The 57,671-nt window shown below is 67.1% G+C and carries 39 protein-coding genes (2 of these 39 only partly in view); 20 read left to right on the top strand and 19 right to left on the bottom strand.

Annotated elements, in window-relative coordinates; all coding sequences use genetic code 11:
* Together CBW66_RS00430 and CBW66_RS29315 are read right to left on the bottom strand one after the other, a co-directional pair.
* On the bottom strand, positions 1-1,366 hold the beginning of the coding sequence (locus CBW66_RS00430; RefSeq protein ID WP_086139489.1) for a TonB-dependent siderophore receptor. It extends 1,595 nt beyond the left edge of the window; 1,366 of the gene's 2,961 nt are visible here — the first part of the coding sequence; it begins with the start codon at positions 1,364-1,366; its stop codon lies off the left edge, out of view.
* Positions 1,367-1,463: 97 nt separating this feature from the next.
* Positions 1,464-4,985: a TIM-barrel domain-containing protein gene (locus CBW66_RS29315; protein WP_253251330.1), complete on the bottom strand. Its 3,522-nt coding sequence runs from the start codon at positions 4,983-4,985 to the stop codon at positions 1,464-1,466.
* A gap of 358 nt (positions 4,986-5,343) precedes the next feature.
* Here CBW66_RS29315 and CBW66_RS00420 point away from each other — a divergent pair, with 358 nt between their 5' ends.
* The 8 genes from CBW66_RS00420 (at position 5,344) to CBW66_RS00385 (ending at position 15,450) form a co-directional block, all read left to right on the top strand.
* Complete coding sequence (locus CBW66_RS00420; protein WP_086139491.1) at positions 5,344-6,480, top strand: SIS domain-containing protein; 1,137 nt, start codon at positions 5,344-5,346, stop codon at positions 6,478-6,480.
* On the top strand, positions 6,467-7,420 hold the full coding sequence (locus tag CBW66_RS00415; protein ID WP_205701180.1) for an ROK family protein: 954 nt from the start codon (positions 6,467-6,469) through the stop codon (positions 7,418-7,420). Before CBW66_RS00420 ends, CBW66_RS00415 begins: the two co-directional genes overlap by 14 nt.
* On the top strand, positions 7,420-8,763 hold the full coding sequence (locus CBW66_RS00410; protein ID WP_086139525.1) for a D-tagatose-bisphosphate aldolase, class II, non-catalytic subunit: 1,344 nt from the start codon (positions 7,420-7,422) through the stop codon (positions 8,761-8,763). Before CBW66_RS00415 ends, CBW66_RS00410 begins: the two co-directional genes overlap by 1 nt.
* A 34-nt stretch (positions 8,764-8,797) precedes the next feature.
* Positions 8,798-9,565: a DeoR family transcriptional regulator gene (locus CBW66_RS00405; RefSeq protein ID WP_070223655.1), complete on the top strand. Its 768-nt coding sequence runs from the start codon at positions 8,798-8,800 to the stop codon at positions 9,563-9,565.
* A gap of 3 nt (positions 9,566-9,568) precedes the next feature.
* Positions 9,569-10,663 carry an N-acetylglucosamine-6-phosphate deacetylase gene (locus CBW66_RS00400; RefSeq protein WP_086139492.1) on the top strand — a complete coding sequence of 365 codons (1,095 nt, stop codon included), beginning with the start codon at positions 9,569-9,571 and terminating at the stop codon, positions 10,661-10,663.
* Between the two features lie 38 nt (positions 10,664-10,701).
* Complete coding sequence (locus tag CBW66_RS00395; RefSeq protein ID WP_086139493.1) at positions 10,702-12,495, top strand: MFS transporter; 1,794 nt, start codon at positions 10,702-10,704, stop codon at positions 12,493-12,495.
* A gap of 211 nt (positions 12,496-12,706) precedes the next feature.
* On the top strand, positions 12,707-14,104 hold the full coding sequence (locus CBW66_RS00390) for an amino acid permease (protein WP_086139494.1): 1,398 nt from the start codon (positions 12,707-12,709) through the stop codon (positions 14,102-14,104).
* 59 nt (positions 14,105-14,163) lie between these two features.
* Positions 14,164-15,450 carry a DUF445 domain-containing protein gene (locus tag CBW66_RS00385; protein ID WP_086139495.1) on the top strand — a complete coding sequence of 429 codons (1,287 nt, stop codon included), beginning with the start codon at positions 14,164-14,166 and terminating at the stop codon, positions 15,448-15,450.
* 118 nt (positions 15,451-15,568) lie between these two features.
* Here CBW66_RS00385 and CBW66_RS00380 read toward each other — a convergent pair whose 3' ends face one another.
* The gene (locus CBW66_RS00380; RefSeq protein WP_086139496.1) at positions 15,569-17,230 is read right to left on the bottom strand and encodes a PAS domain-containing methyl-accepting chemotaxis protein; all 1,662 of its coding nucleotides are present in this window, start codon (positions 17,228-17,230) and stop codon (positions 15,569-15,571) included.
* 474 nt (positions 17,231-17,704) lie between these two features.
* On the opposite strand from CBW66_RS00380, the gene CBW66_RS00375 reads away from it, so the two are divergent.
* From CBW66_RS00375 to CBW66_RS00345, 7 genes are all read left to right on the top strand, one after another.
* Positions 17,705-18,607 carry a sensor domain-containing diguanylate cyclase gene (locus CBW66_RS00375; RefSeq protein WP_086139497.1) on the top strand — a complete coding sequence of 301 codons (903 nt, stop codon included), beginning with the start codon at positions 17,705-17,707 and terminating at the stop codon, positions 18,605-18,607.
* Between the two features lie 57 nt (positions 18,608-18,664).
* Positions 18,665-19,168 (top strand): chemotaxis protein CheW, encoded by a 504-nt coding sequence (locus tag CBW66_RS00370; RefSeq protein ID WP_086139498.1) that lies wholly within the window; start codon positions 18,665-18,667, stop codon positions 19,166-19,168.
* A gap of 49 nt (positions 19,169-19,217) precedes the next feature.
* Entirely contained in the window at positions 19,218-20,282 is a 1,065-nt protein-coding gene (locus tag CBW66_RS00365) for an HD domain-containing phosphohydrolase (protein WP_086139499.1), read from the top strand.
* Positions 20,283-20,296: 14 nt separating this feature from the next.
* The gene (locus CBW66_RS00360; protein ID WP_086139500.1) at positions 20,297-21,439 is read left to right on the top strand and encodes an FIST signal transduction protein; all 1,143 of its coding nucleotides are present in this window, start codon (positions 20,297-20,299) and stop codon (positions 21,437-21,439) included.
* Entirely contained in the window at positions 21,436-24,930 is a 3,495-nt protein-coding gene (locus tag CBW66_RS00355) for a PAS domain S-box protein (RefSeq protein WP_086139501.1), read from the top strand. The genes CBW66_RS00360 and CBW66_RS00355 overlap by 4 nt, the downstream gene beginning before the upstream one ends.
* A 62-nt stretch (positions 24,931-24,992) precedes the next feature.
* Positions 24,993-26,798, top strand: a complete 1,806-nt coding sequence (locus CBW66_RS00350) for an alpha/beta hydrolase (protein ID WP_086139502.1) — start codon at positions 24,993-24,995, stop codon at positions 26,796-26,798.
* A 24-nt stretch (positions 26,799-26,822) separates the two neighbouring features.
* The gene (locus CBW66_RS00345; RefSeq protein ID WP_086139503.1) at positions 26,823-27,668 is read left to right on the top strand and encodes a universal stress protein; all 846 of its coding nucleotides are present in this window, start codon (positions 26,823-26,825) and stop codon (positions 27,666-27,668) included.
* A gap of 3 nt (positions 27,669-27,671) precedes the next feature.
* Here the strand turns inward: CBW66_RS00345 and CBW66_RS00340 are convergent, their stop codons facing one another.
* Positions 27,672-28,490: an AraC family transcriptional regulator gene (locus tag CBW66_RS00340; protein ID WP_329957622.1), complete on the bottom strand. Its 819-nt coding sequence runs from the start codon at positions 28,488-28,490 to the stop codon at positions 27,672-27,674.
* Between the two features lie 82 nt (positions 28,491-28,572).
* On the opposite strand from CBW66_RS00340, the gene CBW66_RS00335 reads away from it, so the two are divergent.
* Positions 28,573-29,271: an aspartate/glutamate racemase family protein gene (locus CBW66_RS00335; protein WP_086139504.1), complete on the top strand. Its 699-nt coding sequence runs from the start codon at positions 28,573-28,575 to the stop codon at positions 29,269-29,271.
* 33 nt (positions 29,272-29,304) lie between these two features.
* On the opposite strand, the gene CBW66_RS00330 is transcribed toward CBW66_RS00335, so the two are convergent.
* Genes CBW66_RS00330 through CBW66_RS00320 form a run of 3 tightly spaced genes read right to left on the bottom strand, consistent with a single transcriptional unit; the run spans position 29,305 to position 31,965 of the window.
* Positions 29,305-30,276 (bottom strand): threo-3-hydroxy-L-aspartate ammonia-lyase, encoded by a 972-nt coding sequence (locus CBW66_RS00330; protein ID WP_086139505.1) that lies wholly within the window; start codon positions 30,274-30,276, stop codon positions 29,305-29,307.
* 32 nt (positions 30,277-30,308) lie between these two features.
* Complete coding sequence (locus tag CBW66_RS00325) at positions 30,309-31,301, bottom strand: ornithine cyclodeaminase family protein (RefSeq protein WP_086139506.1); 993 nt, start codon at positions 31,299-31,301, stop codon at positions 30,309-30,311.
* A 4-nt stretch (positions 31,302-31,305) separates the two neighbouring features.
* Positions 31,306-31,965 (bottom strand): transcriptional regulator, encoded by a 660-nt coding sequence (locus tag CBW66_RS00320; protein ID WP_086139507.1) that lies wholly within the window; start codon positions 31,963-31,965, stop codon positions 31,306-31,308.
* A 47-nt stretch (positions 31,966-32,012) separates the two neighbouring features.
* Between CBW66_RS00320 and CBW66_RS28325 the strand changes: the two genes are divergently transcribed.
* Complete coding sequence (locus CBW66_RS28325) at positions 32,013-32,312, top strand: hypothetical protein (RefSeq protein ID WP_139841724.1); 300 nt, start codon at positions 32,013-32,015, stop codon at positions 32,310-32,312.
* Positions 32,313-32,378: 66 nt separating this feature from the next.
* Here the strand turns inward: CBW66_RS28325 and CBW66_RS00315 are convergent, their stop codons facing one another.
* The gene (locus CBW66_RS00315) at positions 32,379-33,365 is read right to left on the bottom strand and encodes a magnesium and cobalt transport protein CorA (RefSeq protein ID WP_086139508.1); all 987 of its coding nucleotides are present in this window, start codon (positions 33,363-33,365) and stop codon (positions 32,379-32,381) included.
* A 187-nt stretch (positions 33,366-33,552) separates the two neighbouring features.
* Between CBW66_RS00315 and CBW66_RS00310 the strand changes: the two genes are divergently transcribed.
* From CBW66_RS00310 to CBW66_RS00300, 3 genes are all read left to right on the top strand, one after another.
* Complete coding sequence (locus CBW66_RS00310) at positions 33,553-34,065, top strand: sigma-70 family RNA polymerase sigma factor (protein ID WP_086139509.1); 513 nt, start codon at positions 33,553-33,555, stop codon at positions 34,063-34,065.
* 1 nt (position 34,066) lies between these two features.
* The gene (locus CBW66_RS00305; protein ID WP_086139510.1) at positions 34,067-35,023 is read left to right on the top strand and encodes a FecR domain-containing protein; all 957 of its coding nucleotides are present in this window, start codon (positions 34,067-34,069) and stop codon (positions 35,021-35,023) included.
* Positions 35,024-35,084: 61 nt separating this feature from the next.
* Positions 35,085-37,499: a TonB-dependent receptor gene (locus CBW66_RS00300; RefSeq protein WP_230492344.1), complete on the top strand. Its 2,415-nt coding sequence runs from the start codon at positions 35,085-35,087 to the stop codon at positions 37,497-37,499.
* A 51-nt stretch (positions 37,500-37,550) separates the two neighbouring features.
* Here CBW66_RS00300 and CBW66_RS00295 read toward each other — a convergent pair whose 3' ends face one another.
* The 11 genes from CBW66_RS00295 to CBW66_RS00245 all read right to left on the bottom strand — a co-directional run.
* Positions 37,551-39,923 carry a TonB-dependent receptor gene (locus tag CBW66_RS00295; RefSeq protein WP_086139512.1) on the bottom strand — a complete coding sequence of 791 codons (2,373 nt, stop codon included), beginning with the start codon at positions 39,921-39,923 and terminating at the stop codon, positions 37,551-37,553.
* Between the two features lie 93 nt (positions 39,924-40,016).
* Positions 40,017-40,982: a DUF4880 domain-containing protein gene (locus CBW66_RS00290; RefSeq protein ID WP_086139513.1), complete on the bottom strand. Its 966-nt coding sequence runs from the start codon at positions 40,980-40,982 to the stop codon at positions 40,017-40,019.
* Positions 40,979-41,488 carry a sigma-70 family RNA polymerase sigma factor gene (locus CBW66_RS00285; protein ID WP_230492343.1) on the bottom strand — a complete coding sequence of 170 codons (510 nt, stop codon included), beginning with the start codon at positions 41,486-41,488 and terminating at the stop codon, positions 40,979-40,981. Before CBW66_RS00285 ends, CBW66_RS00290 begins: the two co-directional genes overlap by 4 nt.
* A gap of 120 nt (positions 41,489-41,608) precedes the next feature.
* Entirely contained in the window at positions 41,609-44,125 is a 2,517-nt protein-coding gene (locus CBW66_RS00280; protein WP_086139515.1) for an ATP-binding protein, read from the bottom strand.
* 10 nt (positions 44,126-44,135) lie between these two features.
* Entirely contained in the window at positions 44,136-45,164 is a 1,029-nt protein-coding gene (locus tag CBW66_RS00275) for an ABC transporter substrate-binding protein (RefSeq protein ID WP_086139516.1), read from the bottom strand.
* Complete coding sequence (locus tag CBW66_RS00270) at positions 45,161-46,798, bottom strand: response regulator (protein WP_230492342.1); 1,638 nt, start codon at positions 46,796-46,798, stop codon at positions 45,161-45,163. Before CBW66_RS00270 ends, CBW66_RS00275 begins: the two co-directional genes overlap by 4 nt.
* Before the next feature lie 125 nt (positions 46,799-46,923).
* A complete protein-coding gene (gene paoC / locus CBW66_RS00265; RefSeq protein ID WP_086139518.1) occupies positions 46,924-49,122 on the bottom strand; it encodes an aldehyde oxidoreductase molybdenum-binding subunit PaoC in 2,199 nt (732 codons plus the stop codon).
* A 4-nt stretch (positions 49,123-49,126) separates the two neighbouring features.
* Positions 49,127-50,086, bottom strand: a complete 960-nt coding sequence (locus tag CBW66_RS00260) for a xanthine dehydrogenase family protein subunit M (RefSeq protein WP_086139519.1) — start codon at positions 50,084-50,086, stop codon at positions 49,127-49,129.
* Positions 50,083-50,739, bottom strand: coding sequence for an aldehyde dehydrogenase iron-sulfur subunit PaoA (gene paoA / locus CBW66_RS00255; RefSeq protein ID WP_086139520.1), 657 nt, complete (start codon positions 50,737-50,739; stop codon positions 50,083-50,085). Before paoA ends, CBW66_RS00260 begins: the two co-directional genes overlap by 4 nt.
* A 76-nt stretch (positions 50,740-50,815) precedes the next feature.
* A complete protein-coding gene (locus tag CBW66_RS00250) occupies positions 50,816-51,529 on the bottom strand; it encodes an RNA polymerase sigma factor (protein ID WP_172402216.1) in 714 nt (237 codons plus the stop codon).
* A gap of 8 nt (positions 51,530-51,537) precedes the next feature.
* On the bottom strand, positions 51,538-57,671 hold the final stretch of the coding sequence (locus CBW66_RS00245; RefSeq protein WP_086153600.1) for a filamentous haemagglutinin family protein. Its footprint extends 6,487 nt past the window's final position; 6,134 of the gene's 12,621 nt are visible here — the last part of the coding sequence; the start codon falls outside the window, past its right edge; the stop codon is at positions 51,538-51,540.

The following is a 57,671-nucleotide window of genomic DNA, read 5'->3' as shown; positions in this document are numbered from 1 at the left end:
TGTTCAGGTTCGCCGTCTGGAACAGGGTGGAATGGCTGCCCGCCACGCTGAGCGCCGTCTCGAAATCCCAGCCCCCGCCGATGCTGCCGCGCAGGCCGACGAGCGCGCGGTAGTTTTCATCGACGTTCTTCTGGCCGAAGTGGCCCGTGGCATCCTGCAGCAGATAGTTCAAGCCGGCCGCGCCGCCCATCTTGGCCAGCATGTCGGCATCGAGCTTGCCCTTCAGGTAGACGTTGTTCGGACTCAGGAAAGGCGTGGCGAAGGTGTTCAGGGTAGTGCCCGTATTGCGCGCGAACCAGTTGTTCGTGCTGCCGCTGTTGAAGCTGGACGGGCCATTCTCGCCGCGCATCTTGATGTGGGTGAAAGCGCCTTCCGCGAACGCTTCCATGTCGCCGCCCAATTTCAGCCGGCCGCTCAGGTAGGCCGTGGCCCGCTCCGAGGTGGGGCCCGTATCGAGCTGGTTGGGCAGCGCATTCCACACGCACCGCGTGCCCGACGCCTCGGTGATGCTGTTGTTGCAGCCGGGCGCGGCGCGTTGGGTGCGCGCATTGTTGTTGGCCTTGTCGAAGACAAAGAAGGTCCCCGGATTCATCACGCCCGGCTCGCTGCCCACGCCCACGCGCATGTTCGGGATGAAATTGGGATTGTTCACATAAAAATACGAGGGACGCTTGCGCCAGGTGTCGGCCAGCGCGATGCGGTCGCGCTGGTAGACGTTCACGGAACCGTAGACGTTGTAGCCGTCGCTGGCCAGGTCGCCCACGCCATACAGCACGCTGGCCTGGCGTTCGCCGTAGGCTTTCACGCTGGGTGAAAACTCGCCGTTGGCGCGCGCCTCCAGCCCCTGGTACGATTTTTTGGTGATCACGTTGATGACGCCGGCGACGGCGTCCGACCCGTACACGGCCGAGGCGCCGTCCGTCAAAATCTCCATGCGCTCGATGGCGGCGGCGGGAATGGCGTCGATATTGACGAACATGGTCTGGAAGCCGGCGGGCGCGCCGTAGAACGACAGGCGGCGGCCATTGAGCAGCACCAGCGTGCCCTGCGCGCCCATGCCGCGCAGGTTCGCTTGCGAGCCGCCATCGGAACCGGTGAACATCGAGCGGAAGTCCTGCTGCGCCGGGCGGGCCGCGGGCAGATTGTCCAGCACCTGCAGCAAGGTGAGCGCGCCCATGTTCTCGATCTGCTTGGCGTTGATCACCTGCACGGGCGACGCCGTTTCCGCATTGATGCGCTTCAGGCTGGAACCCGTCACTTCGACGCGCGCCAGTTTTTCCTCCTCCGCCGCCAGCGCTGTTGAAGCCAGCACCGTTGAGCCCAGTCCGACCGCCACCATGGCGGCCACCATTTTTTTCATATGCATGCTCGTCTCCCTTTTTATAAGTAATTGATGTTGCAGGCTGCAAGAGCCCCTCCCCGGTCCGAAGAGGGGCTCCTTGTGAGTGAAATGATTGAAGTCGTTAGCGCGGCTTGACGGTCGCGCCCTCGGTGCCGGTCAGTACGGCGTTGGCCCAGTTGCCGCAGACCTGGGCCGGGTGGGCGCCGCGCGCGCCCAAAGTGCGCAGACTGAGCTGGCTCAAGCCGCGTACGTCGATTTCGGGTTTGACCACCCCGGGAGCCGTGACCAGGCCGCTGTCGTACAGCAGTCGCTCGCCGCTCCAGACCTGGAATTGCAAGCCGCCCGCGCCGCGGCAGCTGTCGTCCACGCCCAGGTCGGCGCGCAGCAGATTCCAGTTGCCCGCCAGCTGCAAGTCGATGCGGCTGGCTGGTCCCACGCCGAGGCCCTTGCGGAACCACAGCCCGTTCATGCGCATCTCGGCGGCCTTGCCGGCCGGCCGGTCTTTCGCGACAGTCTTCGGCAGCGCCAGGTCGGACAGATAGCGCTGCACTTCTTCTGCTTCGGCCACGCGGTGCTCGAGCACGCGGAATTCGGACAAGGTCACGGGCGCCACGTCGGCCGCCAGCGCAGCGTCGAACGCGCGCGCCACCGGCCCGGCCTGCGCCGCCGTCACCATCGGATCGGTGGAGGCGGCGCCATCGCCCTCGGGATTTTGCGTGCTCATGACGCGGAAGCGCAGCAAGCGCCCGGCCGTGGCGGGGAAATTGATCGTCTGCACACCCTCTTGCAATTTGAGGGTGCCGCGCACCAGCGGCGCGCCCCACTCGCCGTTGTTGTCGCCGATGTAGATTTCGTAATCTCGCACCTGGCCATGCTTCCAGTGCTGGTCGTTGCGCGGCGCCAGCTCGATGCCGTCGACCAGGCGGCGTTCCGTAAAGCCGATCACCCATTCATGCGGACCGCTTTTCACGGACGGGCTGCGCACGGTGCGGAACCAGGTCTCCGGCTTGCCGTCGAAAGCGTTTTCCAACGGATAGCCGCTTTCCTCCGCAGGACGCGACACCACCTGCATGGCGTCGGCCGGCAGGGCGCGGCCCGGCACGGGAGCGGCCGGGAAGTCAGCATCCCGTCTCGCCACAGCCAGCGCGCCGGCCACTTGCAAGGTCAAGGGCTGGCGGATATCGTGCGCCGCCACTTTCACGTGCACGGTGCCCTGCCTGTCCGCCGCGTCGAAATACCAGGCATCAAGCGCCTTGTCGTAGGCGGCGCGGTCGCCGGCTGCCGCGAGCAGCAGTTCGCCGGCGCGCACGGCGGCCGGCGCCTGGCCCNGCAAGGTCAAGGGCTGGCGGATATCGTGCGCCGCCACTTTCACGTGCACGGTGCCCTGCCTGTCCGCCGCGTCGAAATACCAGGCATCAAGCGCCTTGTCGTAGGCGGCGCGGTCGCCGGCTGCCGCGAGCAGCCGTTCGCCGGCGCGCACGGCGGCCGGCGCCTGGCCCGCCAGCATGCGCAGCGCATAGCCGCGGCGCGCTTCCTGGCCCTGATACTTGCCATCGACGGCGCCGATATCGACGCGCACATCGCCGCCCGTCTGGCGCATGCGGATGACTTGCTGGCTGTAGGCGCCACCCTGGTACTGGCGCGTGTTGCCATCGTCTTCATACAAGGTGTAGTCGGAATCACCGTGCGGGTAGATATCGAGCGTGAGCTGGTCCTTCGGTTTCTGACCGTCGTACAGCATTTCCGGATACATCGGCAGGATGGCGCCGGCGCGCACGAACACGGGCAGCTTGTCCAGGGTCACCTGCAAGTCCAGGTCGCGCCCTTTCGCGTCTGCCGTGGCCTGGCGGCCATCCCAGTAGTCGTACCACGTGCCCTGCGGCAGGTGGATGCCCTTGCGCCAGCCGCCGCTGACGGCCTGGCTGCGGTAGACGGGCGCCACCAGCACGTCGCGCCCTAGCAGGAACTGGTATTTGTAGGCTTCCGTGTAGGCGGCCGGGTCCTGCGGGTAATCCCACATCAGGCCGCGCACCAGCGGCGCGCCCGATTGCTCCGCTTCGCGCACCAGCGTATACATATACGGCGTCAAACGCATCTTGAGCTTCAGATAGCGGCGGTTGATGTCGCGGTACGGTTCATCGAACCACCACGGGTGCTTGCGCTCGGCCGCGGCCCAGCCCGACATGCCCATCAGGACAGGCGTAAAACTCTTCCACTGCAGGTCGCGCAGATAGGTTTCCGGGCTGCCGCCGAAGATGGCGTCCACGTCGCCCGATGCATACGCCTGGCCGGACAGCCCCGAGCCGATCAGGGTCGGGATGTGCCAGCGGATGTAATCCCAGCTGGCGCTCTGGTCGCCCGTCCACGCCACGGCGTAGCGCTGGATGCCGGCCCAGCCCATCACCGTCCACAAAAACGGGCGGCTGTCGGAGTTGTTCAGGATGCCGTCATACGCGGATTTGTTCGCGTCCATGGCAAATTGATAGCCCTTGCCCGTCCACGCCACGTCCAGCTTTTGCACGCGGCTGCCCGCCTGGCCCACTTCCCAGGCGATCTTGTCGACGCCGTTTTCCGTCCACAGGCCCGTGCGGAAGCCATAGCCGGCCAGGCCCTTCACCGTTTCCGGCAAGTTCGTGTAGCCGCAGCCATAGCCGTCGTTGGGCAGTATCCAGCCGCCCGGCATGTCGTGTTCGCGGTACTGGCGCGCCACGGTTTCCACCACGTCCGGCGTCTTGCCCGTGGGGCCGTCGCTCCAGCCCTTCGGCACGGAACCGGGCTTTTTCACGTTGTCGCCATCGTTGTAGCAATCGGCGTCGCCGTATTCGAGCGCCCAGCGCGGCAGCATGCGGGCGCGGCCCGTCAAGTCCGTGTAGCGGGCGACGACGTCGCGCAAGTCCTTGCCGACGAAGAAATACGCATCGAAGCGCCCTTCCGCGTGCTGCAGCGAGATTTGCTCCTGGTCGCGCAAGTCGTAATTGCCGTCGGACCAGGTATTGCGCAGCATGCCCCAGCCGCGTGAACTCATGAGGAAGGGTGCGGGATTGGGCCGGTCGCCCTCTTCCCAGCCGCCCGAATACGACACGGGCACCTGCTTGCCCTTGAATTCGAAGCGGCCATTCTGCTGGCCGCCGCCAAAATAGCGTTCGCCCGGCAGGCTCGACAGCACCTGCACGCCCTGCTTGTCATCGAGCGACAGCGGCTGCACTTCTTGCCACAGCGGCACGGCGTCGCCCTTGCGGTACAGGGTAAAGCGCAAGGGTTTGCGGTCGATGCGCAGGCTCAGGGCCGCCGTGCTGATAGCAATATGGCCGGGTTGTTCATCGATCTGGTACGCCACCTGCGCGGCCGGCTGGCCCACGACGATGGGCGCGGCCTTGTCGCCCGGTCCCGTCAAGCCACCCTTGCCGCCCGCCTGGATGCGCAGCACGTCCGCCTGCGGCAGGCTGATACGCAGCTGCATGCCCGTATCGCTGCGCAAATCCCAGCCCAGCGCCTCGCCCTTGGCCAGGTCGGCTGCGTGCACGGCGGAGAGCGATTGCAGATTGCCGATGGGCGCGGCTTGCAGGCCTGGAGCGGCCAGGGTGGCAAGGGCGGCGAGGACACAGGCGGCAAGGGCGCGGCGGGGAAGCGGGAGAGGTTTCATCTGCTGGCTTTCAGAAAATCAAAGTGATGGAAATACTTTAAGAAGAAAAATAAATATCGTCAATCAAAAGAAAGTTAAAGCGGCAATTTATTAATAAAATGCCCAGAATTGGCGCATTTTTCTTACGTTTCACCAAAATGTCACAAAACATACTTTCGTTATCGTGGCATTTCAGCGACAGGCGGCAGCACGACAGGGTTTCATGCGGCACCGCAACATGACCGCCGTCCAGAAAAACGCCAATACGACGCCATCATTTCGCAAGTCTCACAACTATTTACTTTCGTTTTACTTTCGTATTTGACTTTTCGAAATTTAGTATTTATGCTTTCTCCAACAAACACTTTACTGACACTCCATGACTACCCTTCTTCAGCGTGACATTCAAACCTGGCGCGACATCGGCGGCCTGCACACGGCCGAGGAAATCGTCCACCAGCCCGCCATCTGGCGCGCGCTGGCCGGCATTTTGCGCAGCGAGCAAGCCAGCCTAGCCGCCTTCCTGGGCGACGCGCTGTCCAACCCACGCCAGCGCGTCATCCTGACGGGCGCCGGCAGCTCGGCCTATGTGGGCGAAATCGTCGTCGACACCCTGAACGCGGCCTGGCCCGCGCAGATCCGCGCCATCGCCACCACGACGTTGTTGACGCACCACGAGCTGTACCTGGAGGCGGACGCCCCTACCCTGCTCGTCTCGTTTGCCCGCAGCGGCGACAGTCCGGAAAGCCTGGCGGCCGTGGAACTGCTGCGCCAGGTCGTGCCCGGCGCGCGCTTCCTGAACATCACCTGCAACGCCGACGGCAAGCTGGCGCGCCAGGGCGCGAACGACGCCAACACGTATAACCTGCTGATGCCGGAAGGCAGCTGCGACCGCGGCTTCGCCATGACCAGCAGTTTCAGCAGCATGCTGCTGGCGGCCCTGTCGGTACTGGGCAAGGACGTCGACGTGGCGCGCCTCGAGACCCTGGCGCAACTGGGCGAAGACGCCCTGCGCGACTGGTCGGCCCCCGTGGCGGAACTGGGCTCGACACCCGTGCAGCGCGTGGTCTACCTGGGCAGCGGCCCGCTGGAAGCGCTGGCCAAGGAAGCGGCCCTGAAAATCCTGGAATTGACGGGCGGACGCGTGATGGCGATGGCGAATACCCCGCTCGGCTTCCGCCACGGTCCGAAATCGGCCGTCACCACGGAGTCGCTGGTGATCCTGCTGCGCAGCAGCAAGCCACTGGCGCGCCAGTACGAAGACGATTTACTGAAAGAACTGCAGCGCGACAGCGTGGCGCAGACGTGCCTGACGGTGGGCGTCAAAGGCGACCTGTCTGCCGACGCGCCGGCCTGGCCCGACGCCTGGCTGGCCCCGCTGTGGCTGCTGATGGCGCAGCAATACGCGCTGCACCAGTCCGCGCTGCTGCAACTGCGCCCCGACAATCCATTCGCCGGCGGCATCGTCAACCGTGTCGTGCAGGGCGTCACCATCTATGGCCATGACCAATTCTAATCACTGCGCCGGCTACCACGGCATCGACATCGGCGGCAGCAAGATGGAGCTGGTCGCCTTTGCCGACCGCGACGGCGCGCTGACCGAAGTGTTCCGCGAGCGCGTGGCCACGCCGGGCGACGATTTTAGCGCCTTCGTGCAGGCCATCGTCGACCTGGTGGCGCGCGGCGACGCGGCGCTGGGCACGACGGCGCCCGTCGGCATCGGTTTGCCCGGCGTGATCGACAGCGCCAGCGGCCGGCAACTGAGCTCCAACGTGCCGGCCCTGAACGGCCGCCTGGTGGCGCAAACCCTGCAGCAGGCTTTAAAACGCCCTGTCGCCATCGGCAACGACTGCCAGTGCTTCGCCCTGTCGGAAGCGCAAGGCGGCGCGGCCGACCATGCCGCCAGCATGTTCGGCGCCATCCTCGGCACGGGCGCCGGCGGCGGCTATTGCGTGGGCGGCCAGCTGCTGCGCGGCTTTAACGGCGTGGCCGGCGAATGGGGCCACTGGAGCCTGCCCGCCACCCTGCTGGCGCAGCACGGTTTGATCGATTACGCCTGCCCGTGCGGCAAGGCGGGCTGCCTGGAACGCTACGTTTCCGGCCCCGCCATGCGCAAGCTCCACGCACACTTTGGCGGCGATGGCGCCGAGCCGCTGGCGATCGTGGCACGCGCCAACATGGGCGACGCCGTGGCCCAGCGCACGGTGGCCGTGCACCTCGACGTGCTGGGCCACGCGCTGGCCGGCCTGGTGCTGGCCTACGACCCGCACGTCATCGTGCTCGGCGGCGGCCTGTCCAAGCTGCCGCACCTGTACGACAAGCTGCCGGCCGCCGTGAAGCGCCATCTGTTCCCCGGCGTGCACGTGCCGCCCGTCCTGCCGCCCCGTTTTGGCGACGCCGGCGGCGCGCGCGGTGCGGCCCTTTTGATACGACAACATATAAAGGCGTCAACATGATGAAGCAAGCGGAAAACCCGACTTTTACCCTCTCGCCCATCCAGCAAGTGATCAAGGCGCACCGCCGCGGCGAGCGCGTGGGCTTGTACGCCGTCTGCTGCAGCCATCCGAGCGTGCTGCGCGCGGCCATGCGCGTGGCCAGCGAGTACGACACCGTGCTGCTGGTCGAAGCGACGTCGAACCAGATCGACCAGTTCGGCGGCTACACGGGCATGACGCCAGCCGTTTTCCGCGACACCATGCTGGCACTGGCCCGGGAACAGGGTTTCCCGACCGAGCGCCTGGTGCTGGGCGGCGACCATCTGGGCCCGAACGCCTGGCAGCATCTCGACGCGGCCACCGCCATGGCCCACGCCGAGACCCTGATCGCCGCGTATGCGTCGGCCGGCTTCCATAAAATCCACCTCGATTGCAGCATGCGCTGTGCCGACGATCCCCTTCAGCTCGACGATGAAACCGTGGCCGCCCGTTCGGCGCGCCTGTGCATCGTCGCCGAGGAAGCGGCAGCGGCCGCCGGCTTCGCGCCGCCCGTCTACGTGATCGGCACGGAAGTGCCGGTTCCCGGCGGCGAAGCGTCGCTGGCGCAGGCCGGCGCCGTCACCAGCCCGCAAGCGGCGCGCCGCACCCTCGACGTGCACCGCAGCGCCTTCCTGGAAAACGATCTGCATGGCGCCTGGCGCCGCGTGATCGCCATGGTGGTGCAGCCGGGCGTCGATTTCGACCAGAGCAGCATCCAGCACTACGATGCGGATGCCGCCGCCGAACTGTCGGCCTTTGTCGCCGAGCAGCCCGGCCTCGTGTTCGAAGCCCACTCGACCGACTACCAGCGCGAATCGGCCCTGCATGCCATGGTGCGCGACCATTTCGCCATCCTGAAAGTGGGCCCGGCCGCCACCTTCGCCCTGCGCGAGGCGCTGTTCGCCCTGTGCCAGATCGAGGAAGAACTGCTGCCGGCGCACGCCACCTCGCAGCTGATGCAGGTGCTCGACGACGTCATGGTGGCCAAGCCGAAGAACTGGATCAAGCATTACCTGGGCACGCCGGAAGAACAGCGATTGATGCGCCGCTACGGCTTGAGCGACCGTTGCCGCTATTACTGGGGCGAGCCGGAAGTGGCGGCCGCCGTCGGCAAGCTGCTGGCCAACCTCGATGCCGTGGCGATTCCGCTGCCGCTCTTGAGCCAGCATCTGCCGGAGCAGTATCTGGCCGTGGTGCAGGGCAGCCTGCCCGCGCTGGCGCCGGCCTTGATCGAGCACAAGATCGGCAGCTTGCTGGCGCAATATGCACGCGCCTGCAACCGCAATGCGGCAGTGGCCGTCATTGCCGAAGCGGCAATCTGTTAAGCTCGGTATTTTTACTTTTACCGAGCCCGCCACCATGCGAAATACCAGCCAACGCCGTGAATCCATCCTCCAAATGCTTGCCCAGCAGGGCTCGGTGCAAGTGACCGATCTGGTGGAAAAGCTCGGCGTGTCCGCGGTCACCATCCGCAGCGACTTGAATGCGCTGGAAGCGCAAGGCATGGCCACGCGCAGCCACGGCGGCGCGACACTGACGCGCACGCCGCCGCCCGAACACACGATACGCCAGAAGGACGCCATCAACCACGAGCAGAAGGAGCGCATCGGCGCCTATGCGGCGCGGCTGGTGGAACCGGGCGACAACATCATCATCGACTCGGGCACCACCACCATCTCGCTGGCGCGCCATCTGCGCGACGCCACCGGCGTGACGGTGGCGACGAATGGCCTGAACATCGCCTGGGAGCTGGCCGACGCGCCCGGCGTGGACCTGATACTCACGGGCGGCCTGCTGCGCAAGCAGTCGCTGTCGATCCAGGGCAGCCAGGCCGAAACCTGCTTGCAGGCGTACAGCTTCGACAAGCTGTTCCTGGGCGTGGACGGTTTCGACCTGCAGTTCGGCGTCACCACCCACCACGAAGCGGAAGCGAGCCTGAACCACAAGATGGTGGAACGGGCCAAGAAAATCATCGTCCTCACGGACGCCTCGAAGTTCGGCCGCGTCAGCCTGCACCGCATCGTGCAGCTGGACCGCGTCGATACCGTCATCACCGATGCCAGCATCAGCCAGGAATACCGCGAAGGGCTGCACAAGCTGGGCATCGAACTTTTTATAGCGGAATAACACATGCTGAGCGGCAGAATCCTTACCCCATCTGGCTGGATCACGGGCACCATCACCTTTGACCAGCGCATCGTCCAGATACAGGAAGACCCTGCCGCCGACAGCGCGCTGACCATCCTGCCCGGCTTCATCGACCTGCACGTGCACGGCGCGGCCGGCACCGACATCATGGAAGGCGGCAACGCCGGCGCCACCGTGGCGCAGGTGCATGCGCGCCACGGCACCACGGCCTTGCTGGGCACCACCCTGACGGCGAAAGAGCCGTCGATCGTGCGCGCGCTGCAAGGCCTGGCCGGCGTCATCGCCGAGCGCCCCGCCAACGGCGCGCGCATGCTGGGCGTGCATCTGGAAGGCCCGTTCTTGAACCTGCACCGCCTGGGCGCACAGCCGCCCGACGTGGTGCAGGCCAGCCTGGCGCTGGTGCAGCGCTTCCACGCCATCGCCCCGATCAAGGTCTTGACCATGGCGCCGGAAATCCCCGGCCACCTGGAACTGATCCCGCAACTGACGGCCATGGGTATACGCGTGCAAATCGGCCACAGCGCCGGCACGTATGACGAAGGCGTGGCGGCGCTCAAGGCCGGCGTCGCCGGCTTCACCCACCTGTACAACGGCATGACGGGCATGACGCACTACGATCCCGGCATGGTGGGCGCGGCGCTGGCGCATGCCCAATACGCGGAAATCATCCCCGACCTGCAGCACGTGGCCAAGGGCGCCCTGCGCGCGGCCCTGCGCGCCATCCCGCGCCTGTACGGCGTGACGGACGCCACCTCGGCCACCGGCATGCCCGATGGCGAATACGGCCTGGGCACGCAGCGCGTCTACAAATGCATGGGCTGCGTGCGCCTGGCCACGGGCTCGCTGGCCGGCAGCGTGCTGACCATGGACCAGGCCCTGCGCAATTTCGTCGACCTGGGCCTGGACCTGGCCGACGCCTCGAACCGCGTCTCGCTGTACCCGGCCGATTACCTGGGCGAATCCGCACGGGGCCGGCTGGCGCCGGGCGCCTGGGCCGACATCGTCGTCCTCGATTCCCGGTTACAGCCCGTGTCCGTCTTCGTCGAAGGCGCGGCCATCGATCTTTCCACCCGCTAGACCACCTCAACTTACCTCAACCCCGTCCCGGAGTTACCATGCACGACACGTCACACAAGGCCCCCGTGTGGGCCATGCGCTACCTGCTATTTATTGCCGGCATGGGGGGATTGCTGTACGGCATAGACATCGGCATCATCGCCGGCGCCCTGCCCTACCTGGAATCGACGGCCTCGGTGGCCTGGAAACTGACGGCCCAGCAGCTGAGCTTTATCGTCGCCGCCGTGTTATTGGGTTCGGTGCTGTCGTCGCTGTTCGCCGGCGCCCTGGCCGATATCCTGGGCCGGCGCTGGGTGATGTTCCTGGCCGGCGCCCTGTTCAGCGCCAGCATCCCGCTGATCGCACTGGCCGACGGCTACATGCCGCTGCTGCTGGGCCGCCTGCTGCAAGGCATCAGCGGCGGCTTGATCGGCGTCGTCGTGCCCCTGTATCTGGCCGAATGCCTGCCCGCACAGCAGCGCGGACGCGGTGCCGCCCTGTTCCAGTTGCTGCTGACCATCGGCCTGGTGGCGGCCGCCCTGATCGGCCTGCTGCAAGCGCAGACGGTGGAAGCGGCTACGCAAGCGGCGCAAGCCTTGCCGGAAGCGGGCCGGATCGCCGCCATTTTTACCGCCAAGGACCACGCCTGGCGCAGCATCTTCTGGGTCTGCCTGACGCCGGGCCTCGTGTTTACCGTCGGCGCCCTGCTGCTGGCCGAGTCGCCGCGCTGGCTGGCGCGCCGTGGCCGCATCGAGCAGGCGCGCCAGTCGCTGCTGCGCACGCGCTTGCCCGCTGCCGCCGACCTGGAACTGCGCGACATGCTCGATACGCCCGAGAACGCGGCCAAGGCCGGCGGCACTGCCAGGGCGAAAGATCCGCTGCTGAGCCGCCGCTACGTGCTGCCCTTCCTGCTCGCTTGCCTGATCCTCGCCTGCACGCAGGCGACGGGCATCAATTCCATCCTCGCCTATGTCGTCAATATCCTCAACCAGGCGGGCCTGTCGGGCGCCTCGGCCAACATGGCCGACGTGTTATTGAAAGTGCTGAACGCCGTGATGACGGTGGTGGCCGTGCTGCTGGTCGACCGCAAGGGCCGCAAGTTCCTGCTGATGCTGGGCACGGGCGGCATCGTCGTCTCGCTGCTGGCGGCCGGCTTGCTGTTCCGCGGCGCCGAGGCGCACCTGGCCGACGTGCGCCCCGCCATCGCGGCGCAAGTGCAAGCCGATGGCTTGAACGTGCGCCTCGATGCGGCCACCTTGACGGCCCTGGGCGCGGCCGCCGACGGCACGCCGCAGCAGCTGACCATCGCCTACGCCTACGGCCCGTTCACCAACGTGAAAAGCCTGCGCAGCGACGATCCCGTGCTGCGCCAGGTGACGATCGCCCGCGAAGACGCCGTGCAGGCCGACAGCGTGATCGGCGTGTTCTTCCGCCAGCTGCACCTGAACCCGTTCGCCGACCCGGCCGCCGGACGCGAGGCGCCGCTGCGCATCGAGAAGGCCAGCCTGGGTCCCGTGCCCTCGTCCACGCACGGCTGGCTGGTGGCGATCGCCATCTGCGTGTTCGTGTCCAGCTTTGCCGTGGGACCGGGCGTGTGCGTGTGGCTGGCCCTGTCCGAACTGATGCCGACCCGCATCCGCTCGAACGGCATGAGCATCGCCCTGCTGGTCAACCAGTTCGTCTCGACGGTGATCGCCGCCATCTTCCTGCCGACGGTGGGCTTGCACGGTTATTCGACCCTGTTCTTCTTCGGCGCCGGCTGCACCGTGCTGTACTTCCTGGCGGCCGCGTTTTTACTGCCGGAAACCAAAGGTAAAACTCTGGAAGAGATCGAGGCGCACTTTTCAAAGTAAGCCAAAGTAACCAACTGTAGCAGTCTCCTTTTCAGCCCCGGCCCACCATCCGGGGCTGTTTTTTTGCCTGCCGGTCAAGTTTACGGGGCTGGCGCGCACGGTAGCGTACGGTTTTCCTTCTGGAATCACGGGCGCGTGGGCTAGAATCTGGCTGCGTCGTGCTACTCACGAGGCGGCAATGGCGCCATGACAAAAACCACCAGGAGACACAGTGAGCTTATTTAGAACCAAGAATTTGGATGATATGATTGCCCACAGCAAGAAACCGGGAGGTCTGGCCAAGGTGCTGGGGCCCTTCGACCTTGTCCTCATGGGCATCGGCGCCATCGTCGGCACCGGCATTTTCGTACTCACCGGCACGGGTGCGCTGACGGCCGGCCCCGCCCTGTCGCTGTCCTTCGTCGTGGCCGCCGTCGCCTGCTGCTTCGCCGCTCTGTGCTACGCGGAATTCGCCTCCACTGTGCCCGTGGCCGGCTCCATCTACACCTACAGCTATGCCACCCTGGGCGAGCTGGCCGCCTGGATGATAGGCTGGGACTTGCTGCTCGAATACGGCCTGGCCGCGGCCGCCGTCTCCGTCGGCTGGTCCGGCTATTTCCAGTCGCTGCTGTCGAGCATAGGCATCACCCTGCCCGTGGCCCTGACGGCCGCGCCCGGCGCGCTGCCCGGCGTGACCACCTTCATCAACCTGCCGGCCCTCGTCATCATGCTGCTGCTGACGGCCATGCTGGGCTGGGGCGTGCGCGAATCGGCGCGCCTGAACAACATCATGGTGGCCATCAAGGTGGGCGTGGTGCTGCTGTTCATTATCTTCGGTGCGCGCCACGTGCAGCCGGCCAACTGGCAGCCCTACATGCCTTTCGGCTACCACGGCATGCTGAGCGCCGCCGCCCTCGTCTTCTTTGCCTTCATCGGCTTTGACGCCGTCACCTCGGCCGCCGAGGAAGTCAGGAAGCCGTCGCGCGACCTGCCGATCGGCATCATCGGTTCGCTGGCCGTGTGCGCCGTGCTGTACGTGGTGGTCTCGGCCATCATGACGGGCATCGTGCCCTACCAAAAATTCCTCGGCGTCGACCATCCCGTCTCGCTGGCCCTGCAGTATGCGGGCGAAAACTGGATTTCCCGCTTCGTCGACCTGGGCGCCATCCTCGGCATGACGACCGTGATCCTCGTGATGGCCTTCGGCCAGACGCGCATCATCTTCGCCATGTCGCGCGACGGCTTGCTGCCCAAGCGCCTGTCGACCGTGCATCCGCGCTTCCAGACGCCGTTCTTCGCCACCTGGCTGGTCGGCATCGTCTTCGGCCTGATCGCCGCCACGATCCCGCTCAATGTCCTGGCCGAGCTGATCAACATCGGCACCCTGGCCGCCTTTACCATGGTGTCGGTGGCCGTGGTGGTGCTGCGCAAGAAGCGCCCTGACTTGCCGCGCGCCTTCCGCTGCCCCGGCGTGCCCTTCGTGCCGGCGCTGGCCGTGATCCTGTGCGTGGGCCTGATGAGCTTCCTCAGCTGGGTCACCTGGATGGCCTTTTCCATCTGGCTGGTGATCGGCCTGGTCATCTACTTCGGCTATGCGCGCCGCCGTTCGCTGCTGCATCCGCAACAGTAAGCCCGTCACCGCGCCATCGCAGTAAGATGGCGGTCTCGCAACCCCGCAGACCGCCATCCATGCAACCTTCCCCCGACCTTATCGCCCAGCTGGACCAGAGCACGGACCAGCTCAAGCGCGCGCGCCTGCGCAGCATGCAGCTGCTGGCCGCCGGCTTGCTGCTGCTGGCCGCGCTGGTCTTCGCCGTGGCCCGCTCGCAACGGGGCGTCCATCCCGCGTGGGGCTATGTGGAGGCATTCGCGGAAGCGTCCATGGTGGGCGCGATCGCCGACTGGTTCGCCGTCGTCGCCCTGTTCCGCCACCCGTTCGGCATCCCCCTGTGGCATACGGCCATCATCCCGAACAGCAAGGCCGACATCGGCCGCAGCCTGGGCGCCTTCGTGGAAAACCATTTCATTACCGAGCAAGGCATTGCCGAACGCATCGCGCAAGCCGATCCCGCCGCGCGCCTGGGCACCTGGCTCAGCGACGCGGCCCACGCGCGGCAGCTGGGCATGGCCGGCGCCGGCGTGGCGAAACAGCTGCTGGCGATGGCCGACCACGACAAACTGGGCCGCCTGCTGCGCGAGCAGGCCAGCGGCTACCTGGGACAATTGAATCTGTCGGACGTGGCCGCCGACTGCATCGATGCGCTGATCGCCGACGGCAAGCCGCAGGAACTGCTCGACTTCCTGCTCGACCGCGGCGGCGCCTACCTGGACGACGAGGCGCACCACGCGGCCATCGGCGACTTCGTGCTGGGCGCCTTCCAGATCGAGAACGCGCTGGTGAAAAAGGCCGTGAAGGCGTACGAACCGCGCATGATCGCCTCGCTGCAAAAATTCGCCCTCGCCGTGCGCGTCGATCCGCGGCACCCGCTGCGCCAGCGCATCGCCGGCTGGATCGCCGACAGCGCGCTGCACCTGAAGGCGGACCCGCGGTGGCAGGACACGGTGCGCCGCCACCAGCTGCAGCTGCTCGCCAGCGATACGGTGCAAAGCATGCTGGGCGACGTCTGGAGCAACATCAGCGCGCGCCTGCAGGCCGATTTGCACGCCGACGTGCCCGTACTGGCGCAAGCCATCGCCAGTCTGGCGCGCAACACGGGCCAGGTGCTGGGCAAGGACGAGCATGCCCGGGCATGGCTGAACGGCGCCATCGTCGCCGGCAGCGGCACGCTGGTACGGCGCTACCGGGGCGAAGTGGGCGCCTTCATCGCCGCCCGCCTGGACTTGTGGAGCAAGGAGGAAATGAGCGAACGCATCGAACTGGCCATCGGGCGCGACCTGCAATTCATCCGCATCAACGGCACCATCGTGGGCGGCCTGGCGGGCTTGCTGATTTACGCCGCCAGCCATGCGATCTAGGCGCACTTTTCCGGCGCAAGTTCCTGCCGCGCGTCCGGGGCCGGGCACTGTCCCTGCCGGCGCCTGGCGCGGCACGCTTCGGCCAGGCACACCGGCATTCGTTGCGGCATCCGCCGAATCACGCCGGCTGCGGGTTCACCAGCCCCGGCATCGATAACAGCTTGCGCGGTGCGGCGGCCCTGGCGGCCGGCCGCGATATGGCGGCGCCGGCCGCCATATCGCGCACCAGCTGGAAGGAATCGACCAACGTTGCCAGTTGCACGGCCTGCTGCTGCATGTCGGCTGCCGCGGCGGCGGCCTGTTCGACCAGGGCCGCATTTTGCTGCGTCACGTCATCCATCTGCGTGATGGCATGGTTGATCTGCTCGATGCCCTCGCTCTGCTCCTGGCTGGCTGCCGTGATGTCGGCCATGTAGCCCGCTACCTGGCGCACCGACTGCTCGATATCGCCCATCGTCTTGCCGGCGTCCTGCACCAGGCGGCTCCCCATGTTCACCTTGTCCACCGAGTCGCCGATCAGCACCTTGATTTCCTTGGCCGCCTGGGCCGAGCGGTGCGCCAGATTGCGCACCTCGGACGCGACCACGGCAAAGCCGCGCCCCTGTTCGCCGGCCCGCGCCGCTTCGACGGCCGCATTCAGGGCCAGGATATTCGTCTGGAAGGCGATGCCGTCGATCACGCCGATGATGTCGACGATCTTGCGCGAGCTGTCCTGGATCGTGCTCATGGTGGCAATTACCTGCGACATGGCTTGCTCGCCCTTGTGCGCCGTCTCGGAGGCGCTACTGACGAGGCGGTTCGCCTCGCGCGCAGTGTCGGCATTCTGCCTGACCGTGCCGGTCAGCTCTTCCATGGACGACGCCGTCTCTTCCAGCGCGCTGGCCTGCGACTCCGTGCGCCGCGACAGGTTCGCATTGCCTGCGGCGATTTCCTCCGCGCCGCGGCCCACCACGCCCGTCGATTCCTTGATTTGCCCGACCAGCAACTTGACATTCGTCTGCAGCACGCGCAGCGCCTGGACCACCGCCGTCAGCTCGTCGTTGCCGCTGGCGCTGATATTGCCCGACAGGTCGCCCGCGCTCATGCGCTCGATATCGCTGCGCATGCGCTCCAGCGGCGCCACGGCCGAGCGTTGCAAGGTATAGCCGCCGGCCGCGCACGACACCACGCCGCACAAAGTACTGAACAGCATCGGCATGCCGGCGTGACCCGACGCCACATAGGAAATGGCCGGCGCAGCGACGAACAGCAGCGCCAGCGAACCGAAGACGAGTCCCATCCTGGCGCGCAGCGACAGCTGCGCCATCGGGTTCAGGCGCCGCAGGGCCGAGCGGTGCACGGCCACGCCTTCGCGCACTTCGAGTGTCGTGCTGCCTTGCTTGATGGCCTGGTACGCGCGCTCGGCGGCGGCCACCTGTTCCCGGCTGGGTTTTACGCGGATCGAGGTATAGCCCACCATCTGACCGTTTTCCAGCATCGGCGCGGCATTCGCTTCCACCCAGTAGTAGTCGCCATTCTTGCAGCGGTTCTTGACCATGCCCGTCCACGCCTTGCCGCTCTTGATGGTGCGCCAGAAGTCGGCGAAGGCCTCGACCGGCATGTCCGGATGGCGCACGATGTTCTGCGGCGCGCCGATCAGCTCCTCGGCCGAAAAGCCGCTGATATCGATGAAATCCTGATTCACATAGGTAATATTGCCCTGCAGGTCAGTCTTCGATACCACCGTCTGACCATCATGCAGCACATATTCCCTGTTCGTTACCGGCATATTTGTACGCATCTCTGTCTCCCTTATCCTACACAACCGAATGACGGTGCCATCCGGAAACAAGCGCTCTTGCGCCCTGGCCTGAACAACACGACTATTTCCCGCTCAGATCCAGACAAGCAGCGAGAGGCGTCTTGCCAACAACTTGCCTCCATTCGCCAGCTTTTTGATTTAGATCAAATTCATTGTGCAACATGAATTAACCAATTACAACATTTAATTTAAAAATTTAAACGAATTTGTCATTTTTGAAATGGTGACAAATGGATAGATTCTCGTGATCGCACAGCGAAAACAAGCATAGCCAGGTAAGGATGGACAAAAAAACGACAGTTGCACCACAAACACAAATCATTAAAATCATTAAATTCATTGCATTCTATTTTATTTGAGGTATGATGATTGACATGGGGAAATAAAAGGCGATGCGATGACAGCGCCACTTTCGCCACTCGGGAAATCCGCACCTATGCAGGGGAGATACGCATGAACAAAGTCCTGGCCTTACGCCTGCTCGACGCCGCAGAAGACGCCGCCGTCATCATCGACGCCGCTTCACGCATCCAGTATGCGAACGACGCCATGTATGCGCTGAGCGGCTATGCACAGGGCAGCCTCGCGGGCCAGCGGATCGAGGCGCTGCTGCCGGATGCCGTGCGCGAGCAGCATGGCGCGCAGATCGGCGCCTATCTGGCCGGAGACAAGAAGTCCAGGGTACTCGGGCACAAACGCCATTTCGCCATTCGCCACCGCGACGGCTCCATGCTGCCCATCGTGCTCAAGGCCATGGACCTGGGCACGCTCGGCGACGTAAACTACATGGGCGCCTTCTTCATCGACCAGCGCCGCGAGCGCGCCATCGAACAACAGAATGCGGCCCGCTGGCAGCAACTGCAGCGCATCGCCCTGAGCGACCCGCTGACCCATCTGCCCAACCGCCGCGCCTTCGACGTCGAAGCCGTGCGTTCGGCCGCGCGGGCAAGGCGCGCGCACAGCCCCCTGGCCATCGGCATCGCCGACATCGACTTTTTCAAGCACGTCAACGACCAGCATGGCCATGCCGCCGGCGACGCCGTCCTGCAAGCCATCGCCGCCGTGTTCCAGTTCCAGGCGCGGGCCTCGGACGTCGTCGCCCGCGTGGGTGGCGAGGAATTCGGTTTCCTGTTCCCGCATACGAACATGAGCATGGCCTGCCAGGTGGCCGAACGCATACGCCGCGCCGTGGAAGAGACGCGTTTCGAGTTCGGCAAGCTGCCCATTCCGGTAACGGTCAGCATCGGCCTGGCGCCGCTGCCCGACAACGGCGACTGGAAGGCGGCATTCATGCAAGCCGACGCCGCGCTGTACCAGGCCAAGAACAATGGCCGCAACCGCATCGAGCAAGCCTGAGTACCCGGCCATCTCCGCCGTTTCATTCACCCCGCAGCACCTGACAGGAGCAAGCACATGGAAACCATCACGACACATGCCGCAGCAGCGAGCCAGCTGGCGCAAGCCGATGCCCGGGAATTGCTGGTCTTCGGACTCGCCAAGGAGGAATATGCGATCGACATCGGCCTGGTGCAGGAAATCCGCGGCTACGGCGCCGTGACCCACATCGCCAACGCCCCCGCCTTCCTCAAGGGGTTCATCCACCTGCGCGGCAGCATCGTGCCGCTGCTCGACCTGCGCATCGCGCTGGGCCAGGCCGAACCCGCTTACGACGCCTCGACCGTGGTGATCATCCTGATCTTCGCGCATGGCGCCACCGGCATCGTGGTCGACCGCGTGGCCGACGTGGTGCCTCTGGCGCCGGCGCAGCTCAAGCCGCCGCCACAGCTGCACGGCTCGGCCATGGCCGGCCACGTGACGGCCATCGGCGCCCTCGACGAGCGCATGCTCATCGTGCTCGACATGGATAGCCTGCTATCGGGCATGGGCATGCACGCCGGCGGAAAACTGGCGGCCTGAGCCAGCCACCAGCCCCGCCGCCACCCGAACCCGCCCCGCCGGAGACACCATGAGCATCCTGATCGTCGATGACAACGACACCAACCTGAGCCTGCTGGCGACCCTGGCGGGCAAGGCCAGCAGCATCGCCCCCGTCTGCATGAACGATCCGGTCGATGCGCTGTACTGGTGCGAGTCGCATGTGCCGGACCTGGTCTTGCTCGACTACCGGATGCCCAGCCTGTCGGGCAACGAATTCCTTGGCATTTTCCGCAAGATGCCGGGCATGGCCGACATCCCCATCATCATGGTAACCACCGAAAACGACCACGCCGTGCGCAAGCAGGCTTTTTCGCTGGGCGTGACGGAGTTTCTCACCAAGCCTGTCGACACCATCGAGTTCAGCCTGCGCGTGCGCAATCTGCTGGCCCTGCGCACGGCGCAAACCATGCTGGCCGACCGCGCCAAGCTGCTCGAACACGAAGTGGAACAGGCTATCGCCAACGTCACGGCCAGGGAGATGGAACTGGTTACGCGCCTGGCGCGGGCGGCCGAATTCCGCGACCCCGAAACGGGCGCCCACATCATGCGCATGGCGCGCTACTCGGCGTTGATCGCCAGGGAGCTGGGCCTCGACGCACAATGGCAGGACCTGCTGCTCAAGGCGGCGCCCATGCACGACGTGGGCAAGCTGGCCACGCCCGACCATATCCTGCTCAAGCCGGGACGGCTGGACCCCGATGAGATGGCCATCATGCGCCAGCACGCGAAGATCGGCGGCCATATCCTCGCCGGCAGCGACTCGCCGCTGATCCGCCTGGCCGAGGAAATCGCTTGCGGCCACCACGAAAAATACGACGGCAGCGGCTATCCGGACGGCCTGGCGGAGGAGCAGATACCGCTGTCGGCGCGCATCGTCGCCGTGGCCGACGTCTTCGACGCACTGAGTTCGGAGCGCCCGTACAAGCCGGCCTGGCCGTTGGCCGAGGCGCGCCAGTACCTGGAGCAAAACAGGGGCAGCCATTTCTGCCCGCTGTGCACCGACGCCTTCCTGGGCGCCTGGGACGAGGTGCTGGCCATCCGCAACAGCCTGCCCGACCCGGACCCCGTCCCTCACCACGCCCACCCACTGTAAGCGAGGAAGCTGCCATGCGCGTGCAACAACTGATCCTGAAAAACCGTGCCGACATCGACGCTGCCCTGGCGCCTCTGGCCGCGATGGCGCCCGACCTGGTGCTGGCCTTCGGCGCCTGCCCCTACTTCGCCACGCCTGAACTGACGGCGGCACTGCGCCGCCAGCTGCCCGGCGCCGTCATCGCCGGCTGCTCCACGGCCGGCGAGATCGCCGGCAAGCGCGTCTACGACGACAGCTGCGTCATCACGGCCATCCGCTTCGCCCGCACGACGGTGGCGATTGCCGACGCCATCATCTGCGACATGGCGGACTCGCACGAGGCGGGCGAGCGCCTGGCGCAGGCGCTGCCGCAGGACGGCCTGACGGCCGTCTTCATGCTGGGCACGGGCGTGGCCATCAACGGCAGCGCCCTGATCGCCGGCCTGCAGGCGAACCTGCCGCCGGGCGTGACGGTGTCGGGTGGGCTGGCGGCGGACGGCGGCGCCTTTCGCCAGACCTGGACCCTGGGTCCGCGCGGCGCGGCCGACAATACCATCGTCGCCGTCGGCCTGTACGGCGAGCATATCCGCCTCGGCTACGGCAGCCATGCGGGCTGGGAAGCGTTCGGCCCCGCGCGCAAGGTGACGCGCTGCGTCGACAACGTGCTGTATGGCCTCGATGGCGCGCGGGCGCTCGACATCTACAAGCTGTACCTGGGCGACCATGCGCGCGATCTGCCCGCTTCGGGCCTGCTGTTCCCGTTTGAAATGCTCACGGCCGCGCATGAAAAAAGCAATGTCTTCCGCACCATCCTCGCCGTCGACGAAGAACAGGGTTCGCTGACCCTGGCCGGCGACATCCTCGCCGACGGCTACCTGAAGCTCATGCATTCCAGTACCAACCGGCTGATCGACGGGGCCGAAACGGCCGCGCGCGGCGTCATGCCCCATGTCGATGCGCAGGGCGGCCAGCTGGCCCTGCTGGTCAGCTGCGTGGGCCGCAAGCTGGTGATGGGCGACCGGGCCGAGGAAGAGGTCGAAGCGGTGGCCGACCTGCTGGGCGGCGCGGCCTGTATCGCCGGGTTTTACTCCAACGGCGAAATCGGCATCGCCCAGCCGCATGGCACGTGCCAGCTGCACAACCAGACGATGACCGTCACCGTCCTGAGCGAAGCATGAACCGCACCCTCGCCCGCCAATTGAACCGCGTCTGCGATATCGACTCGGAAAGCGCCTGCGCCGCCTTGCTGGCACAGGCGCAGTCACTGTGCGAAAAAGCGGACACGCCGCGCGAACTGGCTGGTTTCCTGGCTGGCTTGCCAGCCCTGCTGCAGCGCATCGACGGCGCCTACGAACAGTCCGAACGCGACCTGGACTTGCGCTCGCGCAGCCTGGAACTGAGTTCGACGGAACTGAGCATGACCAACGATCTGCTGCGCACGGAACTGGCCAGCCGCAACCGCGTGATCCAGTCGCTGCGCGTGGCGGCCGTGCGCCTGCAGGGCAACGACGACTCCGGCCTGCGCCTGCCGCAGGACGGCGATATCGAGGGACTGTCGGTGCTGCTGGCCGAGCTGGTGGCGCAGCAGGAGCTGCGCCGCATCGAACTGCAGAACCAGCGCTTTGCGATGGACCAGCACGCCATTATCAGCGTCACCGACACGGCCGGCGTCATCATCTACGTCAACGACAAATTCTGCGCCATCAGCGGCTTCGCGCGCGAAGAGCTGGTCGGCCAGACGCACCGCCTGATCAATTCGCACACGCATACGGACGCCTTCTTTGCGCAGATGTGGCAAACCATCACGGCCGGCCAGGTCTGGCATGGCGAAATCTGCAACCATGCCAAGGATGGAGGCCAATACTGGGTGGACGCCACCATCGTGCCCTTCCTCGACGCGGCCGGCAAGCCTTATCAGTACATCGCCATCCGCACGGAAATCAGCGAGAGCAAGCGCATGGCCGAGACCATCGCGAAAAGCGAGCGCGAATACCGCAACGTCGTCAACAGCCTCAATGAGGTGGTGTTCCGCACGGATATGCAGGGCGCCTGGACCTTCCTCAATCCCGCCTGGCACACCATCACCGGCTTCGACGCCGCCGACAGCCTGGGCAAGCGCGTCCTGCAATTCGTCGACGCGCGCGACCGCGAGCGCGCCGCCGACGGCCTGGCGCAGCTGCTGGGCGGCCAGGTGGACAGCATGCGCCATGAAGCGCGCTATGTCACCCGCGACGGCGACGTGCGCTGGATCGACGTGTGCGCGCGCGCCGAACGCGATGGCCTGGGGCAGCTGGCCGGCGTCACCGGCAGCCTGACGGACATCACGGAGCGGCGTCAGGCGGCGCGCGAGCTGCGGCACAACCTCAACTTCGTCGATGCGCTGATCGAAACCATCCCCATTCCTTTGTACCTGAAAGATGTACACGGCCGCTACCTGCGCGCCAACCGCGCCTTTTGCGCCTTCTTCCATCTCGACCAGGCGCGCATCGCGGGCCTGACGGTGGCGGACATCCTGCCGCGGCAGCAGGCGCAGCAAGCGCGGCAGCACGACGTGGCGCTGCTGCAGGACCGGGGTAACCACACATATGAGGACCAGTTGATCGTCGGCACGCGGCAGGTCGATGTCCTGTGCAGCAAGGCGGCCCTGCTGAAGTCCGACGGCAGCCTGCACGGCCTGGTGGGCACCATCGTCGACATTTCCAGTCAAAAGGCGGCCGAGCGCGCGCTGCTGCTGGCCAAGGAAGTGGCCGAATCGGCCAGCCGTGCGAAGAGCGAATTCCTGGCCAACATGAGCCACGAGATCCGCACGCCGATGAACGGCATCCTCGGCATGACGGACCTGGTGCTCGATTCCGACCTCGATGCCCACCAGCGCAAGTACCTGGAAATCGTCAAGGCCTCGGCCGACGCCCTGCTGTGCATCATCAACGACATCCTCGATTTCTCGAAGATCGAGGCGGGAATGCTGACCCTGGAAAGCATCCCCTTCGACCTGCGTCAGCTGCTGCAGGAAACCATGCGCGCCCACGCCATGCGGGCACAGGCCAGCGGCCTGGAACTGGTGCTCGACGTCGATCCCGCGCTGCCGCGCACCCTGCTCGGCGATCCGGGCCGGCTGCGCCAGGTGCTGACCAACCTGGCGGGCAACGCCATCAAGTTCACGCCGCAGGGCGAAGTGGTCGTCAGTGCCCGGCTGCGCGCCAGCGGCGACGGCATGGCCCGCCTGCGCCTGTGCGTGCGCGACACCGGCATCGGCATCGCCGCCGACATGCAGGAGGCCGTCTTCGACGCCTTCCAGCAGGAAGACGGTTCGACCACGCGGCGCTTCGGCGGCACGGGCCTGGGCCTGTCGATCACGCGCCGCCTGGTGACGATGATGGGAGGCCGCATCGGCCTGTCGAGCGAACTGGGCAAGGGCAGCTGCTTCACCGTGGACCTGGCCTTGCCCATTGGCGAACAGCAGCCCTTGCCGCCGCCCGGCGCCCCGCTGGCGGGACGCGGCATCCTGCTGGTCGACGACAATCCCAGCAGCCTGACCATCCTGCGCCGGATCTTCGAGGGCAGCGGCGCCATGGTCACGGCCTGCGAATCCGGCGAGGCGGCGCTGGAGCACTGCCGCGGCGCCTTGCCGGCGGACTGCATCATCATGGACTTCGCCATGCCCGGCATGAATGGCTTCGACACGGCATCGGCGCTGTCCGCCCTGCCCCACTGGAGCCAGGTGCCCGTCGTCGTGCTGTCGTCCTGCGGCAGCCTGGGCGACGCGGCGCGCTGCCGCGAACTGGGCATCGACGGCTACCTGCTCAAGCCTGCCAGTCCCGAAGAATTGCTGGCCATCACGATGAGCGTGCTGGGCACCTGCCGCGGCATGCCCAGCGCCGCGCCCGTGGCGATGCGCCAGACCGTCAGCGAAGGCACGCCCGGCCTGGACATCCTGCTCGTCGAGGACAACGCCATGAACCGCGAACTGGCCACCGTGCTGCTGTCGAATGCGGGCCACCGCGTCACGCATGCGGCCAACGGACGCATCGCCCTCGATTGCCAGGCCGCCGGCCATTTCGACATGATCCTGATGGACCTGCAAATGCCGGAAATGGGCGGTTTCGAAGCCACCGCGCAGATACGCGCGCGCGAAGCGCAAGGCATGCCGAGAAGCGTCATCATCGCCATGACGGCCAGCGCCCTCGAAGGCGACCGCGAACGCTGCATCGCCGGCGGCATGGACGACTACCTGTCCAAGCCGTTCCGCGCGGCCGCCTTCCACAGCCTGATCGAGCAGCATGTGTTGCAAATAAACAAGCACACGCCGCGCTTCGGCTACGGGGCCGCGCTGGCCGAGGCCGACGCCGACGTGATCGGCATCATCGGCGCATCGTTCCTGACCGCCTTGCCGGCGCAGCTGGAGGCCTTGCGGGCGGCCATGCGGGAAGGCGACCGGGCCACCGTGAGCCGGCAAGCCCACACCCTGGCCGGCCTGCTGGCCAACTTCCGCGCCGCGCCGGCCGTCGCCATCGCCGCCGCCATCGAACGCGAAGCGGCGAAGGCCCCGCAGGGCGCGTTGCTGGCGCGCCTCGACGCGCTGGAAGAGCAGTTGCGCCTGTTTGTGCAAGAAACGGAGGCGGCCATCCAGGCGGCCAGCCACATGCTGCACGCATCCGGTCAAACTTGATGTAGATCATAATTTTTTAAACAAGCTCTTGCTATCCTGTAAAAAAATGACAGGAGCCGTGGATGAGCAAGACACAGCCGAGCGACGCGCGGCACAACGTGGAACATGAGCGCCTGGGCAGCGCCTGGCAAGGCGTGCCGGCGCCCGACTACCCGGAAAGCGCGCCGGAAGGCGCCACCCTGGACCTGCTTCTGAATGCCTGGCTGGGCAAGTTTACAGGCGGTATTTCGCCGGCCGCGCTGGGCAACGCCTATGCCGACTGGCTCAGCCATCTGGCGCTGGCGCCATCGAAGCAGCAAGCCCTGCTGCAGGAAGCGTGGAAGAAGATCGGCCGCTGGCAACAGTACGCCATGCAATCGACCATCGCTGGCGGCGCCGCCGAACCGCCGTGCATCGCGCCGCTGCCGCAGGACCGGCGCTTCGAAGACCCGGCCTGGCGGCGCTGGCCCTACAACCTGGTCTACCAGGGCTTCCTGCTGCAGCAGCAGTGGTGGCACCGCGCCACCACGGGCGTGCGCGGCGTCGCGCCGCACCACGAGGATGTCGTCACGTTCACCGTGCGCCAGTGGCTCGACATGCTGGCGCCGTCGAACTTCATGCTGACCAATCCCGTGGTGCAGCAGGCGACCCTGGCAAGCGGCGGCGCCAACCTGGCGCGCGGCATGATCCACGCGGCCGAGGACTGGCAGCGCGCCGCCATGGGAGCGCACGCGCCCGACCGGCGCACGTATAAAGTGGGCGGCAATGTGGCCGTCACGCCGGGCAAGGTGGTCTACCGCAACGACTTGATCGAATTGATCCAGTACGCGCCAGCGACCGCCACGGTGCATGCGACGCCCCTGCTGTTCGTGCCGGCGTGGATCATGAAGTTCTATATTCTCGACCTGTCGCCGCACAATTCGCTGGTGCGCTACCTGGTGGAGCAAGGCCACACGGTGTTCATGATTTCCTGGAAAAATCCGCTGGAAGAAGACCGCGAACTGTCGCTGGAAGACTACCGTCAGCTGGGCGTGATGGACGCGCTCGACGCCGTGGCCCGCATCACGGGCGCGCCGCAGGTGCACGCGGCCGGCTACTGCCTGGGCGGCACCCTGCTGGCGATCGCCGCCGCGACGATGGCGCGCGACGGCGATATGCGCCTGGCCAGCCTGACCATGCTGGCCTCGCAGGTCGATTTCAAGGAACCGGGCGAACTGTCGCTGTTCATCGACGAGAGCCAGGTCAGTTTCCTGGAGGCGGCCATGTGGAAGCAGGGCTATCTCGATACGAAACAGATGGCGGGCGCCTTCCAGCTGCTGCGCTCGAACGATCTGATCTGGTCGCGCCAGCTGCGCCATTACCTGCTGGGCCTCGACGAGCAGGACAGCGACCTGATGGCCTGGAATGCGGATGCCACGCGCATGCCCTGCCGCATGCATTCGGAATACCTGCGCCGTCTGTTCCTGCACAACGACCTGGCCGAAGGGCGCTACCGCACGGCGGGCCGCCACATCGCCCTGCCCGACATCAAGGCGCCCGTCTTCGCCGTCGGCACCCTGACGGACCATGTGGCGCCGTGGCGTTCCGTGTACAAGCTGCAGTTGCTGACGGACACGGACGTGACTTTTTTGCTCACCTCGGGCGGCCACAATGCGGGCGTGGTCTCGCCGCCGGGGCAGCCGCACCGCAACTACCAGCTGGCCACGCACCGCCACGACGCGCCCTACATCGACGCGGACAGCTGGCAGCGCGAGGTGCCGCACCATGACGGTTCGTGGTGGCCCGCCTGGCAAGCCTGGCTGGCAGAACGCCCGGGCGCGCAAGCGGCGCCACCGGCCATGGGGCCCGACCTGGGCGATGCGCCGGGCAGCTACGTGCTGCAGACCTGACAACCAACAACCGAGGAAAACGCCATGCCCTACACCACCCTGCTGGTCCACGTCGACAATTCCCGCCACTGCGCCCAGCGCATCCGCCTGGCCGCGCGCCTGGCCGTTGCCGAAGGCGCCCACCTGATCGGCTCGGCCATGAGCGGCATCTCGCGCTACGCGTATGGCGGCGGCGTCAACGCGCTGCAGTTTGCACCGGCGCAGATGCAGGCGCTGCGCACCCAGGCCAGCGAGGCCTTGCACGACTTCGAGCGCATCGCCCGCGAGGAAGGCCTGGGCACCTACGAAACGCGCTTCGTCGACGACGACGCGCAAGGCGCGCTGCTGCTGCAGGCGCGCTATTGCGACCTGCTGATCCTGGGCCAGACGGATGCGCAGGATACGCCATCGCGCGTCATCGCCGGCACGGCCGAATACCTGATGCTCCATTGCGGCCGGCCCGTGCTGATGGTGCCGCACGCGCCTTGCGCCGTGCCAGCGGGCATCGCGCAGCATCCGCTGCTGGCCTGGAACGGCAGCGCCGAAGCGCTGCGCGCCATCACCGATGCGCTGCCCCTGCTGCAGCGCGCCCGGCAAGTGACCCTGGCCGTCGTCAATTCGCACGCCCAGCCGGCCGCGCACGGCGAGCAACCGGGCGCCGACCTGGCCTTGTACCTGGCGCGCCACGGCGTCAACGTCGAGGTGCTGCAGCATGACACGCCGCCGGGCCAGGACGTGGGCGCGGCCCTGCTGGCCATGGCGGCCCAGCGGCACTGCGACCTGATCGTGATGGGCTGCTACGGGCACATGCGCCTGCGCGAGGCGCTGCTGGGCGGCATCACGCGCACGGTGCTGCAGGAAATGACGCTACCGGTGCTGGTGTCACATTAACACTCATCCAACCGCGCCAGTGCCATGCAGGCGCCGGTACTGGCCCGGCGTCAAGCCCACGGCGGCGCGCAGCGCGCTGCCCAGGTGCGACTGGTGCGCGAAACCGCAGGCAAGGGCGATATCGGCCAGCGGCGCGCCGGACTGGCGCAGCAAGGCGCGTGCCGCCTGCACGCGCGTTTCCACGATATGCGCATGCGGCGTCATGCCGGTGGCCCGCTTGAAATCGCGCAGGAAACGCAGCACGGGCAAGCCTTCGGCGGCCGCCAGTTGAGCCAGGTTCAGGGGCTGGGCAAACTCACCAGCGATGCATTCCAGCACTCGTGCCATGCGCGGACGGCCGGCAGGCGCTCTGGCAGGCGCCTGGCCAGGCCGCAAGGCCAGCAAGTCCAGCGCGCCCTGCTCGAGCGCCAGGGCGTCGGACTGCGGCGCCAGCAGCAAGCGCCGCAGCGTGCGCGCCACGGCCAGCGCGGCCGCATGGCCCGCCACTTCCAGGCGCCGGGCTGCCATGATCTCCTCGCCGGACCAGCGCAGCACCAGGTATTCGCCGCCATGCGCCGATTCGGAAAACACCTCGACGCCAGCCGGCGTCTGCGCCAGCACGCCAGGGTAGGTGTCGAAATCGCCGCGCCGGTCGGCGCCGATGGAATGCACGCCCCGCTGGCGCTGCAGCGACACGCCCAGGGTATGGACTTGGGTGGGATCGCGTGCGCTGTACGGCGCACATGGCAACAGCAGCAGCTGCCACCGGCCCGCCGCAAAGGCGACAGGCTGCATCGCCATGCCTGGCAGGTCCTTGCGTGCGCGATTGTGCGAACTGCCCATGTGAAATTTCCTGATAGATGCCTGCGCCATTCCTGGCGATACTGTCTGCCCTCACCTCAATCCATGCAGACGGAGAAAAAATATGCGCACAATTGGCCTGATCGGCGGCATGAGCTGGGAATCCAGCGCTGAATATTACCGCATCATCAACCAGGGCGTGCGTGCCCGACTGGGGCCGCTACGCTCGGCGCCCCTGCTGCTGTACAGCGTGGATTTCGGGCCCGTCGAGCAGGCCCAGCATGCGGAGCGCTGGCACGAGGCGGCAGCCATCCTGTGCGACGCCGCGCGACGCCTGCAGGCGGGCGGCGCCGAGGCCATCGTTCTGTGCACGAATACCATGCACCGGCTGGCAGAAGACATCACGGCCGCCGTGCCGCTGCCCTTCCTGCATATCGCCGATCCCGTCGCCCACGCGGCATGCCAGCGCGGCCTGCGCACGGTGGGCTTGCTGGGTACGGCCTTCACCATGCAGCAGCCATTCCTGCGCACGCGCCTGGAAGCGCAAGGCCTGGCCGTGCTGGTGCCGCCGGAAGCAGCGCAGCCTGCGCTGCATGCCATCATCTACGCCGAACTGTGCGCCGGCATCGTGCGCACGGCGTCGCGCGAAGTCTACCGCCACGCCATCGATGCCCTGGCGGCGCGCGGCGCGCAAGCCGTCATCCTCGGCTGCACGGAAATCAGCCTGCTGCTGCAACAGCAACACAGCGTCCTGCCGCTGCTCGATAGCACGCTGCTGCATGCGCACGCAGCCGTCGATTTCGTCCTGGACGGCGAAGGCTGACGTGCGGCCGGCGGCGCCACGCATCGCCGTGCCTCATGCGCTTCCCAGCAATGCGCAAAAGCGCTGCATGTCGACGTTGCCGCCACTGATCAGGATGCCCACGCGCTTGCCGCGCAGCTGCTCCTTCATCTGCAGGGCGGCGGCGAAACCGAGGCAACCCGTCGGCTCGATCACCAGCTTCATGCGCGAGGCGGCAAAGCCCATGCGCTCGACCAGCTGCGCATCGCTGACCGTCAGCACGTCGTCGACGTCGCGCCGGATGATGGGGAATGTCAGATTGCCCAGGTGCTGCGTCTGCGCGCCGTCGGCAATGGTTTTTGGTGTGTCGATGTGCACGATCTGCCCCGAGCGGAACGATTGCTGGCCATCGTTGCCTGCCTCCGGTTCCACGCCATACAGCTTGGAGGCGGGCGACAGCGCGCGCGTGGCCAGGGCCGAACCGGCCAGCAGGCCGCCGCCGCCAAGGCATACGAAGAAGGCATCCAACGGCCCGACTTCCTCGAACAGTTCCTTGGCGGCCGTGCCCTGGCCGGCGATCACGTGCGGGTGGTCGTACGGCGGAATCAGGGTCATGCCATGCTGCTCGGCCAGATCGCGGCCGATCTGCTCGCGGTCCTGCGTGTAGCGGTCATACAGCACCACGTTGCCGCCATAGCCGCGCGTGGCGGCAATTTTCGCGGCCGGCGCATCCTGCGGCATGATGATGGTGGCGGGAATGTCCAGCAGCTGCGCCGACAAGGCGATGGCCTGGGCGTGGTTGCCCGAGGAGAAAGCCACCACGCCGGCGCGGCGCTGCTGCGCGTCGAACTGCGACAGCGCGTTATAGGCGCCGCGGAACTTGAAGGCGCCCATGCGCTGCAGGTTCTCGCACTTGAAAAAGACTTCGGCGCCCAGCTCCGCGTCGACGGTGCGCGAGGTGATGACGGGCGTCTTGTGGGCATGGCCCGCGATGCGGCCGGCGGCGGCCACTACGTCGGCATAGGTGGGAAGTGTCAGGTTCTGCATGCTGTGTGCCTTTCAACGAGTGAGGGATGGCTCTACCACGGCCAGGAAATATCAGTGCCGCTGCCGGCCGCCAGCGCCTGGCGGTAAATCAGGCGCGCCACCGTCAGGTCTTGCAGGGCCAGGCCCGTCAGGTCAAGCACGGTGATGTCGCCCGCGTGCCGTACCAAGGTGGCGCGCCCGTCAAGCAAGTCGCCCAGGCTCTGGCAGGCAGTCCCGGGCGCCCATTGCGCTTCGCCGATGCTGCGCGCCTGCGCCACGTCGTCGACCACCAGGCGCGCCAGCGCCAGCAAGCCTTCGGGCAGTTCGCGCTTGCCGCGCGTGTCCGCGCCGATGGCGCTGATGTGGGTGCCGGGCCGCACGGCGCGCGCGCTGAACAGGGGAGCGCGGCCCGGCGTGGCGGTGATCACCACGTCGCTGGCGGCGACGGCGCCGTCGGCGTCGGGCGCATGGACGGTGGCGATGCGGCCTGCAAACCTGGCCTCGAAGGCGGCATGCGGCTGGCCGCTGGAGCTGACATAGCGCAGCTGGCGCAGATGCGGCAGCACGCGCAGCGCGTACTCGGCCTGCACCGTCGCTTGCACGCCCGTGCCGAACACGCACAGCGATGCGCTGCCCGGCCGCGCCAGCTGCTGCAAGCCCAGGGCGCCGGCCGCGCCCGTGCGCGCCGTGGTGATCGCATTGCCGTCGATGATGCACACGGGCCGCCCGGTGGCCGGGTCGAGCAGCATGATGGTGGCCTGGTGCGGCTCGCCGCCGGCGGCGCGGTTGGCGGGCCAGAAGCCAGCCGCCTTGAAACCCAGCAGGTTTTCGGCCGGCACGTCGCCGGCCTTGATGCCGAACACGCCGCCCGTCGCCAGCGCTTCGCGGATGACGGGAAACACGCGGCCCTGCTGGCGGCTGTGCAGCACGAAAGCGTCGCGCACGGCGGCCAGCACAGCGTCGGCCTGCAGGTGGACGGCGACGGCGGCCGCATTGAGCAGCAGCAGGCGCGCCGCCGACGCAGGGGTATCAGGGCTAGTGTGCATGGGCTTACCTGGCGTAGGTGTAGACGGCGGCGCGCGACACGCCCAGGTGTTCGGCGATGATTTCCATGGCCCGGCGCACGTCGAGCAGGCCTGCCGCGCGCAATTCCTGCAGCAAGGCGCGCCGCGCCGGGGTTTTCAGGGTGCGCGGCGAGGCGGCCTGGCGCGCCGCGAACTGGTCGATGCGGGCGCGGATGGCGTCGGCGCCGGCCGGGTCCAGCGACTCCTGCGGCGCGGCGCCCGCATCGACGGCCACGAACTGGTTCATCGCGCTCTGAAAACTCTGGAACAGGGTCAGGTCCACGTTCAGGCACAAAGCCGCGATGTACTTGCCGTCGCCATCCTTGATGCCGATCGAGGTGCTCTTGGCTTGGCGCCCGTCGGCGAACTTGTTGGGATAGTTGGCCACCACCTGGGCAAAGCCGGGGTCGAGGATGCGCGCCAGGCCCAGTTCTGTCGCCGGCTGGCCCACGGCCCGCCCGGAAAGATTGTTGTGGATGGCCAGCACCGCATGTTCGGGCGCCAGCAAGTCATGCACCACCACTTCGCAGAATGGCGCGAAGGTGCGCGCCAGGCCATCGGCGACCTGCTTGAGCTGTTCCAGCAGCAGGACTTGTTCGGCGTTGCGCGCGCTGGCAACGGGGACGGGGGCGGCGTGTGGTTTCATGCAGACAGATTATCCATATTTGGATATTTTGTCAAAGCCTTTCCTTCATGCTCACCCGCCCGAGTACCGCCGCGTGCGCGCCCGCACCGGTGATCACCGTCGATCCCGGCAGCTTGCGCAAGCTGTTTCCATGGCTGCTGCAAGCCGATCCCGGCCCCTGTCACCAAAAACGTCAAGCCAGCCTTTCCCCACCAACGGCGATGAAGCAAAAAAAAGGCTCCTGGAAACCAGGAGCCTTGTGGTGCCGGATGCGTGGTGTGATCCAGGCTGGCGTCTCTGGGGTGGCGGCGCCAGCAGGAAACGGCATCCGCGCCAAGGAGTTCGTGCCGCGGCCGTCAACGCGTTAAATGCATCGTAGCAGCTAATTCAGCGGCAATACTCTCCAATGTTTGCGTGCCGGCGCCGTGTTCGCGCTACAGCCAGCCCTCCCGCTTCAGGCGCCGGTGCAGCCAGTAGCAGCCGGCGATGATGACGACTATCACGGCCGGATAGCTGCCGCGCCACTTCAGTTCCGGCATGAATTCGAAATTCATGCCGTACAGGCTGAAAACCATGGTGGGCACGGCCAGGATGGCGGCCCAGGCGGCCAGGCGCTTGACGACCTCGTTCTGGCGGATCGAAATCTGCCCCAGCGCCACCTGCATGGCTGAATTGACCAGCTCGCGCATCTGCCCGGCCGTGTGCGTGACCCGTTTGACATGGTCGAGAATGTCGCGGTAATAGATGCGGTTTTCCTTGGGCACGATGTCGCCATGAAAACGGATCAGCTGGGTGCAGATGTCGTGCAGGGGATTGACGGCCGCATCGAGCTTCAGCAGCTCCGTCTTGAGCTGGTAGAAATCCTGCAACTTGTCTTCGGAAAGGCTGGGCTGGAACAGCTGCAGCTCATGCTGCTGGAAGCGCGCCTGCAAATGGTCGATGCAGGGCTGGTACTGGTCGACGATGAAGTCGATGATGGAATACAGCACGTAGCCGGGGCCGCTGGCCAGCTTGTCCGGCATGCTTTCCTTGCGCTCGCGCAGCTTCGCATAGCCGGCCGAGGGGCCATGGCGCACCGTGATGATGAAGCGGGGGCCGAGAAAGACGTGGGTTTCGCCGTAGACGATGGCGTCGCCATCCAGGGTGGCCGTGTGCATCACCATGAACAGGGTGTCGCCGTACTCTTCCAGCTTGGGCCGCTCGTGCGCGCCCTGCGCATCCTCGACGGCCAGCTCGTGCAGGCCGAAGGCCGCCTGCAGCGCCTGCATGGCCGTGACGTCGGGACTGGCCATGCCGATCCAGACGAAACAATCGGGGTCGCCGAGAAAGTCGCCCACCTTGTCGATGTCGAAATGGGCGATCTTCCTGCCGTCGCGATACGCTTCGCAATTGACGACGGCGGCGTGGGTACTGAGGTCCATGGTGATTTTCGGCTGATGGCGGCAATATTATTGGGGGGCCAGTATAGCGGAAATGCCATGATGGCCATGCCAACCGAGCCAGCGCATTGACATTCGGGCACGTCAATGTAAAATGAGAACCATTCGCATTTAAGAAGGGCCTGCGTGCGCCAGCGGCACGGGACTTCCGCGCCAACTGGAGTGTGCCGTGACGTATGCCGTATCCCCTGCCGCCGATCCTGTCGCACTGCTGTATGGCCAGCACCATCCCTGGCTGCTGCGCTGGCTGCGCGGCAAATTGTCCTGCACCGACCACGCGGCCGACCTGGCGCAGGATACTTTTGTAAAACTGCTGGCCACGCCTGGCGAACCTGCCGCCACTCTGCGCGAACCGCGCGCCTATCTGACCACCGTGGCGCGCCGCCTGCTGATCGACCATTACCGCCGCCAGTCGCTGGAGCAGGCCTGGCTGGCCACCCTGGCGCAGCTGCCCGCGCCCGCCGCGCCATCGGCGGAAGAGCGTTTGCTGATCCTCGAAACCCTGCACCAGATCGATGCCATGCTCGACGGCCTGGGCGCGAAGGTGCGCACGGCCTTTTTACTGTCGCAGCTGGAAGGCCTGGCGTATGCGGATATCGCCGCGCGCCTGAACATCAGCGAGCGTACCGTCAAGCGCTATATGGTGCAGGCGTTCGAGCAATGCATCCTGCTGCTGGCCTGACATGGGCGCAACCCTCGATGCGCGCGCCGCGCGCGTGGCGGCGCACTGGATGATGCGTCTGCAAGGCGGTGAACTGGATGCTGATGCGCGGCAGGAGCTGGCCCGCTGGCGCGCCGTCCACCCCGACCATGAAACGGCCTGGCAGCGGGCCGAACAGGTCTGCCGCACCTTCGGCATGCTGCCCCCGCCGCTGGCCATGCCGGTACTGGACCGCCCGGCCGGCGCCGCCCGCCGCGCCGCCCTGAAAACCCTGGCCCTGCTCATCGTCGCCGGTCCCGCCGGCTGGGCCATGCTGAAAGTGCCGCCATGGCAGGCATGGACGGCGGACCTGCGCACGGCGACGGGCGAAATCCGCCATCTTGCCTTGCCCGACGGCAGCACCCTTAGCCTGAACACGGCCAGCGCCGCCGACCTCGGTTTCAGCGACGCGCTGCGCCTGATTCACTTGCGCAGCGGCGAGCTGCATGTGGCGACCAGCCCCGATCCGCGCCAGCGTCCGTTTTTCGTGCGCACCAGCAACGGCAGCATCCGTGCCCTCGGCACGCGCTTCACGGTGCGCCAGGAAGACAGTCTGTTCGGCGCGCGCACCCAGGTGGCCGTGTCGCAGGGCGCCGTCGAAGTGCGGCCCGCGGAAGGCCTGCCTGTCATCGTGCAGGCGGGCTGGCAAGCCAGCTTTGACGAGGCGTCGGCCGGCACGCCGCAGCCGCTGGCGCCGCATGCGTCCGCGTGGACCAAAGGATTGCTGTACGCGGACGACACGCCGCTGGCCGACGTGCTGGCGCAGCTGGCCCGCTACCGCCACGGCGTCGTGCGCTGCGACCCGGCCGTGGCGCGGCTGCGCGTGTCGGGCGTGTACCGGCTGCGCGATACGGAGCAATTATTGTCGCTTCTGCAAGCATCGCTGCCCATCCGCGTGCAACGCCACAGCCGCTGGTGGATTTCCGTTGAGTCCGCATAAATATTTTTAAAAAATTGTCCCTTTCGCGCATGTGCCCCGTCAATCCACACAGGACCAACACATGAACGAAGGGAAACACGCAATGATGCACTACCGACTTACCACCATGACGCTGGCCTTGCTGGGCAGCCTGGCCTTGACGCCGGCCGCGTTCGCCGCGCCGCAAGAGGGGCCCGCGCGCCACTACCAGGTGGCCGCCGGCCCCCTCAGCACGGCCCTGTCCGCGTTCGCCGCCGAAGCGGGCGTCAGCATTTCCGGCGCCGCCAGCCTGTACGCGGGCTTGAACAGCCGGGGCTTGAGCGGCAATTATCAGGTGGCCGACGGCTTTGCCCGCCTGCTCGATGGCAGCGGCCTCATTGCGCTCGACCAGGGCGGCGGCCACTACGCCGTGCGCAAGCTGCCGTCGGCAGCCGACGCCGCCACCCTGCCCGGCATCGCCGTGCGCGCCACTGCCGAGCGCAGCACCAGCACGGAAGGGACGAATTCGTACACGACACCGGCCACGGCCAGCGCCACCGGATTGGTGCTGTCCTTGCGCGAAACGCCGCAATCGGTCAGCGTCATCACGCGCCAGCGCATGGATGACCAGGATTTGCTGACCGTGCGCGATGTGCTGCGCAACACGCCCGGCATCGCCGTCAACCAGTTCGACACGGAGCGCAGCACGTTTTCCGCGCGCGGCTTCGACGTCGACAATTTTCAATACGACGGCGTGCCCACCACCTACAAGGTGCAGTATTCGGGCGGCGAATCGGAAATGGATTCGCTGATCTACGACCGCGTGGAAGTGACGCGCGGCGCCACGGGCTTGCTGACGGGCGCCGGCTACCCGTCCGCCTCGATCAACCTGGTGCGCAAGCGGGCCAGCGCCCGACAGTTCGAGGGGCAATGGTCGCTGGCGGCCGGTTCCTGGAGCGATTACCGGGGCACCGTCGACCTGGCCGCACCATTGAGCGGCGACGGCGCCGTGCGCGGCAGGATCGCCGGCGCCTGGCAAGACCGCAAGTCGTTTACCAATGGCTATTCCAACCAGCGCCAGATCGCCTACGCCACCATCGAGGCGGACCTGGCGCCCGGCAGCGTGGCCACGCTGGGCGCCAGCTACCAGAAGAACGATCCGAAAGGCAGCAACTGGGGCGGCTTCCCCCTGTGGTACAGCGACGGCACGCGCACCGATTTCGACCGTTCCGTCACCACGGCGCCGCGCTGGGCGGCCTGGGCCACGGAGCAGACCAACGTGCACGCCACCTTGGAACACGCGCTGGGCCAGGGCTGGAAGGCGCAGGCGCAAGCCATGTACAGCAAGCACACGGAAGACACGCCGCTGCTGTTCCTGGCCGAGCGGCCCGACCGCATCACAGGCATGGGCATGCTCGGCTACCCGAACCGCTACATCGGCCAGCGCGACCAGAGCAGCGCCGACGTGAAGCTGTCCGGGCCATTTACCCTGGGCGGACGCGAACATGAAGTCATCGTGGGCGCCAATTACACGCTGCAGCATGCCGAGTTCAAGGTCAAGGAAGCGCTCGACCCTGAACCGATCGGCAATTTCCTCGCCTGGGATGGCAGCTACCCGCAGCCGGCGTGGGGCGAGCCCGTGCTGTCGGAGAAATACACGACCACGCAATATGGCGCCTACGGCGCGGCGCGTCTGAACCTGGCCGACAGCACCAGACTGATCGTCGGCGGACGCCTGAGCCGCTGGGACAAGGACCGCATCGGCTTTGACGGCAGCGCCCGCTTTGCCTTCGCCAAGAGCAAGTTCGTGCCCTACGCCGGCCTGGTGGTGGACCTGAGCGACACGTATTCGATGTATGCCAGCTACACGGACATCTTCCGCCCGCAGGAAAACCAGGACCGCGCGGGCGCCTGGCTGGACCCGCTGACGGGCCAGAGCATGGAAGTGGGCGTGAAGGGGGAATTGGCCGGGGGCAAGGCCAACGGTTCCGTCGGCATTTTCGAGATCAAACAGGACAAGCTGGCCCAGCCGGACGGCGCGCACCGGGTCCCCGGCACCACCACGCAAGCATATTACGCGGCGCGCGGCGCCACCAGCCGCGGCATCGAGGGGGAATTGTCGGGCCGCCTGGCGCCCGGCTGGAACGTGACGGCCAGCGCCAGCCACTTTCGCGCCACAGACCGCGAGCGGCAGGACATCAACACCCTGTCGCCCCGCTCCACGGCACGCCTGTTTACCACCTGGAAAGTCAAACCCCAGTTCACCGTGGGCGGCGGCATCAACTGGCAAAGCAAGTTCTACTTCGACGATGCGGGCCCGAACGGCAAGGAAAGAGTCACGCAAGAAGCCTACAGCACAGTCAGCCTGATGGCCACGTACCAGCTGTCGCGCCAACTGACGGCCCAGCTGAACGTGGAAAACGTACTCGACAAGAAGTACATCAACATCAACACCTATGCGCAAGGCACGTATGGCGCGCCGCGCAGCGTGCGGGGGACCGTGACGTACCGCTTTTAGTCCGTGCACAAGCCGGGCGGCAAGCGCCCGGCTTGCTCTACATCCATCGCGTCAATAGCGATAGTTCAGGCTCAGCATCGCATTGCGCGGGTCGCCATAACTGACCCTGCGGCCCGTGCTGATGCCGTAGTAAGTGCGGTCGGTCAAGTTGTTGAAGTTGAACGACAGCGCCAGCCGGTCGGAAACCTGGTAGCGCACCATGGCGTCGAAGATGGCGTAGGAACCCTGGTGCACGGTGGTCATGCCGCCGCGCACCGCCCGCGTGGCTTGCCAGGTGTGCGATTGCCAGCGGGCGCCGCCGCCTACGGTCAGGCGCGGCATCGGCTGCCAGGTGCTGTACAGGCTTAGCTGGTCTTCGGGCGCCAGGGTATTGACCTTGCCGCCGGCGTCGCGCGCGATCTTGTGCGTGTAGCCCGCCTGCAGCTGCCAGCCCGGCATCAGCTGGCCCGACACTTCCAGTTCCACGCCGCGCGAGCGCACGCCGTCGATGGCGCGGTAGGCATCCATGCCCGTCACCTTGTTGACCTCGTCCACGTATTGCGCGTAATTATCCTGGCGCACCTCGAAGGCGGCCGCGCTGGCGTTCAGGCGACCGTTCAGGAAGGCGCCCTTCACGCCCGCCTCGATATTCTTGCCCAGCATGGGGTCCAGGGTCCTGTTATTGACGTCGCGGCTATTTTGCGGGCTGAAGATGTCGCTGTAGCTGGCGAATGCCGTCAGATTCGGCGCGAAATCCCACGTCACCCCCGCATACGGCGTGAAGATGGACGATTCGTCGATGTCGGCCGTGGGGTTGACATAGGACGACAGGCGCCCGCCAACGATCACGTGCACGCCTTGCGGCAGCGAAAAGCGGCCCGTCGCATACACGGCCTTCTGGCGGATGACTTCGCGGGCCGTGTCCAGCTCCCACTGCGGCTCGGGCACCTGGCCCCGGTAGGTGTAGATATTGTCGACCTCGATGAAGGAATACGGGCTGGAGACATCGTCCGACTGCTTGCGGTAGGCGTTCGCGCCCACCACCAGTTCATGCGTGCGGCCCAGCAGGGTGAACGGCCCCTTGGCGTACACATCCAGCCCGTTGCTGGTGGCGTCGCTGTTGTACTGGCGCGCCGTGACGGCCGTGCCGCTGCCGTCCGCCTTCGGAAAGCTGTCGAGGTAGGCGACGGGCGCGTACAGGGCGTTGGCCTGGTGGATCAGGCGCAGGTTGGCCAGCCAGCCGCTCTCGAACGTGTGCTCGATCGATGCGAAGGCGGATTTGGCCCGCGTCTGCTGCGTGCTCCAGGTGGGCGCGCCGTTGAACGAGCGGGGCATGGTGAAGCGCTTGCCGTCCGCATCGAACAGCGGTGCGCCGCCCCAGTCGCTATTGCGCGGCACCGTGTGCTGGTAGTCGGCACCCACGGTCAGCAAGGTGCGCGGCGACAGGTCCGCCTCCAGCGTGCCGTACGCCAGTTCGGAGCGACGCTGGTAGCGGTCAACGAAGGAGTGCTTGTCTTGGTAGGAGGCGACGGCGCGCGCCCGCACGCTGCCGCTGTCGTTAAGGGGACCGCCCACGTCGGCCATGCCGCGGTAATTGCTCCACGAACCGGCCGACAGGTCGGCCAGCGCGCGCAGTTCGCGCGTGGGCTTCTTGCGGATCAGGTTGACGGTGGCGCCCGGCGTGCCGGCCCCGCTCATCAGCGCATTCGCGCCCTTCAGCACCTCCACCCGGTCGTACAAGTCCATATTGGCCAGCGATTCGCCCAGGTTCAGCGAAGCGTCGCGCGTCCACGGCAGGCCATCGTAGCTGAAATTATCGAGCGAAAAGCCGCGCGCATAATAAATCGTGCGCTCGCTGTCGATGTGCTGCACGTACACGCCCGGCGTGTGACTGAGCACCTCGCTCAGCTGCACCAGGCCGAAATCGTCCATCTGCTGGCGCGTCACGACGCTGACCGCATGCGGCGTCTCGCGCGGCGACAGCACCAGGCGGTTCGCCGTGCTGATGGCGCCCGTCGTGTACGAACCCGTGTCTTCCGTCACCTGGCCCAGGTAGTTGGTGCTGATCACCACTTCCGGCATGGTCGCCTCAGGCTGCGCGGCGGCTGGCGGCGCCGCGCTTTGCACCGTAAATACGCCGCTACCGGTCTTCAGCAAGGCCAGCCGCGTGCCCTGCAAGGCGCGGTGCAAGGCTTGCCCGGCCGTGAAATCGCCGTGCACGGCCGCACCGCTGACGCCGCGCGCCAGGTCCGCATCGATGGAAATGCGCACGCCGCCGCGGCTGGCGATGGCGATCAGGCTGGCATTGAGCGGTTGGGCCGGCACGTCGTAACGGATGGTGGCCGGCGCGGCTTGCACCGATGGGGCCTGCGCCAGGGCGGCAGGAACGGCGCAGGAAAGTAACATTACAGCCAGGGGAATCTGGCGCATCAACAATGGTGGCATGCTGGGACTCTATCGTGGTGGTGAAGGAAAAGTGTTGCTACACGGTATATGAGTCGCGGCGCGCCAAAAGTGACAGTGCCGGCGCAAAATAAATCAGCTTTGCTTGAGATCAATCCCCGTCCACCAGCCGCCAGGCCCCTGCCGCAGCGTGAGCGGCAAGGTTTCGGCCAGCGCCAGCAAGGTGGCGGCGCTGTCGTCGAGCGAGTAATTGCCCGACACGCGCAGCGCTGCCGCGCGTGGCGTGATGTCGATATAGCCGTGGCGGTACGGGCGCAAGGCGGCCACCAGCTCGCCCAGCGGCTGGTCGATGGCGAGCAGCATGCCGCGCTGCCACGCCGTCGCCTGCCCTGCCGCCATGCCAGGCAGCATGGTCAATCGGCCCTGGTCGAACCTCGCCGCCTCGCCCTGGAGCAGGACGCGCGCCAAGCCGGCGCCGGCGGGATGCACTTCCAGCGGTCCCTGCACGGCCAGCGCCACCGTGCCATGTTCTTCGCGCCGCAGCATCAGTTGCCGTCCCAGCGCCTTGACCGTGCCGTGCTCGCTGCGCAGCAAGAAAGGAGACGCACCGTGCGCCACGCGCGCCAGCAGCTGCCCCTGGCGCAGGGTGACGTGCCGATGCCTATGCGCCACATCCGTGTCGGCGGAGGAGCGGGCGTCCAGCAGCAGTTCGCTGCCGTCGGCCAGCGCGTAGCGGCGCCGCATGGCCGTGGCCGTATGCAGGTCGGCGGACCAGTCCGGCAAGAAGGGGCTGCCGCGCAACAGCCAGGCGCCGCCGAAAGCCCCGCCGGCCAGGCACAGCGCGCCCTGCAACAGCTGGCGCCGCTTATTATCGCGTTGCGCGGCGCGCGCCAGGGTCTGTTCCACGGCCACTGCGCCGCCGGCCGCCCGCAGCGAACCGAGACTGTGCTCCACGGCCTGTCCCAGCTCCTGCCACGCGCTCGCATGGCGCGCATCGGCCGCCAGCCAGCGGGCGAACGCCTGGCGCTGGCTGGGACAGGTTTCGCCCGAGCGCAGCTCGACCAGCCAGGCAATGGCATCGTTCTGCACCGACGGACTCATGCGACGGCCAGGCAGCAGCGCAGGCCTTGCGCCATGTACTGGCGCACCATGCTGGCCGATACGCCCAGGCGGGCGGCGATCTCGGCATAGGTAAGGCCGTCGAGTTGACTCATCAGGAAAGCGCTGCGCGCCTTGGGCGACAGGGTGTCGAGCGCGCGCGCCAGCCGTTCCAGCGATTCGAGCAGCACCGCCCGCTCTTCCGGCGACGGCTGCACGGCTTCAGGCAACAGCGCCAGGGTCTCGCAGTACGCGCGCTCGAGGTCGCGGCGCCGCCATTGCTGCAGCAGGATGCTCTTGGCCACAGTGCCCAGGTAGGCGCGCGGCTCGCGGATGGCTGCCAGCCGCCCCGTGTGCAGGATGCGCACAAATGTTTCGGAAGCCACATCTTGCGCTTCCGCCTTGTTGCATAGCCGCAACACCAAGCGTTGTAGCAACCAACGCCCGTGTCCCGTAAACAGGCTGGCCGCCAGCGATTGCTCGTCTTGCAAAAGAGATGGTGCGGGCACGCGTCTTTCCGATACGTCAATGATAATGATTCTCATTATATTGGAGCATCGCGTCGCTGTCCCGTCATTTTTGCGATGACTTTCCCGTATACAACACCTTGCCACGCCGCCAGCACGGCCCTAGCCCGTTGAAATGACCTTGTTCAGCGCGCGCCGCAATTCCTTCAGCCGGGGCGGCTTGCCCAGCACGCAGTCGACGTGTTCGGGGTAGTCGCTGTCGACCGCCAGGCGCTGGCCCCAGCCCGTGAGCATGATGACGGGCGTGGCCGGCGAACAGCGGCGCACGGCGCTGGCCACCTTGCGCCCGTCCACGTGAGGCATGCCCAGGTCCGTGATGACCACGGCAAAATCCTCGTGCCTGTCGCGCGCGGCCAGGAAGCTATCGATGCCGGCCTGGCCCCCATCGGCCGACACCACGTCGTGGCCATCGATTTCCAGGATGTCGCGCAAGGACTTGAGCACCATCGGGTCGTCGTCCACCACGAGGATGCGCAGGCGCGGCGGCACAAGGTGGGCCATGTCGGGCGCTTGCTGCCCCTCGTCCGCGGCGCAGGCGGGGAAGACCAGGCGCACCGCCGTGCCCTGCCCCGGCGCCGTGACGATGTCGATGCTGGCGCCATGGCGCTCCATCATGCCGTACACCATGGCCAGGCCCAGGCCCGTGCCCCGCTCGCCCTTGGTGGTGAAAAACGGCTCCAGGCAGCGGCGGCGCGTATTGTCGTCCATGCCGACGCCCGTGTCGGCCACTTCGATGCGCACCTGCCGCGCCGCCTCGCCTGGCATGCCGATGCAGCTGGTGCGCACGCTCAGGGTGCCGCCTTCCGGCATGGCGTCGACGGCGTTGAAGACCAGGTTCGTCAGCGCTTCGCGCAGCTCGCCCGCGCTGCCGGGCAGCATGGGCAGGCCGTCGGCCAGCTCCGTGTGCAGGGCGATGACGATGCCGCGCTGCTGCGGCATGTCGCTCCAGCGCGCGCGCGTCAGGTCCAGCACCTGCTGCACCACCAGGTTCGCGTCGATGGGCGAGAGCGCCAGCTGCGGTTCGCGCTGGCGGTAGAATTCGCGCATGCGCGCCACCGTGGCGGCCACGTCGTCGATGGCGCGCTCGATCACTTCCAGGCAATGCCGGCCCTGCGCACTGAGATTGGTTTCCGTCTCCAGCAGCGATTCCGTGTACAGGGCCACGGGGGAAATGGCGTTGTTGATATCGTGCGCGATGCCGCTGGCCATCTGCCCCAGCGCGCGCAGGCGCTCCTGCTGCATTACCGACTGCTGCGTCTGGCGTAAGTCGTCATACGCGCGCTGCAGCGCGCCGTAGAGCCGCGCCTGGTTGGCGGCCAGCGCCACGTGTTCGCTCAGCTGGCTGAGGAATTCGCATTCGCCGCTGGTAAAGCTGTGCGCGGCGCGGCGCGCCACGATGAGGATGCCGAACACCGTGTTTTCGGCCAGCAGCGGCGCCATGACGAGGGCGCGCAGCCCCCCTTGCACCAGGCGCTGCGGAAACGGGAACGCCACTTCGGCGATGTCGGCTTCATACACGAGCTTTCCGCGCACGCAGCTCGACAGGCCATTCTCGTCGATGGGAATGTGCGCATGTTCGCCCATCATGAAAGAGAGCGCCAGCGCTTCGCTGCGCACGCCCACGCATGTCACCTGCAGCGCGTGTTCGGAAGGTTCGTACAGGCAAATGCAGCTGAAATCGATGGGCAGCTGCTCTTCCAGGCTGCGCACCACCACCTGGAAAATGCTGCGCAAATCCTGCCGCTCGCCGATCGAGCGCGTGATCTGCTGCAGCAGGTTCAGGCGCTCAAGCTGTTCATGCACCTTGCGCTCGGCCAGCTGGCGTTCCTGTATCTGCGTTTCCAGGGCCGCATTCGCGTGCGCCAGTTCGTCGCGCGAGACGGTGGTGCGGCGCAGCTTTTCCGTCATGCCGTCGAAGGCGCGTGCCAGGTCGCCGATTTCATTCCTGGTATGCACGCCGAGCGAGAAATCGAGCTGGCCTGCGCCGACGATCAAGGTGCCCTGGCGCAGCTTCTCCAGCGGTCCCGTGACGCTGGTCATGGTGAAATAGATCAAACCGGCCACCAGCGCGATGATCATGCCGCCGAACAGTATGACGGCCACGTTGGCCCGCTGCTGGGCGTCCAGCACGCCTTGCCGGCTCAATGCGGACAGCCGCATCGCATCGGCGATCATGCCCTGCACCTTGCCCATGATCTGGCCGGACAGGCGCGACTCCAGCTCGCCCAGCACCTCGCGCCGCTGCGGGTCCTGACCCAGCTCGCGGTGATTGGCGACAAACAGCTCGAACAGGCCGTCCACGCTTGCCAGGTCGCGCCGTAATTCCCGCAGCAGCGCGCGTTCCTCGCCGGCGCTGAAGGCCGGCGTGGCCAGCAAGCCGGTGGACAGCGACTCGCTGCGCAGCTGCCACTGTGCCCGCGTGCGTGCGCCATGGTGCAGCGCATATTCGATCGACAGGTAGCGCAGCGACGTGACGGCTTGCAGGATATCGGCCGCCGCCTTGTTCTTCGCCAGTTCGCGCTGCATCGCCATGCTGGTGGAGAACAGCACGGCGACGATGATGGCCACGAGCAGCACGCAAAACAGTTCTGCCAGCTTGAAGCGCGTGACGATTTTCACGGTGGCCTTCTCAATGGATGACCGTCACGGCCGACGGCGCCACGGCTTCCAGGCCGTCCAGGTAGACGGCATCGAGGAAGTTCGGCATCTCGCCGTTCCCGGCCAGCCGGTTCTTGATGGCCCAGCGCGCCTCGTCTTCGAGCGCCAGCAGCAAGCCCTGGTCGAGCACGATGCCGAACTGATAACCATGCCAGGCCGCCTGAAGGCGCTGCGCCTCGCTGGCCGACGCCTTGGCAAACAGCGCGCGCGCGGCATCGGGCTCGTCCCGGCAAAAGCGCGCACCGGCGATCAGCGCGCGCAGCACCTTGCGCATGGTGGCCGGATGGCTGCGCACATAGCCGCGCGTGCCTGCCACGTTGAACAGGCCCGCATACACGTCTTCGCCATAGAAGACGGCCGCATTGCCGGCAATGGCGCGCGTCATGCCCGTCAGGAACGGTTCCCAGCCGGCGGCCGCGTCGACCTCGCCCCGCGCCAGCGCCCCGGCCAGCTGGTCCGGCGTGTAGTTGCGCACGCTGACTTCGGCGGGCAGCAGCTTCTGGCGGTTCAAAAAGGCTTCCAGCGTGAACTGGCCGGAAGTGCCCAACGTGACGCCGATGCGCTTGCCCTTCAGGCTGGCGGGTGTCGACACGCCGCGGTCCAGGCGTCCCACGATGCCGTGGTCGCGCTCGGCCTCGAAAATGCTGGCGATGATGACGACGGACTGCTTCTGCAGGCTGGCCAGCACCACGGGAATATCGGACACCGTACCCAGGTCGGCCTCGCCCTGCAGCACGGCTTCCAGCGACGCCTTGCCCGACGAATGCGGCTGCAGCAGCGCGTCGATGCCCTCGCGCGCGAAATAGCCCTGCGCGCGTGCGGCCAGCACGGGGCAGCTGCCCACGTACTCCGCATTCACGGCCAGGCGCAGCACTTCCACGGGGCCGGGCGGCGGCGCGGGACGGGCAGCGAGCCGCCACAGGGCCACGGCGGCCAGCGCCAGCAGCGGAAGTGAGGCCGCCAGCCAGACCGTCCGCCGCGCCGGCGCCGCGCCGCTCATGCGCTGCACTGCGCCGTGGCCGACTCCAGCGCGCTGTTGACGGCCTCGGAAAACGCCGCCAAGTCGATCGGCTTGGTCAGATAGCGGAAAAAGCCCGCCGCCAGCCCCTGGCGGATATCGCCTGGTCCGGCAACGGCCGTCAGCGCGATGACGGGGATGTGCGCGGTGCGGGCATCGGCACGCAGCAACTGCATGACTTGCGTTCCGCTGATGTCGGGCAAGTCGCTATCCATCAGGATCAGCTGCGGCAGGTGGCGGCGCGCCATGTCCAGGCCCGTCTGCCCGTCGCCGGCGGACAGCAGGTCGAGATCGGGGCGAAAATGGACCAGGCCCGCCACCAGGGTCACGTTCAGGGGATTGTCTTCCACATACAGCAGCGTCTTGCGGTCCGGCAGGGGCATCGTTTCAGCGGGCCGGGCAATGGCGGACAGGCGCGGACTTTCCTGCAGCGGGTAGCGCGCGGGGCAACTGGCGATATCGAGCCAGAAGGTGCTGCCGCGCCCGGGCGTGCTGGCCACGCCTATGGTCGCCTGCATGGCTTCGGCCAGGCGCTTGCTGACCACCAGTCCCAGTCCCGTGCCCTCCTCGTCGCGCCCGTCGCGTCCCAGGCGGTTGAAGGGCTGGAACAGCACCTCCAGCTGCGCGGCGCTCAGCCCGCCGCCCGTGTCGCGCACGGACAGGCGCAGCTGCCGTGCATCGACGGGCTGGCAGTCGACGTGGATCTCGCCCTGATCGCGGTTGTACTTGACGGCGTTCGACAGCAGGTTGAGCAGCACCTGCTTGAGGCGCGTGCGGTCGGCCAGCACGTGCACGCTGCCCGCTTCGACGAAGGTCAAGGTGATGCCGCGCTTGCGCGCCAGCGGCTCCATCATTTGCCAGCATTCGTGGTAGATGCCGGCCAGGCCCACGGACTCCATCGACAGCGTCATATTGCCCGACTCGATTTTGGCGATGTCGAGGATATCGTTGATCAAGGTCAGCAAATGCCGGCCGGCGCCGAAGATGTGCGAGGCAAAGGTTTTCTTTTCCTGCGCCGTCGAGGGGATGGAATCGGACGTGAGCATCTGCGAAAAGCCCAGGATGGCGTTGAGCGGCGTGCGCAGCTCGTGGCTCATGCTGGCCAGGAAATTGCTCTTTTCCTGGTTCGCCCGCTCGGCCACTTCGCGGGCCAGCCGCAAATCCCGGTTCATGGCATCGAGTTCGGCCGTGTGCTGGCGCAGCAGCAGTTCCAGGCGCGCATTGGCGATGCGCAGCTGGCGCGTCTCCAGCGCCCGCGCCAGTATCAGCAGGATGCCCGACACCTTGAACGGCTTGACGACGTAATCAAGCGCGCCCGCCTGCATCGCTTGCACGGCCGAGGCGATCGTGCCTTCGCCCGTCATGATGATGCAGGCCAGGTCCGGATCGATCTTGCGCGCCGCTTCCACCACGGCGATGCCGTTCATGCCCGGCATCATCAGGTCGACCAGCAGCAGGTCGAACGATTCGACGGCCAGCAGGGCCAGCGCCGCCTCGCCCGAAGCGAGCCCCGTCGTGTCGTAGGCCTGGCCGCGCAAGGTGTCGCACAGCGCGCGCACGTGCGCCAGTTCGTCATCGACGATGAGTATCCGCGGCGGCATTGTTGATCTGTTCATGCATTCTCCTGGCAGCACGGCCTTGCGGAGAGGAAACTTGCCCCGCAGCATGCGTTCCGAGCATAGCATCTGGAAATTACCAAAAATACACGCTTTGTCACGCGCGCGGCGGCGCCGGGCAGATGTCAGCTCATGACGGGCAGCCCCCGCAGCAGCTTGTCCAGGGTCAGCGGATAGTCGCGCACGCGCACGCCCGTCGCGTTGTAGACGGCGTTGGCGACGGCCGCCGCCACGCCGCAGATGCCCAGCTCGCCCACGCCCTTGGCTTTCATGGGCGAGGATATGGGGTCCGTTTCGTCGAGAAAGATCACGTCCTGGTGCGGGATATCGGCGTGCACGGGCACGTCATAGCCGGCCAGGTCGTGGTTGACGAAGAAGCCGCGGCGCTGGTCGACCACCAGTTCCTCCATCAGGGCGGCGCCCACGCCCATGGTCATGGCGCCGATCACCTGGCTGCGCGCCGCTTTCGGGTTCAGGATGCGGCCGGCCGCGCACACGGCCAGCATGCGGCGCACGCGCACTTCGCCCGTGTCGCTGTCCACGCCCACTTCGACGAAATGCGCGCCGAAGGTCGATTGCTGGAATTTTTTATCGAGCTCGCCGTATTCCATATGGTCTTCCGCGACGACGTCGCCATGCACGGCGGCGGCGGCGAGCGGCACGCTGCGCTCGCCCTGGCTGACTTGCCCATCGGAAAAGCGCGCCTCTTTCTCGTCGAAGCCCAGCTTGCCGGCAATGGCCTGGCGCAGGCGCACGCAGGCCGCGTACACGCCGGCCGTGGAGCTGTTGCCGCCCCACTGCCCGCCCGAACCGGCCGAGACGGGAAAATCCGAGTCGCCCAGGCGCACGACGACCCGGTTCAAGGTCACGCCCAGCATTTCCGCCGCCGTCTGCGCGATGATCGTATAGCTGCCCGTGCCGATGTCCGTCATGTCCGTTTCCACGGTCACGATGCCGTTGCCATCGAGGCGCACCCTGGCGGCGGACTGCATGACGAGGTTGTTGCGGAAAGCGGCCGCCACGCCCATGCCCACCAGCCAGCGGCCGTCGCGCCGCATGCCCGGCTGCGTTGCTCTGTCCTTCCAGCCGAATTCCACGGCGCCCGTGCGCAGGCAATCGATCAGGCGGCGCTGCGAAAACGGTCTGCCCGGTTTTTCCGGGTCCACCTTGGTGTCGTTCAGGATGCGCACGACGATGGGGTCCATTTTCAATTTCTCCGCCAGCTCGTCCATGGCGATTTCCAGCGCCATCAGCCCCGGCGCCTCGCCCGGCGCGCGCATGGCGTTGCCTTCTGGCAAGTCGAGCACGGCCAGGCGCATGGCCGTCATGCGGTTGGCGCCCGCGTACAGCAGGCGCGTCTGCATCACGGCCGTTTCCGGCTGGCCGCCCTTCAGGTCGCCCGACCACGATTCATGGCCGATGGCCGTGATCTTGCCGTCGCGCGTGGCGCCGAGGCGCAGGCGCTGGATGGTGGCGGGCCGGTGCGTCGTGTTGTTGATCATCATGGGCCGCGTCAGGGCGACGTTGACGGGACGCTGCGCCGCGCGCGCGCCCAAGGCCGCCAGCAGCGCTTCGGCGCGCACGAACAGCTTGCCGCCGAAGCCGCCGCCGATATACGGCGAGACGATGCGCAGCTTGTCCTTCGGCATTCCCAGGGTGCGGGCCAAGTCGCCCCGGCCCCAGTCCACCATCTGGTTTGCCGTCCACACCGTCAATTGATCTCCCTCCCAGGCGGCGATCGAGGCGTGCGGTTCCATCATGGCGTGCGACTGGTCTGGCGTCGTATAGGTCGCGTCCAGCCGCACGGGGGCATGGGCATAGGCGCCGGCGAAGTTGCCCGCCTTGCTGTCGGGCTTGCCATCCTTCGGCTTGGCCGCGCTGCCCTTGGCCTTGGCCAGGTCGAAGGCGCCCGGCTGCTCGACATACTTGACGTCGAGCAACTGCGCGGCCGAGCGCGCTTGCTCGAAGGTTTCCGCCACCACCAGCGCGATGGCCTGGTGGTAATGCTCGATGTCCGGCCCGCCCAGCAACTTCGCCGTGTTCATCTTGCCTTTGCCCAGCTTGCCAGCCGACTGCGCCGTCACCACGGCCAGCACGCCGGGGGCGCGCCGCGCGGCGCCCGTGTCGATCGAAGCGATGCGCCCCTTGGCAATCGCCGCGCCGACGACATGGCCGTAGGCCGCGTGCGGCGCGGCCTTGTTCTGCTCATACGCGTATGGCGCCGTGCCCGTGGTTTTCAGGGGGCCGTCGATGCGGTCCGTGGGGCGGCCCACGACTTTCAGCTGGTCGATGGGATTGGTGGTCGCAGGTGTCGTGAATTTCATGGCCCTAGCCTTTCGTCGCTGGTGCTTGCGCCAATACGGACGCCACGGTGCGCTGCGCCAGGATCAGCTTGAAGCCGTTATCGGCCGTCGGTCTGGCGCCGGCCAGCAGGCGTTCGCTCACGGCCGCCGCGCCATTCGGTATCGCCTGCTCGGCCGCCGTGACTCGCCACGGCTGCGGCGCGACGCCGCCCAAGGCCAGCCTGCCAGTGCCATCGGGCAAGATGACGGCCGCCACGGACACCAGCGCGAACGCATACGAGGCGCGGTCGCGCACCTTGCGGTAGACGTGCGTGCCGCCCAGGGGCCGGGGCAAGGTCACGCTGGTGATCAATTCGCCCGGCTGCAGCACGGTTTCCAGCTGCGGCGTGCTGCCAGGCAAGCGATAAAAATCGGCGATGGGGATGGTGCGCGTGCTGCCGTCGGCCCGCACCGTATCGATGCCGGCGTCGAGCACGCGCATGGCCACGGCCATGTCGCTCGGGTGCGTGGCGATGCAGTCTGCGCTGCCGCCCAGGATGGCCAGCGGTCGGCTGAAGCCGCCGATGGCCGAGCAGCCGCTGCCAGGCACGCGCTTGTTGCAGGCCTGGTTCGTGTCATAGAAATACGCACAACGCGTGCGCTGCAGCAGGTTGCCGGCCGTCGTCGCCTTGTTGCGCAATTGCGCCGAGGCGCCGGCCAGCAAGGCGTGCGACAGGACGGCGTAGTCGCGCCGCACCGTGGCGTGCGCGGCCAGCGCCGTGTTGCGCACGAGGGCGCCGATGCGCAAGCCGCCGTCCTTCGTTGTTTCCACTTTGTCCAGCGCGAGGCCATTGACGTCGATCAGATGCGCGGGCGTTTCGATTTCCAGTTTCATCAGGTCGAGCAGATTCGTGCCGCCCGCGATGAAACGGGCGCCCGGCGTATTCAAGGCGGCGGCCGCCGCTTCGGCCGGCGTGGCGGGCTTTTGATAGCTGAACACTCTCATGCCGGCCTCCCCGCCACCTCGGTGATGGCTTCGATGATGTTGGCATAGGCGCCGCAGCGGCAAATATTGCCGCTCATGCGTTCGCGCAATTCTTCCGGCGTCACCGAGGGGGCCGCGTTCAGGTCCGCGCTGACGTGGCTGGGGATGCCCTGGCGGATCTCGCCCAGCGCGGCGACGGCCGAGCAGATCTGCCCCGGCGTGCAGTAGCCGCACTGGTAACCGTCATGCGCGATGAAGGCCGCCTGCATCGGATGCAGTTTCTCCGGCGTGCCCAACCCCTCGATGGTGGTGACCCTGGCGCCGTCATGCATCACGGCCAGGGTCAAACAGGCATTGATGCGCTGGCCGTCGAGCATGACGGTGCAGGCGCCGCACTGGCCGTGGTCGCAGCCCTTCTTGGTTCCCGTCAGGTGCAAATGTTCGCGCAAGGCGTCGAGCAAGGTGGTGCGCGTGTCGAGTTCCAGGCTGTGGCGCCGGCCGTTGACGTTCAGGCCGACTTTCACCAGGACGGGCGGCGCCTGTCCCGATTGGGCCGCGCTATGGGCCGCTTCGGCTGCCCCCGTCACGCCGGGCACGGCCACCGCCGTGGCCGACAGCGCGCCGGCGATCAGCAAGCCGCGCCTGCCGGCATTGATGTGATTACAATCTGTCATCTCGCGCTTCCTCCTGGCTGTGGACTGGCTGGGCGGGCGCATGCAGGCCCGAAGCACCAGTCTGGCGGCCCGATGGCTACGCGTCTGTACGCGAACGAACGTTCAGCCTCAGGCCGCGCCGCGTCGTGCCCACGCCGCCCTGCGCCGCGTAGCCCGTGTGGCGGACGCAATGGTCGAGCGCCTGGCGCAAAGCCGTATCGACGTTGCGCAGCGACATGTCGTGCCGCTCGGCCACTTCCTGGCGGGTCAGCTCATCCACGCGCAGCGCTTCGAGCACTTGCCGGTGGCGCCGCGGCAGCAAGTCGACGGCTTGCGCCAGCCGGCGCACGTCGGCGTGCAGCTCGGCCAGGCGCTCCGGTCCCGCCGCCGTATCGGCCAGGAAATCGACGCGGCCGGCGGCGCCATCCTCCTCGTTTGCATACAGCCAGGCGCGATTGCGCCGCAGGCTGTCCATGGCCGCGTTGCACGCCACGCGAAACACATAGGCGACGGGGCTGTGCGCCAGCGCCGCGCCGTCGCCGGCCGCCAGCGCGCCGAGGCGCAGCCAGGCGTCGTGCAGGCTGTCGCTGGCCAGCTCGGCGCAGCCCAGGTGGCGCGTCAGGCGCCGGTGCAAGCTCCGGTAATTGCTTTCCAGCACGGCCTGCAGCTGGGCGCCCTGCTCCGGCGCCGGCGCTGGCAGGAGCGCCACGTCGTTGGCCGCCTGCAAACGGGGCCGGATGGCGGGCCGAAACCTGGCCATGTCGGCATGCCCCCTGGCACCCGCCATGCGCAGGTCCATGGGTTTGGCCATGCCGGCCATCATGGCGACAACCTGCTGCGCTCTTGCGCCGTCAGCTGGCGCGTGGCCGATTCCGGCAGCGGGCCCAGGCCCAGCACGCGCACGGCGCTGCGCGGGTTGTAATCGGCCGCTTCGGTGCGTGCGCCATCCTGCGGCGCCGCTTGCGCGCTGTCGGGCGGGGTGTCGTTGCCAAAACCCAGCACGCGCACCGTGAACACGGATGGCTGCGCCGCACGGGTGGCGGCGCGCTCGCGCTGCACCACATCCTGCGCCGCCGCCGTGGCCTGGGAAGCGGCCGCGCTGGCGTTGGTCATGGCGGCCACGTTGACGGACGCCACCGTCGGCATGCCCTTGGCTTCGCCCTTGACCTGGATGTTCGCCGCGTTCACCACCGTCAGCGCGGCCAGGTTGACGCTGCCCGAGACGCGGATGCCCGCCTCGCCCGCGTCGATGGTGCCCAGCGGCGCCAGCAGGTCCACGTCGCCAGCCGGCACTTCGGCGATCGGCGCCAAGGTGGCGATGCCGGCGCCCGTGCTCGGCACGTCGGACGACAGGGTCACGTTGCCCCAGTTGTCATATACGCGCTTGGGCGGCGTGTAGACGATGGTCGACTTCGAGCCACGGCCCGCATTGATGTCGCCCTGCGACGACCAGCCGAGAATGTCGCCGCCAAACGTCGTCATGACGCGGCTCTGGCCCAGCAGGATGCTGCCGTGCGAGAACAGCTCGATATTGCCGCCGCCCTTGGTGATGACGCCCGAGGTCGACGGCGGCGCCTCGCCTTCGATGCCGAACACCTGCCTGCCGCCCGGCGTGAGCAATTGAATATCGCCGCCGAAGTTGGTGTGCACGTAGCCGCTGCGGGGGAAATAGTCCCAGCGCTGCTCGCCGTCATTCCTTACCGCGTACAGGCCGCGGTACATGACGATGTCGCCCGCATACGCAATCGCCTTGCCGCCGGCGTCGGTGGCCGGCGCCAGGGACGCGATGGCGTTGCGGCTGCGCAGGAAGCTGCCGTAGCGGGGGCTGGCCGCGTCGTTGTACTCGCGCCCGCCCGCCTTCAGTTCCGCGAAATACACGTCGCGGGCGAACACGCGCTGCTGCGGCTCGGGCAAGGCCAGATAATAGGCCAGCGCCTCGGCGGACGTGCCCTTGAAGCCGTAGCGTTCGCCCAGCCACGCCGCCAGTTCGCTGTCGTACGCTTTCACCACCTTGCCGGCCTGGCCGGCCAGCGGCACGCCCGCCTGCGCCACGTTGGCCGGGTCCAGGTAGGGCTTGACGAAGCGCAGGTAGTCGAGTCCCGCCGCGCCCACGCCCGCCTGTATGGCGATGCCGGCGCCCGGACGCTTGTCTCCGGCGACGACGGGACCGAGGCTGACGACGCTGCCCTTGTCCTGCATCAAGATGTTGCGGCCCGCGCTGATATCGAGCGTGCCGGGGCCGGCCACGTTGAAGGAGCTGTTGAGGATATCGCGCCCGGCCGACACCAGCGACACGTCAAACGCGTTGTTGTGCACGAACAGGTTGCTGATATTCGCAAAACGCATGTCGCTGCCACTGGCCTGGCCATCGATGGCTTCCAGCAGCGCCGTGCCGCTGCCGACGATATCGCGGCCCGCCTTCATCCACACGGGCTGTCCGCCCTCGTACCAGGTGATGCCCATACGTTTGGCATCGGAAAAGGCAAGCATGCGCCCGCTGTTGACGCCCACCAGGTCGCCCGCGACGGCATAGATGCGGGCCGCCTGCGTGCCGCTGTTGGCGGGCCCGGCCGAGGAATTCGGGCCGAAGGCGAACAGCGGGAAATTCCATTTCGTCGCCGGCGATGCCGCGTCCGAGACATTCGCGGCCAGGGGTTTGATCACATTTGGCCTGATATCCCAGCCCGTGAAGCCCGGCTTGAACGGCGTCGCCATGCTGTCGGCAGGGGCGCCGGACTGGCTGACGGCATAGCCGCCCGCATAGATGGAATCGCCGGCCAGCCATTGCAGCTGGGCGCTGGGCGACGGCGCCAGCAGTAGTGGGGCATCATATTCGCGGATGGTATTCGGGCTGCCAATCGCCTTGCCATAGTACAGGCTGCCATGCGCGGCCGCGGCCCGCACGATGGACGGATAGACGATGGCCAGGTCGGTGTCCGTGCCGACCGCCGCCGCCAGCGGCGTCATGTTGCCGCCGGCGGAGAACAGGTCAAGCGCCGTGCGCGGCGTCCACAGGCTGAACCAGCTGTAGCCGTAGCCCTGCTCGCCCGCCGCGCCCGTGAAGGGCGTGGCATTGAACGGAGTCACGCGGCCGGGGTCAGCTACGTCCTGCAGCACCTGGTCGCCCAGGGTCGCCACGCTGAAGGTGGCATCGCCCGGCACCAGGGTCATGCCGCCGCGCGGCCGCGCACGCGTGGCGCGGAAGGCATCGTAGGCGCGCGTTTCCAGCGGCACGTGATCGGTGGAGCGCGTCCCGTATTCCAATCCCACGCTGCCCAGCTGCGCGGCCGCCACGTCAACATGGCCGCGCAAATCGACGAGCGCGCCATTCAGGTGGCCGCCGCCAGCCTTGCCGGCGGGATTCAGGGCACCGCCCACGCGCAGTTCCAGGTCGCCGCCGCCCGTCTGCAGCAGACTGCCGTCGGCCTGCACGCGGCCCGTGCCGCCCACGGCCAGCAGCAGGCCCTGCGAACGGGGATTGATGCTGCCGTTATACGAATTACCCGTCAGCGGCGCCAGCGCGCCCGCGTCGCCCGCCACCTCGGCGCGCACGTTGCCGCCGCCCAGGGTGCCGAATCCCGTAAAGCCCAGCACCGTGTCAGCCAGGGTGGCGCGGCCCACATAGCTGCCGAAATTGATCCACCACGCCGTCGGCTGGGCCGCGCCGCCCGTGGCCACGCCGCCGCTGCCCTGGCGCCACAGCCAGTTGCCCACGGCCACAGAATCGGCCATGCCATCCTTGCTGACGGGACGCTCGTTGCTGATAGTGGTCGCGTCGAGCAGCGAGCCGCTCAAGTCGCCCGCCACCTGCAGCAGCAGATTGCCGCCCTGGTGCGGATACCAAGCACGGTAGAGGCTGTCGGCGCCGCCGTCGACCAGGCGTTCATGCGCGCCATCGGGGTTGCCCAGCACCTTGCCGTCCGCATTGCGCGAGCGTGGCAGGTTGAACGGGTCACCCGCCGCCGTCGGTGTGGATGACATGCCGGCCGTGTACACGCCGTACAGGCTGTCGACGCGCAGGTCGCCGCCGCTGACGAGGTCCAGGTCGCCCGTGCCTGTGCGCAGCACGCTGTAGCGCAGGCTGCTCGCCTTATAGTCAAACGTGGGGTTGGCAGTGCCGCACCAGGTGGGATTCTCCTCGCAGATGCTCGGCCACTTCAGCGCCACCGGGTCGAGCAGGTCGCCTTCCTTGATGCCGGCCCCCCCATACTTTTCCGCACCGGTCTTGGTCCAGACATAGGCCACCTTCAGCAGGCACAGCTCCGGGGTGTTGGCGCAAAACACCTCGACAGTCTGGCCGAACTGGCTGGTGAATTCCTCGGTGATGGGTTCGCCCGCCACGATGCCGGGGATGCCTTCCCGCTCGCCCAGCTCCTGCGCTTCCTGGGTCCAGTACTGCACGCCCTTCGGCGGGATCAGGATGCCGTACATGCCGTAATGGCTGTCGGCCAGGCGCAGGGTGCCGTGGCTTGGGTGCGCCTGCACGCCGCGCGTGTCGGCCGCGTCCAGGTCGGCGCCCGCCACCAGGCGCATGCCCCACGCTTGCGAGCCTTCCGCCAGCATGGGCGCGATGGCCCACAGCTTGCCCTGGCTGCCCGCCACGTCGGGACGCAGCGCGATGGCGTCCACGCCGGCCATCAGCTTGACGTCGGTGCCCGACGGGATCAGCGCGCCCACGGCCAGCGCCAGGTTGCCATTCAGCGCGAAGACCGAGAGTTCGCCCGCCACGCCGGGCAAGGGCACGCCCTTGGGCCAGGTCATGGCGCGCACTTTCACCGCTTGCGCCAGCACGCTGCCCGCATCGAAGCGCGTTCCGGCGGCAAAGGTCTGCTGCGTGGCCAGCAGGCTGCCCGCCGCGTGGACGATATTGCCGGCGCTGTCGCGCACGGCGGCCGCCAGCACCGTGCCGGCCGGCAAGGTGACGGCCTCGTCCAGGGTCGCGGCCACGGGCAGGCGCGTGTTCGCCATCAAATTGAATCCCTTGATGGGCAGGTCATAATTGAGCGCGATCCCGCCCGGGAACAAGGTGCCGTCGGCCACGGTCACGCCCTTGCCCGGCACGATGACGTCGCTGCCGTTGATGTCGCGCCCCGGCAGCAATATCCAGCCCTTGTCGTCCTGGGTCGCGGGTGGCGGCGCGAAGCCGTCGTTGATGCTGCCATAGATGCTCAAATCGCCGCCGGCGCGCAGCAGCAGCTGGCCCACTTCGCCCGAGCCGCGCACCTGCGTCTGCGGGAAGCGCGGGTTCAGGCTCGCATAGCGCATGCCGGACAGGTCCAGGTCGCCCTGCACCACCAGGTCGCCATCGGCCGTCTTGCTGACGATATCGACACCGGGACGCAGGTGCAGCGCGTCGGCATAGGCGGCCGTGTTCAAGCCCGCCAGCTTGGTATTGCGCAAGTTCGTATTGGCCAGCGCCGCGTCGATGAAGGCCGTGCTGTCCGCGTGCTTGCTGTCGAGATACGCCTGGTTGATCACCTGGTAGGGACGGCCGCTGGCCGCCACGTCCGTGGCGTAAGCCGCGTCGTCATAGCGCTGCATGGCGTTGACGGCGATCGATTTCGCGCCGCGTATCGTCAAGCCGCCACCGGCACGGACGTCGACGTCGCCAAAGGTGGCCGCGTCCGCGTCCGTGCGGGAACCGCCGCTGCCCAGGCGCGGCGCGCTCAATTCCACCGTGCCGCGCGCGGCGCCGTCGTATTCTCCCTTGCCCTTGCCGGCCACGGCCGCCGTGCCGTGGCGCACGTCGATCTGCGCACCGCCCGCCAGGCTCAATGTGCCATCGCCCGCGTTCAGTTCCACCGTGGCCCGGTTCGGGCTGTCGATGATCTTGCCCTGGCTGTCGACGCGCAAGAGCGTGCCGTGCGCGTCGAGCACGGCGTTGCCGGCCAAAGTTAATCCATGCTTGCCGGCCAGGCGGATGCTGCCCACGCGCTCGCCGCTGGCATCGATCGTGCCGGCGACGGACAGCTTGCCGTTGTCGACGGCCACCTGCACCTCGCCCGCCTTGAGTTCATTGGCGATCGTCAAATCGCCCTGTTTCAGCTGGAAGCTGCGTCCGCCCGTCACGCCGCCTTCGTTCAGGCGCGTGTTCAGCGACGCGAACTGGCTGTCCAGGGTGCCGCCGGCGCCCAGCGTTTGCGCGCGCACCTCCACGCTGCCCTTCTTGTACGGCACCATGGTGCCGCCCGCGTCGTAGCTGCCGCTGGCGCCGCCCAGGATCTTGCCCTGCAAATCGACCATGCCGGCCGCGCCATCGAGGGCCACGGCTTTCAGGCTGCCGGCGCGGTTGTTTTCGGCCGACAGGTCGATCACGCTGCCTGCGCCMTGGCGGATATCGCCGGCGCGGCTGTCCAGGGTGACGTCGCCGCCCCAGCTGTATTTGTCCACGTCGAAAAAGGTGCTCTTGCGGCCCGCCATGTCGATGCGCGCGCCGTCGGCCAGGCTGATGTCGCGCTGGGCGCTGATCGCCAGCTTGCCGCTCGGCAGCACCACGGCCGTCGCCACGCTCACGCTGTCGCCTTTCAAGGCCAGATGGGCGCCCAGTCCATCGTTATTCTTGACGGGCGCGGCCGGCGCCGCGCCGGCCGGCGCCGCCACGGCCAGCGCGCCGCCCGCCGTATAGCTGTGCAAGGAACCGGCCTCGCCCGTCAGCAGCGGCGTGCTGATATTGAGGTTGCCGCCGCTGTACTGGTAGCCCTTGCCCGTTTCATACGCCCCCTGCGACTGGTAGACGGACAGGCTGCCCTTGTGGTTGGCCGTGACCTGGCCCGATGCTTTCAGGTTGACGTTGCCAAAACCCAGCGCCAGGCGGTCGAACGAGGCGACGCCGGCCGGTTGCGTGAACGGGCCGAAACCGAAATCGATGCGCTGCGCTTCCAGGTTCAGGGTGCCGCTGCCCGTGCCGGCGCCGTGCGCGATCACATTGCCGGCCGGCGACAGCGCGCCGCCCC

The sequence above is a fragment of the Janthinobacterium sp. GW456P genome, assembly GCF_002127655.1.
In the GTDB taxonomy this organism is placed as follows: Bacteria; Pseudomonadota; Gammaproteobacteria; order Burkholderiales; family Burkholderiaceae_D; genus Janthinobacterium.
The sequence above is the reverse complement of the archived record's forward strand: the minus strand, read 5'-3'. Positions and strand labels throughout refer to the sequence as shown.

Bases quoted from the DNA above. Each gene is read 5' to 3' on its own strand.
- CBW66_RS00365 (WP_086139499.1), top strand. From the start codon at position 19,218: ATGAGCATCCTGATCGTCGATGACAACGACACCAACCTGAGCCTGCTG.
- CBW66_RS00320 (WP_086139507.1), bottom strand. From the start codon at position 31,965: ATGAAACCACACGCCGCCCCCGTCCCCGTTGCCAGCGCGCGCAACGCC.
- CBW66_RS00295 (WP_086139512.1), bottom strand. From the start codon at position 39,923: ATGCCACCATTGTTGATGCGCCAGATTCCCCTGGCTGTAATGTTACTT.
- CBW66_RS00325 (WP_086139506.1), bottom strand. From the start codon at position 31,301: ATGCACACTAGCCCTGATACCCCTGCGTCGGCGGCGCGCCTGCTGCTG.
- CBW66_RS00395 (WP_086139493.1), top strand. From the start codon at position 10,702: ATGCACGACACGTCACACAAGGCCCCCGTGTGGGCCATGCGCTACCTG.
- CBW66_RS00345 (WP_086139503.1), top strand. From the start codon at position 26,823: ATGCCCTACACCACCCTGCTGGTCCACGTCGACAATTCCCGCCACTGC.
- CBW66_RS00250 (WP_172402216.1), bottom strand. From the start codon at position 51,529: ATGGCCAAACCCATGGACCTGCGCATGGCGGGTGCCAGGGGGCATGCC.
- CBW66_RS00315 (WP_086139508.1), bottom strand. From the start codon at position 33,365: ATGGACCTCAGTACCCACGCCGCCGTCGTCAATTGCGAAGCGTATCGC.
- CBW66_RS00355 (WP_086139501.1), top strand. From the start codon at position 21,436: ATGAACCGCACCCTCGCCCGCCAATTGAACCGCGTCTGCGATATCGAC.
- CBW66_RS00360 (WP_086139500.1), top strand. From the start codon at position 20,297: ATGCGCGTGCAACAACTGATCCTGAAAAACCGTGCCGACATCGACGCT.
- CBW66_RS00405 (WP_070223655.1), top strand. From the start codon at position 8,798: ATGCGAAATACCAGCCAACGCCGTGAATCCATCCTCCAAATGCTTGCC.
- CBW66_RS28325 (WP_139841724.1), top strand. From the start codon at position 32,013: ATGCTCACCCGCCCGAGTACCGCCGCGTGCGCGCCCGCACCGGTGATC.
- CBW66_RS00370 (WP_086139498.1), top strand. From the start codon at position 18,665: ATGGAAACCATCACGACACATGCCGCAGCAGCGAGCCAGCTGGCGCAA.
- paoA (WP_086139520.1), bottom strand. From the start codon at position 50,739: ATGACAGATTGTAATCACATCAATGCCGGCAGGCGCGGCTTGCTGATC.
- CBW66_RS00305 (WP_086139510.1), top strand. From the start codon at position 34,067: ATGGGCGCAACCCTCGATGCGCGCGCCGCGCGCGTGGCGGCGCACTGG.
- paoC (WP_086139518.1), bottom strand. From the start codon at position 49,122: ATGAAATTCACGACACCTGCGACCACCAATCCCATCGACCAGCTGAAA.
- CBW66_RS00270 (WP_230492342.1), bottom strand. From the start codon at position 46,798: ATGAACAGATCAACAATGCCGCCGCGGATACTCATCGTCGATGACGAA.
- CBW66_RS00415 (WP_205701180.1), top strand. From the start codon at position 6,467: ATGACCAATTCTAATCACTGCGCCGGCTACCACGGCATCGACATCGGC.
- CBW66_RS00300 (WP_230492344.1), top strand. From the start codon at position 35,085: ATGAACGAAGGGAAACACGCAATGATGCACTACCGACTTACCACCATG.
- CBW66_RS00375 (WP_086139497.1), top strand. From the start codon at position 17,705: ATGAACAAAGTCCTGGCCTTACGCCTGCTCGACGCCGCAGAAGACGCC.
- CBW66_RS00290 (WP_086139513.1), bottom strand. From the start codon at position 40,982: ATGAGTCCGTCGGTGCAGAACGATGCCATTGCCTGGCTGGTCGAGCTG.
- CBW66_RS00330 (WP_086139505.1), bottom strand. From the start codon at position 30,276: ATGCAGAACCTGACACTTCCCACCTATGCCGACGTAGTGGCCGCCGCC.
- CBW66_RS00275 (WP_086139516.1), bottom strand. From the start codon at position 45,164: ATGAGCGGCGCGGCGCCGGCGCGGCGGACGGTCTGGCTGGCGGCCTCA.
- CBW66_RS00385 (WP_086139495.1), top strand. From the start codon at position 14,164: ATGCAACCTTCCCCCGACCTTATCGCCCAGCTGGACCAGAGCACGGAC.
- CBW66_RS00350 (WP_086139502.1), top strand. From the start codon at position 24,993: ATGAGCAAGACACAGCCGAGCGACGCGCGGCACAACGTGGAACATGAG.
- CBW66_RS00335 (WP_086139504.1), top strand. From the start codon at position 28,573: ATGCGCACAATTGGCCTGATCGGCGGCATGAGCTGGGAATCCAGCGCT.
- CBW66_RS00380 (WP_086139496.1), bottom strand. From the start codon at position 17,230: ATGCGTACAAATATGCCGGTAACGAACAGGGAATATGTGCTGCATGAT.
- CBW66_RS00410 (WP_086139525.1), top strand. From the start codon at position 7,420: ATGAAGCAAGCGGAAAACCCGACTTTTACCCTCTCGCCCATCCAGCAA.
- CBW66_RS00260 (WP_086139519.1), bottom strand. From the start codon at position 50,086: ATGAGAGTGTTCAGCTATCAAAAGCCCGCCACGCCGGCCGAAGCGGCG.
- CBW66_RS00340 (WP_329957622.1), bottom strand. From the start codon at position 28,490: ATGGGCAGTTCGCACAATCGCGCACGCAAGGACCTGCCAGGCATGGCG.
- CBW66_RS00420 (WP_086139491.1), top strand. From the start codon at position 5,344: ATGACTACCCTTCTTCAGCGTGACATTCAAACCTGGCGCGACATCGGC.
- CBW66_RS00400 (WP_086139492.1), top strand. From the start codon at position 9,569: ATGCTGAGCGGCAGAATCCTTACCCCATCTGGCTGGATCACGGGCACC.